This window comes from Nocardia sp. NPDC058519 (genome assembly GCF_042719755.1).
Taxonomy (GTDB): Bacteria; Actinomycetota; Actinomycetes; order Mycobacteriales; family Mycobacteriaceae; genus Nocardia.
On the sequence record NZ_JBHXNK010000006.1, the window covers coordinates 214,326 to 271,130 of the forward strand.

Annotated in this window: 56 protein-coding genes and 1 pseudogene (1 of these 57 cut by a window edge); 32 read left to right on the top strand and 25 right to left on the bottom strand. The window is 68.3% G+C overall.

Translation table 11 applies throughout. From position 1 onward, the window contains the following. Window positions 1-79: 79 nt before the first annotated feature. Window positions 80-535: pseudogene (locus tag ACFWPK_RS10055) on the bottom strand (SDR family NAD(P)-dependent oxidoreductase); the annotation flags it as partial. Window positions 536-728: 193 nt separating this feature from the next. Between ACFWPK_RS10055 and ACFWPK_RS10060 the strand changes: the two are divergent. The 6 genes from ACFWPK_RS10060 to ACFWPK_RS10085 all read left to right on the top strand — a co-directional run bounded on the left by ACFWPK_RS10060 (window position 729) and on the right by ACFWPK_RS10085 (window position 6,903). Then, entirely contained in the window at window positions 729-1,784 is a 1,056-nt protein-coding gene (locus ACFWPK_RS10060; RefSeq protein WP_378914253.1) for a 2Fe-2S iron-sulfur cluster-binding protein, read from the top strand. Window positions 1,785-1,799: 15 nt separating this feature from the next. After that, complete coding sequence (locus ACFWPK_RS10065) at window positions 1,800-3,302, top strand: MDR family MFS transporter (protein ID WP_378914254.1); 1,503 nt, start codon at window positions 1,800-1,802, stop codon at window positions 3,300-3,302. Then, on the top strand, window positions 3,296-4,081 hold the full coding sequence (locus ACFWPK_RS10070; RefSeq protein ID WP_378914255.1) for a 2-keto-4-pentenoate hydratase: 786 nt from the start codon (window positions 3,296-3,298) through the stop codon (window positions 4,079-4,081). Before ACFWPK_RS10065 ends, ACFWPK_RS10070 begins: the two co-directional genes overlap by 7 nt. Before the next feature lie 52 nt (window positions 4,082-4,133). Beyond that, a complete protein-coding gene (locus tag ACFWPK_RS10075; RefSeq protein ID WP_378914256.1) occupies window positions 4,134-5,060 on the top strand; it encodes an acetaldehyde dehydrogenase (acetylating) in 927 nt (308 codons plus the stop codon). 12 nt (window positions 5,061-5,072) lie between these two features. Beyond that, window positions 5,073-6,107, top strand: a complete 1,035-nt coding sequence (dmpG, locus tag ACFWPK_RS10080) for a 4-hydroxy-2-oxovalerate aldolase (RefSeq protein WP_378914257.1) — start codon at window positions 5,073-5,075, stop codon at window positions 6,105-6,107. 169 nt (window positions 6,108-6,276) lie between these two features. Beyond that, entirely contained in the window at window positions 6,277-6,903 is a 627-nt protein-coding gene (locus ACFWPK_RS10085; RefSeq protein WP_378914258.1) for an SRPBCC family protein, read from the top strand. Between the two features lie 15 nt (window positions 6,904-6,918). Here the strand turns inward: ACFWPK_RS10085 and ACFWPK_RS10090 are convergent, their stop codons facing one another. Together ACFWPK_RS10090 and ACFWPK_RS10095 are read right to left on the bottom strand one after the other, a co-directional pair. Further along, complete coding sequence (locus ACFWPK_RS10090) at window positions 6,919-8,190, bottom strand: glycosyltransferase 87 family protein (protein ID WP_378914259.1); 1,272 nt, start codon at window positions 8,188-8,190, stop codon at window positions 6,919-6,921. Window positions 8,191-8,309: 119 nt separating this feature from the next. Further along, the gene (locus ACFWPK_RS10095; RefSeq protein ID WP_378914260.1) at window positions 8,310-8,741 is read right to left on the bottom strand and encodes a MarR family winged helix-turn-helix transcriptional regulator; all 432 of its coding nucleotides are present in this window, start codon (window positions 8,739-8,741) and stop codon (window positions 8,310-8,312) included. A gap of 58 nt (window positions 8,742-8,799) precedes the next feature. Between ACFWPK_RS10095 and ACFWPK_RS10100 the strand changes: the two genes are divergently transcribed. Then, window positions 8,800-9,819, top strand: a complete 1,020-nt coding sequence (locus ACFWPK_RS10100; protein ID WP_378914261.1) for a hypothetical protein — start codon at window positions 8,800-8,802, stop codon at window positions 9,817-9,819. A gap of 230 nt (window positions 9,820-10,049) precedes the next feature. Further along, complete coding sequence (locus tag ACFWPK_RS10105; RefSeq protein ID WP_378914262.1) at window positions 10,050-10,904, top strand: type IV pilus biogenesis/stability protein PilW; 855 nt, start codon at window positions 10,050-10,052, stop codon at window positions 10,902-10,904. On the opposite strand, the gene thpD is transcribed toward ACFWPK_RS10105, so the two are convergent. The 5 genes from thpD to ACFWPK_RS10130 all read right to left on the bottom strand — a co-directional run bounded on the left by thpD (window position 10,901) and on the right by ACFWPK_RS10130 (window position 14,813). Continuing rightward, window positions 10,901-11,827 carry an ectoine hydroxylase gene (gene thpD, locus ACFWPK_RS10110; RefSeq protein ID WP_378914263.1) on the bottom strand — a complete coding sequence of 309 codons (927 nt, stop codon included), beginning with the start codon at window positions 11,825-11,827 and terminating at the stop codon, window positions 10,901-10,903. The genes ACFWPK_RS10105 and thpD overlap by 4 nt on opposite strands. Next, entirely contained in the window at window positions 11,811-12,215 is a 405-nt protein-coding gene (locus ACFWPK_RS10115; RefSeq protein ID WP_378914264.1) for an ectoine synthase, read from the bottom strand. Before ACFWPK_RS10115 ends, thpD begins: the two co-directional genes overlap by 17 nt. Further along, window positions 12,212-13,480 carry a diaminobutyrate--2-oxoglutarate transaminase gene (ectB, locus tag ACFWPK_RS10120; protein ID WP_378914327.1) on the bottom strand — a complete coding sequence of 423 codons (1,269 nt, stop codon included), beginning with the start codon at window positions 13,478-13,480 and terminating at the stop codon, window positions 12,212-12,214. The genes ACFWPK_RS10115 and ectB overlap by 4 nt, the downstream gene beginning before the upstream one ends. Next, window positions 13,480-14,031: a diaminobutyrate acetyltransferase gene (gene ectA, locus ACFWPK_RS10125; RefSeq protein WP_378914265.1), complete on the bottom strand. Its 552-nt coding sequence runs from the start codon at window positions 14,029-14,031 to the stop codon at window positions 13,480-13,482. The genes ectB and ectA overlap by 1 nt, the downstream gene beginning before the upstream one ends. A gap of 68 nt (window positions 14,032-14,099) precedes the next feature. Next, entirely contained in the window at window positions 14,100-14,813 is a 714-nt protein-coding gene (locus ACFWPK_RS10130) for a response regulator transcription factor (RefSeq protein WP_378914266.1), read from the bottom strand. A gap of 201 nt (window positions 14,814-15,014) precedes the next feature. Here ACFWPK_RS10130 and ACFWPK_RS10135 point away from each other — a divergent pair, with 201 nt between their 5' ends. Beyond that, window positions 15,015-15,959: a threonine/serine dehydratase gene (locus ACFWPK_RS10135; protein ID WP_378914267.1), complete on the top strand. Its 945-nt coding sequence runs from the start codon at window positions 15,015-15,017 to the stop codon at window positions 15,957-15,959. A 312-nt stretch (window positions 15,960-16,271) separates the two neighbouring features. Here the strand turns inward: ACFWPK_RS10135 and ACFWPK_RS10140 are convergent, their stop codons facing one another. The 9 genes from ACFWPK_RS10140 to ACFWPK_RS10180 form a co-directional block, all read right to left on the bottom strand. Next, entirely contained in the window at window positions 16,272-17,126 is an 855-nt protein-coding gene (locus ACFWPK_RS10140) for an SDR family oxidoreductase (protein ID WP_378914268.1), read from the bottom strand. A gap of 33 nt (window positions 17,127-17,159) precedes the next feature. After that, entirely contained in the window at window positions 17,160-17,918 is a 759-nt protein-coding gene (locus ACFWPK_RS10145) for an FHA domain-containing protein (protein ID WP_378914269.1), read from the bottom strand. Window position 17,919: 1 nt separating this feature from the next. After that, a complete protein-coding gene (locus tag ACFWPK_RS10150; protein WP_378914270.1) occupies window positions 17,920-19,209 on the bottom strand; it encodes a VWA domain-containing protein in 1,290 nt (429 codons plus the stop codon). Beyond that, a complete protein-coding gene (locus ACFWPK_RS10155) occupies window positions 19,206-20,216 on the bottom strand; it encodes a PP2C family protein-serine/threonine phosphatase (RefSeq protein ID WP_378914271.1) in 1,011 nt (336 codons plus the stop codon). The genes ACFWPK_RS10150 and ACFWPK_RS10155 overlap by 4 nt, the downstream gene beginning before the upstream one ends. Beyond that, a complete protein-coding gene (locus ACFWPK_RS10160) occupies window positions 20,213-22,651 on the bottom strand; it encodes a tetratricopeptide repeat protein (protein WP_378914272.1) in 2,439 nt (812 codons plus the stop codon). The genes ACFWPK_RS10155 and ACFWPK_RS10160 overlap by 4 nt, the downstream gene beginning before the upstream one ends. After that, complete coding sequence (locus tag ACFWPK_RS10165; protein ID WP_378914273.1) at window positions 22,648-23,820, bottom strand: hypothetical protein; 1,173 nt, start codon at window positions 23,818-23,820, stop codon at window positions 22,648-22,650. The genes ACFWPK_RS10160 and ACFWPK_RS10165 overlap by 4 nt, the downstream gene beginning before the upstream one ends. Next, on the bottom strand, window positions 23,817-24,788 hold the full coding sequence (locus tag ACFWPK_RS10170; RefSeq protein WP_378914328.1) for a glutamate ABC transporter substrate-binding protein: 972 nt from the start codon (window positions 24,786-24,788) through the stop codon (window positions 23,817-23,819). Before ACFWPK_RS10170 ends, ACFWPK_RS10165 begins: the two co-directional genes overlap by 4 nt. After that, complete coding sequence (locus tag ACFWPK_RS10175; protein ID WP_378914274.1) at window positions 24,779-26,050, bottom strand: hypothetical protein; 1,272 nt, start codon at window positions 26,048-26,050, stop codon at window positions 24,779-24,781. Before ACFWPK_RS10175 ends, ACFWPK_RS10170 begins: the two co-directional genes overlap by 10 nt. 150 nt (window positions 26,051-26,200) lie before the next feature. Further along, on the bottom strand, window positions 26,201-27,700 hold the full coding sequence (locus tag ACFWPK_RS10180) for a flavin-containing monooxygenase (protein ID WP_378914275.1): 1,500 nt from the start codon (window positions 27,698-27,700) through the stop codon (window positions 26,201-26,203). A gap of 207 nt (window positions 27,701-27,907) precedes the next feature. Between ACFWPK_RS10180 and ACFWPK_RS10185 the strand changes: the two genes are divergently transcribed. The 6 genes from ACFWPK_RS10185 (at window position 27,908) to ACFWPK_RS10210 (ending at window position 33,322) form a co-directional block, all read left to right on the top strand. Beyond that, window positions 27,908-29,062, top strand: coding sequence for an LLM class flavin-dependent oxidoreductase (locus ACFWPK_RS10185; protein ID WP_378914276.1), 1,155 nt, complete (start codon window positions 27,908-27,910; stop codon window positions 29,060-29,062). A gap of 322 nt (window positions 29,063-29,384) precedes the next feature. Continuing rightward, window positions 29,385-29,996 carry an HAD family hydrolase gene (locus tag ACFWPK_RS10190; RefSeq protein WP_378914277.1) on the top strand — a complete coding sequence of 204 codons (612 nt, stop codon included), beginning with the start codon at window positions 29,385-29,387 and terminating at the stop codon, window positions 29,994-29,996. Between the two features lie 67 nt (window positions 29,997-30,063). Continuing rightward, window positions 30,064-30,645, top strand: coding sequence for a class I SAM-dependent methyltransferase (locus ACFWPK_RS10195; protein WP_378914278.1), 582 nt, complete (start codon window positions 30,064-30,066; stop codon window positions 30,643-30,645). Window positions 30,646-30,868: 223 nt separating this feature from the next. Continuing rightward, window positions 30,869-31,321: a DUF4247 domain-containing protein gene (locus ACFWPK_RS10200; RefSeq protein ID WP_378914279.1), complete on the top strand. Its 453-nt coding sequence runs from the start codon at window positions 30,869-30,871 to the stop codon at window positions 31,319-31,321. A 46-nt stretch (window positions 31,322-31,367) separates the two neighbouring features. Then, complete coding sequence (locus ACFWPK_RS10205; protein ID WP_378914280.1) at window positions 31,368-31,793, top strand: DUF350 domain-containing protein; 426 nt, start codon at window positions 31,368-31,370, stop codon at window positions 31,791-31,793. Further along, on the top strand, window positions 31,793-33,322 hold the full coding sequence (locus ACFWPK_RS10210; protein ID WP_378914281.1) for a polyamine aminopropyltransferase: 1,530 nt from the start codon (window positions 31,793-31,795) through the stop codon (window positions 33,320-33,322). Before ACFWPK_RS10205 ends, ACFWPK_RS10210 begins: the two co-directional genes overlap by 1 nt. A 2-nt stretch (window positions 33,323-33,324) precedes the next feature. Here ACFWPK_RS10210 and ACFWPK_RS10215 read toward each other — a convergent pair whose 3' ends face one another. Continuing rightward, window positions 33,325-33,567 (bottom strand): hypothetical protein, encoded by a 243-nt coding sequence (locus ACFWPK_RS10215; protein WP_378914282.1) that lies wholly within the window; start codon window positions 33,565-33,567, stop codon window positions 33,325-33,327. 16 nt (window positions 33,568-33,583) lie between these two features. After that, window positions 33,584-34,651: an NAD-dependent epimerase/dehydratase family protein gene (locus ACFWPK_RS10220; RefSeq protein WP_378914283.1), complete on the bottom strand. Its 1,068-nt coding sequence runs from the start codon at window positions 34,649-34,651 to the stop codon at window positions 33,584-33,586. 121 nt (window positions 34,652-34,772) lie between these two features. Between ACFWPK_RS10220 and ACFWPK_RS10225 the strand changes: the two genes are divergently transcribed. The 11 genes from ACFWPK_RS10225 to ACFWPK_RS10275 all read left to right on the top strand — a co-directional run bounded on the left by ACFWPK_RS10225 (window position 34,773) and on the right by ACFWPK_RS10275 (window position 44,717). Then, window positions 34,773-35,399 (top strand): TetR/AcrR family transcriptional regulator, encoded by a 627-nt coding sequence (locus tag ACFWPK_RS10225; protein WP_378914284.1) that lies wholly within the window; start codon window positions 34,773-34,775, stop codon window positions 35,397-35,399. A 96-nt stretch (window positions 35,400-35,495) separates the two neighbouring features. Continuing rightward, window positions 35,496-35,816: a nuclear transport factor 2 family protein gene (locus tag ACFWPK_RS10230; protein ID WP_378914285.1), complete on the top strand. Its 321-nt coding sequence runs from the start codon at window positions 35,496-35,498 to the stop codon at window positions 35,814-35,816. Next, a complete protein-coding gene (locus ACFWPK_RS10235) occupies window positions 35,813-36,961 on the top strand; it encodes an alkaline phosphatase family protein (RefSeq protein WP_378914286.1) in 1,149 nt (382 codons plus the stop codon). Before ACFWPK_RS10230 ends, ACFWPK_RS10235 begins: the two co-directional genes overlap by 4 nt. Before the next feature lie 63 nt (window positions 36,962-37,024). Continuing rightward, on the top strand, window positions 37,025-37,345 hold the full coding sequence (locus tag ACFWPK_RS10240) for a hypothetical protein (protein WP_378914287.1): 321 nt from the start codon (window positions 37,025-37,027) through the stop codon (window positions 37,343-37,345). A 152-nt stretch (window positions 37,346-37,497) separates the two neighbouring features. Beyond that, window positions 37,498-38,760: a transcriptional regulator gene (locus ACFWPK_RS10245; RefSeq protein WP_378914288.1), complete on the top strand. Its 1,263-nt coding sequence runs from the start codon at window positions 37,498-37,500 to the stop codon at window positions 38,758-38,760. Between the two features lie 88 nt (window positions 38,761-38,848). Continuing rightward, window positions 38,849-40,366: an aldehyde dehydrogenase family protein gene (locus ACFWPK_RS10250; RefSeq protein ID WP_378914289.1), complete on the top strand. Its 1,518-nt coding sequence runs from the start codon at window positions 38,849-38,851 to the stop codon at window positions 40,364-40,366. Beyond that, entirely contained in the window at window positions 40,366-40,773 is a 408-nt protein-coding gene (locus ACFWPK_RS10255) for a DUF779 domain-containing protein (protein ID WP_378914290.1), read from the top strand. Before ACFWPK_RS10250 ends, ACFWPK_RS10255 begins: the two co-directional genes overlap by 1 nt. Window positions 40,774-40,992: 219 nt before the next feature. Continuing rightward, window positions 40,993-43,338, top strand: coding sequence for a nitrate- and nitrite sensing domain-containing protein (locus tag ACFWPK_RS10260; protein ID WP_378914291.1), 2,346 nt, complete (start codon window positions 40,993-40,995; stop codon window positions 43,336-43,338). 1 nt (window position 43,339) lies between these two features. Next, on the top strand, window positions 43,340-43,744 hold the full coding sequence (locus ACFWPK_RS10265) for a roadblock/LC7 domain-containing protein (protein WP_056809728.1): 405 nt from the start codon (window positions 43,340-43,342) through the stop codon (window positions 43,742-43,744). 12 nt (window positions 43,745-43,756) lie between these two features. Further along, the gene (locus ACFWPK_RS10270) at window positions 43,757-44,131 is read left to right on the top strand and encodes a DUF742 domain-containing protein (RefSeq protein WP_378914292.1); all 375 of its coding nucleotides are present in this window, start codon (window positions 43,757-43,759) and stop codon (window positions 44,129-44,131) included. Between the two features lie 4 nt (window positions 44,132-44,135). Continuing rightward, the gene (locus ACFWPK_RS10275) at window positions 44,136-44,717 is read left to right on the top strand and encodes an ATP/GTP-binding protein (protein ID WP_378914293.1); all 582 of its coding nucleotides are present in this window, start codon (window positions 44,136-44,138) and stop codon (window positions 44,715-44,717) included. A gap of 4 nt (window positions 44,718-44,721) precedes the next feature. Here ACFWPK_RS10275 and ACFWPK_RS10280 read toward each other — a convergent pair whose 3' ends face one another. After that, window positions 44,722-45,582, bottom strand: a complete 861-nt coding sequence (locus ACFWPK_RS10280; protein ID WP_378914294.1) for an SDR family NAD(P)-dependent oxidoreductase — start codon at window positions 45,580-45,582, stop codon at window positions 44,722-44,724. 117 nt (window positions 45,583-45,699) lie between these two features. Between ACFWPK_RS10280 and ACFWPK_RS10285 the strand changes: the two genes are divergently transcribed. After that, window positions 45,700-46,317, top strand: a complete 618-nt coding sequence (locus tag ACFWPK_RS10285; protein WP_378914295.1) for a TetR/AcrR family transcriptional regulator — start codon at window positions 45,700-45,702, stop codon at window positions 46,315-46,317. Between the two features lie 79 nt (window positions 46,318-46,396). Here ACFWPK_RS10285 and ACFWPK_RS10290 read toward each other — a convergent pair whose 3' ends face one another. Continuing rightward, on the bottom strand, window positions 46,397-46,879 hold the full coding sequence (locus ACFWPK_RS10290; protein ID WP_378914296.1) for a winged helix-turn-helix transcriptional regulator: 483 nt from the start codon (window positions 46,877-46,879) through the stop codon (window positions 46,397-46,399). A 53-nt stretch (window positions 46,880-46,932) separates the two neighbouring features. Between ACFWPK_RS10290 and ACFWPK_RS10295 the strand changes: the two genes are divergently transcribed. The 3 genes from ACFWPK_RS10295 (at window position 46,933) to ACFWPK_RS10305 (ending at window position 51,603) form a co-directional block, all read left to right on the top strand. After that, complete coding sequence (locus tag ACFWPK_RS10295; protein ID WP_378914297.1) at window positions 46,933-47,736, top strand: acyl-CoA thioesterase; 804 nt, start codon at window positions 46,933-46,935, stop codon at window positions 47,734-47,736. Window positions 47,737-47,750: 14 nt separating this feature from the next. Then, the gene (locus tag ACFWPK_RS10300) at window positions 47,751-49,211 is read left to right on the top strand and encodes an MFS transporter (RefSeq protein WP_378914298.1); all 1,461 of its coding nucleotides are present in this window, start codon (window positions 47,751-47,753) and stop codon (window positions 49,209-49,211) included. 196 nt (window positions 49,212-49,407) lie between these two features. After that, window positions 49,408-51,603 (top strand): molybdopterin oxidoreductase family protein, encoded by a 2,196-nt coding sequence (locus ACFWPK_RS10305; protein ID WP_378914299.1) that lies wholly within the window; start codon window positions 49,408-49,410, stop codon window positions 51,601-51,603. A gap of 34 nt (window positions 51,604-51,637) precedes the next feature. Here the strand turns inward: ACFWPK_RS10305 and ACFWPK_RS10310 are convergent, their stop codons facing one another. After that, window positions 51,638-52,684 (bottom strand): fused (3R)-hydroxyacyl-ACP dehydratase subunits HadA/HadB, encoded by a 1,047-nt coding sequence (locus ACFWPK_RS10310; protein WP_378914300.1) that lies wholly within the window; start codon window positions 52,682-52,684, stop codon window positions 51,638-51,640. Between the two features lie 107 nt (window positions 52,685-52,791). Beyond that, complete coding sequence (locus ACFWPK_RS10315; RefSeq protein ID WP_378914301.1) at window positions 52,792-53,313, bottom strand: hypothetical protein; 522 nt, start codon at window positions 53,311-53,313, stop codon at window positions 52,792-52,794. Window positions 53,314-53,439: 126 nt separating this feature from the next. Between ACFWPK_RS10315 and ACFWPK_RS10320 the strand changes: the two genes are divergently transcribed. Both ACFWPK_RS10320 and katG read left to right on the top strand, forming a co-directional pair. Next, window positions 53,440-53,874 (top strand): Fur family transcriptional regulator, encoded by a 435-nt coding sequence (locus tag ACFWPK_RS10320; protein ID WP_378914302.1) that lies wholly within the window; start codon window positions 53,440-53,442, stop codon window positions 53,872-53,874. A gap of 11 nt (window positions 53,875-53,885) precedes the next feature. Beyond that, window positions 53,886-56,114, top strand: coding sequence for a catalase/peroxidase HPI (gene katG / locus ACFWPK_RS10325; protein ID WP_378914303.1), 2,229 nt, complete (start codon window positions 53,886-53,888; stop codon window positions 56,112-56,114). Window positions 56,115-56,170: 56 nt separating this feature from the next. On the opposite strand, the gene ACFWPK_RS10330 is transcribed toward katG, so the two are convergent. Beyond that, window positions 56,171-56,626 carry an SRPBCC family protein gene (locus ACFWPK_RS10330; protein WP_378914304.1) on the bottom strand — a complete coding sequence of 152 codons (456 nt, stop codon included), beginning with the start codon at window positions 56,624-56,626 and terminating at the stop codon, window positions 56,171-56,173. Between the two features lie 57 nt (window positions 56,627-56,683). Next, window positions 56,684-56,805, bottom strand: partial view of a nitroreductase family deazaflavin-dependent oxidoreductase gene (locus tag ACFWPK_RS10335; RefSeq protein ID WP_378914305.1) — the final stretch only. The gene runs 292 nt beyond the window's last position; 122 of the gene's 414 nt are visible here — the last part of the coding sequence; its start codon lies off the right edge, out of view — the gene reads right to left on this strand; its stop codon occupies window positions 56,684-56,686.

Below are 56,805 nucleotides of genomic sequence, written 5' to 3' on the forward strand. Positions count from 1 at the left end.
TCCCGCGCGCGCCGAGCTCGTTGGCCTGGGGGCGGCCCTCCCCGAACACGGGGTGCTGGCCGGGCTAGTAGGGCGGGGCGGCCGCCCCGCCGACGATGCCGCTGGTGGAGCTCACGATCACGACCGAGCCGCCGTCGCTCAGCGCCGGAACGGCCGCGCGCACGGTGTGCCACATGCCGGTGAGGTTGATGTCGATGGTGCGCTGCCAGGCCTGGTCCGACAGTTCCCAGGACAGGCCGAGGTCGCTGTAGATGCCGGCGTTGGCCACGATCACATCGAGGCGGCCCAGTGCGGCGACGCCATCAGCGACCGCGGCGTCCAGGGACGCTTGGTCGCGCACGTCGGCGACGCCGGTGACGCACAGGCGCCCCGTTGTCTCCACTTCCTTTGCCGTCTCGGCCAATTCGGCCGCGGCTGCTTCGATGTCGAGTGCGATGATGTCGGCGCCTTCCTCGGCCAGCCGACGGCAATGGGCGCGGCCCATTCCCCCGGCCGCGCCGGTCACCAGCGCGACGGTGTTCTGCATGCGGTTCATCGGGTGCCCCCGGAGAATCTGGTGTCCACGGGCCCGACGCTAGGGTTCGCGCCCGGCGCATCCGCCCTGGTCTTCCCGGTCAGCGGGCAGTGCGCGGCGATCTCCCGGCCACCGGGAGCCATGGGGTCCGCGACGCCCGCGAGCCTGCGACGGTTGCTCCGCAACGCCGGTTCTGTGATCGAGGAGGACACCAGTGACGAGGGCGACTGTCGACGTTCCGCGTGGCTCGCGGGTGGTGACGCTGCGCGTGTCCGCGGTGATCGAGGAGACCGCGGACGCGCGCTCGCTGGTGTTCGATGTGCCCGACGCGGTCGCCGACCGTTTCGCCTACCGGCCGGGCCAGTTCCTCACCGTGCGTATCCCGAGCGAGCGGACCGCGCCGGTGGCGCGATGCTACTCGCTGGCGAGTTCGCCGTTCACGGGCGATCCGCCGCAGGTCACGGTGAAGCGCACGGCCGGCGGCTACGGCTCGAATTGGTTGTGCGACAACGTCTCCGTCGGCGACATGCTCGACGTGCTGCCGCCGCAAGGAAGCTTCACCCCGACCTCCCTCGACACCGATCTGCTGTTGTGGGCCGCCGGTAGCGGCATCACGCCGGTGATGTCGATTCTGCGGTCCGCCCTCGCGCACGGTACGGGCCGGGTGGTCCTGTTCTACGCCAATCGCGAGCAGGAATCGGTCATCTTCGCCGATGCCCTGCGCGACCTGCTCGCGCGGTATCCGGGTCGAATTACCGTGGCGCACTGGCTCGAATCGCTCCAAGGCCTACCCACCACCGCACAGCTGGCCGAGTTCGCCGCGCCGTTTTCGGCCTTCGAGTCGTTCGTGTGTGGGCCGGGCCCGTTCATGTCTGCGGTGACCGAGGCGCTGTCCGGGGCCGGGTGGCCGCGCGAGCGCGTCACCACCGAGGTGTTCGTGTCGCTGTCCGGAGATCCCTTCACCGAGCCCGAGCCACTCGACCCCGCCGACACCGAGGACGCCGCGCACGTGGAGGTGGAGCTCGACGGTGCGGTGCACGCGCTGAGCTGGCCGCGCTCGCGCACCCTCGTCGACGTGATGCTCGCCGACGGACTCGATGTCCCCTATTCCTGCCGTGAAGGCGAATGCGGTTCGTGTGCGTGCACCGTCGTCGACGGTGAGGTCACCATGACCAACGCCGCGATCCTCGATCAGGACGACATCGACGCCGGTTACGCCCTGGCCTGCCAGGCTCGTCCGCGGTCCGATCAGGTCCGTATCCGCTTCTGAGGCGAAAGGTGTGCTGTGGCAACCGATACCGCGCGATCCGAGGTCGGATTCGGCTCGGACCGTGGGCCGGTGCTCGCCTCGCTGATGCTCGCCACCGGACTCGTCGCGCTCGATTCGACGATCCTGGCGACCGCGGTGCTGTCGATCACCGACAGTCTCGGCGATTTCACGCTGTTCCCGTGGCTGTTCACGATCTATCTGCTCGCCCAGGCGATCACCGTGCCGATCTACGGCGCGCTCGCCGACATGTTCGGTCGCAAGCCGGTGATGCTGTTCGGCATCGCGGTGTTCGCGGTCGGCTCGCTGCTGTGTGGGCTGGCGAGCAGCATGCTCGCGTTGATCGTGTTCCGCGCCGTCCAGGGCATCGGTGCCGGTGCGATTCAGCCGACGACCATGGTCATCGCGGGTGATCTGTACACGCTGGCCGAACGTGCCACTGTCCAGGGGTATCTGGCCGGGGTGTGGGCGATGGCGTCGGTGACGGGCCCGCTGCTCGGTGGCATCTGTGCCGATTACCTGGGCTGGCGGTGGATCTTCCTGGTCAACCTGCCGCTGGCCGCGCTCGCCGCGTGGATGCTGGTCCGCAATTTCCACGAGTCCGTGCCCCGGCGTCACCGCAGGGTCGACTACGCGGGTGCGGTTCTGCTGACGCTCGGTACGGGGGCGCTGGTGCTCGGGCTGCTCGAGGGCGGTCACGCCTGGGCGTGGGGGTCGCCGGTCGGCTTCTCGGTCTTCGGGTGCGCCGCGCTGTCGCTCGTGCTGTTCGCTGTCGTCGAATCACGTGCTACGCACCCGATTCTGCCGCTGTGGGTGTTCACCCGGCGGGTGGTGATCGCGAGCTGTGTCGCCGCGATGCTGGGCGGGGCGCTGCTGTTCGGGTTCACGACGTATGTGCCGATGTTCAATCAGGGCGTACTCGGTACGAGTGCTCTGGTCGCGGGGCTCGTCACCGGCGCCCTCACTCTCGGCTGGCCGTTGGCGGCCGCTCAGGCCGGGAAGGTGTATCTGCGCTTCGGGTTTCGCACCTGTGCCGTGCTCGGCAGTACCGTCGCGGCGATCGGCGCGGCGACGACGCTGTCGCTCGATGAGACGTCGGCGCTGTGGCAGGTCGCGGCCTCGTGTTTCGTGGTCGGCGCGGGCATGGGGCTGGTGGCCACACCCACGCTCATCGCGGCGCAGACGAGCGCGCGGTGGACCGAACGCGGCGTCGTCACCTCGGCGAATCTGTTCGCGCGTTCGCTCGGCAGCGCGGTGGGGGTCGCCGCGTTCGGTGCGGTTGTCAACGCGCGCCTCGGTGAGGTGGATGTGCCTTCGCCGCAATCACTTTCGGCCGCAGTGCATCTCGTGTTCGCTACCATCGTGGTGATGACCGTCGTGCTGGTGGCCGCGTGCGCGACGATCCCCGGGCGGCCCTCGCAATTACCTGTCCATCCAGCGGGAGGGCCCGTCGCTGTGCACGGTCTCGACGACGAGCATGGGGTGGAATCACCAGAAGAGAAGAGGGAGCCAGGATGCTGACAACCAGCGTGCGCGCCGAACTCGCCGCCGAACTGGCGCGGGCGGAGCTGGATCGGGTGGCCGTGTCCCCCATTGTCGACCGGTATCCGGACATCGATGTAGTGGACGCTTACGAGGTCCAGCTGCTCAATATCCGGCGCAGGCTGGATGACGGCGGGAAGGTCGTCGGGCACAAGGTGGGGCTGTCGTCATTGGCGATGCAGCAGATGATGGGTGTCGATGAGCCCGACTACGGTCACCTGCTCGCCGACATGGAGGTCTTCGAAGACGTCCCCGTTCAGACCTCGAAGTTCCTGCTGCCCCGGGTGGAGGTCGAGGTCGGGTTCATCCTTGGCGCCGATCTGCCCGGTGAGGACTGCACCGAAGCCGACGTGCTCGCCGCGACCGTCGCCTACGCGCCGTCGATCGAGTTGATCGACTCCCGGATCACCGACTGGAAGATCGGCTTGGCCGACACCATCTCCGACAACGCCTCCTCGGCGGGGTTCGTCCTCGGCAAGGAACGCGTCGCTCCCGGTGACATCGACATCACCGCGATCGACGCCGTGCTCACCCGCAACGGTGAAGTCATCGCCGAAGGCCGCAGCGACGCGGTCCTCGGCGATCCGGTGATCGCGGTGGCCTGGCTGGCCCGCAAGGTCGCGACCTTCGGGGTGCGGCTCAAAGCCGGTGACATCGTGTTGCCCGGTTCCTGCACCCGCGCCATCGACGCTCGACCCGGCGACGATTTCCTCGCCGACTTCACCGGACTCGGCTCCGTCCGTCTGTCGTTCGCCTGAGCCGACCCCACCCTGTCGGCCTGCCCGGCCGCATTCCTCGAGGAGGACAACCGTGTCCAACGGTACCGTCACCGCCGCGATCGTCGGATCCGGCAATATCAGCACCGACCTGCTCTACAAACTCCTGCGCTCGGAAGCCATCGAACCCCGCTGGATGATCGGCATCGACCCCGACAGCGAGGGGCTCAAACGCGCCCGCGGGCTCGGCCTGGAAACCTCCGCCGAAGGCGTCGACTGGCTGCTGGCCCAGGACACCAAACCCGACATGGTCTTCGAAGCCACCTCGGCCTACGTCCACCGCGCCGCCGCACCCCGATACGCCGAACTCGGCATCCGCGCCATCGACCTCACCCCCGCCGCCGTGGGTCCGGCCGTCGTGCCGCCGGTGAACCTGGCCTCACTGCTGGAAGCGCCGAACGTCAACATGATCACCTGCGGTGGACAGGCAACGATCCCGATCGTCGCCGCCGTCTCCCGCGTCGTCCCGGTCCCCTACGCCGAGATCGTTGCCTCGGTTTCATCGAATTCCGCAGGCCCGGGTACGCGGGCGAATATCGACGAGTTCACCAAGACCACCAGCCGTGGTGTGGAAACCATCGGTGGTGCTCAGCGCGGCAAGGCGATCATCATCCTGAACCCGGCCGAACCGCCGATGATCATGCGCGACACCATCTTCTGCGCCATTCCTGACGACGCCGACCACGACGCGATCACCACCTCGATCCATCAGATGGTCGCCGACATCCAGCAGTATGTGCCCGGCTACCGACTCCTCAACGAACCCCAGTTCGACGAGCCCTCTGTCGTTTCCGGTGGGCTGGCGAAGGTGTCGGTGTTCGTCGAGGTCGAAGGCGCAGGCGACTTCTTGCCGCCCTACGCGGGCAACCTCGACATCATGACCGCCGCCGCGACCCGCGTCGGTGAGGTCGTGGCCGAACAGATCCTGGCCCTGCGGCCGCCGCAGACGAGCCGGGCGTAAGGAGACTCGACCATGCCATTCTCTGCCGAACTCGACATCCGGATCACCGACACCTCCCTGCGTGACGGCTCCCACCACAAACGCCACCAATTCACCGCCACAGAGGTCCGCGATATCGTCGCCGCCCTCGACGGTGCCGGTGTCCCCGTCATCGAGGTCACCCACGGTGACGGACTCGGTGGTTCCTCGTTCAACTACGGGTTCTCCAAAACCCCCGAACAGGAACTCATCACGATCGCCGCCCAGACAGCCAAGAACGCCAAGATCGCGTTCCTCATGCTGCCCGGCGTCGGCGTCAAAGAAGACATCAAGATCTCCCAGGACAACGGCGCCTCCATCTGCCGGATCGCGACCCACTGCACCGAAGCCGACGTCTCCATCCAGCACTTCGGCTTCGCCCGCGACCTCGGCCTGGAAACCGTGGGGTTCTTGATGATGTCGCACACCCAACCCCCCGAAGTACTGGCCAAGCAGGCCCGGATCATGGCCGACGCAGGCTGCCAGTGCGTCTACATCGTCGACTCCGCCGGCGCCCTTGTCCTGGAACAGGTCTCCGACCGCGTCGCCGCTGTCGTCGCCGAACTCGGCACCGACGCCCAAGTCGGATTCCACGGCCACGAGAACCTCGGCCTGGCCGTCGCGAACTCCGTCTACGCCGTCCGCGCGGGTGCCACCCAGATCGACGGCTCCACCCGCCGTTTCGGTGCGGGCGCGGGTAACACCCCGGTCGAGGCGTTCGTCGGTGTCGCCGACAAACTCGGCATCACCACCGGTGTCGACTTCTTCGCCATCGCCGACGCCGCCGAAGACGTCGTCCGCCCGGCCATGCCCCAGGAATGCCTCCTCGACCGCCAGTCCCTGATGATGGGCTACGCGGGCGTGTACTCCAGCTTCCTCAAGCACGCCGAACGCCAAGCCGAACGCTACGGCGTCTCCGCCGCCCAGATGCTCGTCCGCGCGGGTAAACGCAAACTCGTCGGCGGCCAGGAAGACCAGCTCATCGACATCGCCCTGGAACTCCAGCGCAAAGCCTCTGTCACCGCCTGACACAGCACATTCACAATCATCGCCCCGCGTGAACCTCACGTGGGGCGATGGTGACTTTCCACTAAGAACGCGGCGCCGAAATGGTCTTCCTCGCGAGATCCGCTGTCCGGATGGACATTTCGCGCCGATCGGCTAGCGTCTCTGGCACGCCGTCCGGGACGAGGTCGACGTGCGATCACCGCACGCCGTGTCGGCGATGAAGTGGGGGATCATGGCCCAGCGGAGCAATCGCAGGCGACGGACCGATCAGCTGATCACGCCTGACCCCACACCCTCCGCCGGCGTGGACTACGTGCTCGTCAGCGGTGCGGTCTCCCTGCCTGTTTCGCCGGAAAGGCTGTGGGATGTCGTGTCCCAGCCGCAGGAGATCGCGTCCTGGCTGTCGGAACTCCACGCCTGGACCGGCCCGGCAGCAGATCGAGTCGATGCCGGTGACGAACTCGCCGCGCAGATCCAGCTGTTCCACATGCTCCACGACGTGCGTCTGGTCGTCACCGAATACCACCCGGCCCGAAGCTGGACGATGACGTGCAGTGCGGTGGCCGGTATCGCTGTCACCTTCACGGTGGAACTCGAGTACCTGCGTGAGGTATCCCGCGCCACGCTGCGAACCGGTCTGCACGGCACGGCGTTACGAGATGCCGATGCCGTCGTGCTTCGTCACGCGATCCAGTCGGAACTGGACTCGAACCTTCGTCAGCTGGCCGAGATCGCCAACCCAGAGGGAATCACGACCCTGCTCCCAGCGGCCGTCGGTCACCACTCGACCCGGGATGACGCCGCCGGATTCGAGTGACGATCAGTCGTCACCCTAGGCGACGCGCGCGGGCTCCTCGACCACCGTCGGCGCCGCCACGGTCCGCGCCTGCCTGCGTCCGGTGACGAGGAACAGCACAACGAGCCCGACAGCCAGCCAGACATAGGTGTCGCCGATGATGTGCTGATCCCACGTCCACGAGGTCTCGCGGTGCTCACCGTCGGGCAGGAAACTGTGCGGTGCGATCACGAAGACGGCGGCGACGCCGACGGCCGTGGCATACCAGCCTCGGGCGCTGCTGACGGGCAGGGTGCGGGCATGGCAGACCATCGCCAGCAACGCGGGCGCGATCCAGACCCAGTGGTGCGACCACGAGATCGGCGAGAGCAGCAGCGTGAAGACCGCGTTGAGGGACAACGCCATCGCGGGGGCGTCGGCGGCCTTGCGCATCGCGGCGACGACGAGGACCAGCAGCAGGGCGCCCAGCACGAGCCACAGGGCGTCGAAGGGCAGGCCGGTGATGTGGAGGCGGGCCATGACGGCCTGGATCGACTGATTGGTATGGAACGCCGAGCCGCTCAGGCCCGAGACATTGCCGAGGCCACCGAACCAGTAGCGGGTGGATTCGGTGGGCAGGAACGCGAAGGACGCGATGGTGGCGATCGCCCCGGTGCCCGCGGCGGTCGCGGCGGCCTTGTAGTCCTTGCGGACCAGGAAGTAGAGAACGAAGGCGGCGGGCGTGAGCTTGATGGCGGCGGCCAGGCCGATCAGCATGCCGCGCGGGTAGCGGGTTTTCGGGAGCAGGCAATCGGTAGCGACCAGCACCATCAGCAGGAGATTGACCTGACCGAAGTCGATGGTCGAGCGGACCGGTTCCAGCAGCATCGCCAGCGGGAGCGCGCAGGCGGTCACCAGCAGGGCGGCCTGCTTGCGATCCGGGTGGTAGCGGCGGGCGACCAGATACAGCGTCCAGGCGACGGCGGCGATCGACACCACGACGTAGAGGATCTTCGCCGTGCCCCACGGCAGCAGCGCGAACGGCGCGAGCGCGATGGCCGCGAACGGCGGGTAGATGAAGGGCAGGCCGATACCGATCGTGGTCTTGGGCAGCTGGCCGTACATGTCGGCGCCGTCGCGCATCGCCTCGATGCCGAGGCGGTAGACCTGGAGATCGATGAACCCGTCGGAATAGCGCTCGAAGGGCCACAGCGGCGTCCTGACACAGACGACCGAAACAATGGTGAGCAACACCGGCACCAGCCACCATGCTCGATTGATCGGGCGTGGGGAATTCTCTTGCACGGGGTGGGTGGTGTCACTACTCATCCGCGGCGACTATACCGACTCGCGCGCGTCGCCGGGGCACCGCCCGTCGGCGGGAGTGACGCGGGCAATAGCCAGGTGGATGCCCACCGGGAGACCGCCCGCGCCGAATGCCGGGCTGGTCAGTCGCCGCGGTTGTAGCGGGTCAGGTAACCGGCCATGGCCGCGACATCCTCGTCGGTCCAGTCGGCGAAACGCGCCTGGAAGGCCTCGCGGCGGCGACGTTCGGCCTCGCGGGCGACCGTTCGGCCCGCGGGGGTGGCGTGCAGGACGTGATTGCGCCGGTTGCCGGGGTCGACGGCACGTTCGAGGTAGCCGAGCTGCTCGAGCGCGGCGACCTGCCTGCTGACGGTCGATTTGTCGAGCAGGAACTGTTCGGCCAGGTCGGTGGCCAGGCAACCGTCGCGCTCGAGGATCAGGTCGAGAATGCTGTAGGCGACCAGGCTCAGCTCGGGGTGCAGTTCGGCGGCCCGGCCGCGGGCACGCCGGGCGAAGGCGGTGAGTTCCCGCTGGATGGTGTCGACAGCCTGGGTTCTTGTGTCCCGCGCGTTCATGGTTGTATCCTACAACCATATTTAGTTGCATTTACCAACTGTTCGGAGATTCCCCTCGATGACTCGCACACAGTTCCGGCACCTCGCCGGACATCTGCTGACGCGGCTGCTGATGTGCCTCGGGATGGCCTTCGCCTACCTGGGCGCGTTCCATCAGCCCGAGCCGAACAATCTGGCACTCGCTGTCGTCGGTGACTCCCCGCAGACGATGGTGCTGGCGCAGACGATGAAGGACAAGGGCGGCGCCGGCCTCGACATGGTCACCATGCCCGACCGCGAAGCGGCCGTCAGCGCGCTCCAGCACCGCGAGCTCATCGGCGCCTACGTGCCCGACGCCGTGAAGCCCGAACTCCTCGTCGCCACAGCGAGCTCCGATACCAGCGCGATGGCCGCGGAGGTGGCGTTCCGGTCGGTGTCCGATCATCAGGGCGTGCCGCTGGTGGTCACCGACGTGACGACCAAGGCCGGTGGTGATCCGACAGGTCAGGGCATCTTCTTCCTGCTGGTCGCGCTGAGCGTCGGCGCCTACGGCAGTGTCGCCGTGATCGGCGCCGCGGGCGCGATGTTGCGGATGCGGGTGCGCGCCGCGGTCGGCGTGGTGACGGCGCTGGTCGTGAGCCTCATCGGAGTTCTCGTGGCGGGTCCGGTATTCGGTGTGATCGACAGCGACTCGGCGAGCGTGCTCGGCATTGCCTGGCTCTACGCCTCTGGCATCATCCTGATCGGCATCGGCCTGCACACGTTCCTGAAGCGCTGGACCACGCTGGCGCTGATCACCCTGTTCGTGATGCTGAACTTCACCACCTCCGGCGGCGTCTACGGGCCCGAACTCCAGAACGGCTTCTTCGGTGCGCTGCACTCGTTCTGGAACGGCGCCGACTTCGTCGAAGGCCTGCGCGACCTGCTCTACTTCGACGGTGGCGCCGGGTTCGGTGCCCGCCTGTTCGGCCTGTTCGCCTGGCTGGCGGTCGGTGTGGTGCTCGTCGTGGTGGCGGGTCGGCACGAGGCACGCCACGCGCCGAAGCCGATCGCGCCTGCCGCGGTCGAGGAGGAGATCGGCGAGTCGGTCGCCGTCTGACACCCACGCCCGATCAGTCGGGTTACGCCCCGGCGAATCCCATTGCCCGACATCCGGACACACAGTTCCGGACCCGGTCACCAGTGGTCGCCGGGGCACTGTTGCAATCGGCGGCGATGTAGCCGAGAATCAGCCACGGCTGCGCGTAGAGGCGAGTACGGTGTAGCGCGCAACCGCGGACCGTCTGGCGCCGCGAGGGGGTTCGACAGCGGAAAGTGTGGGTGCCACCGATGAATGATCCCGGCGCGCAACGCCCTGGCGAACCGGTGCCGCTCGATCAGCGCTACCAGGGCGCCGATCCGATCGAATGGTGTGGCGCGGCGGTGTATCCGATGTACACCGAGGCGCTGCCCGCCGGGACGACGGCGGTACGTCTGCGCGCGCTGTCGGTGATGGCGCCCGAGGATGTGACGGGCCTCGGCCTGGGGCTCTCCGTCCATGACGGGCACGTGAATCTGAACGGGAAATCGCTGGCGGGCGTCGACATCTGGTCCGACGCACTCGCCGAAGGCATCGACATCTCGGTGACAGCGGACGCGCCCGACGCGCTGTTCACGCTCACACCCGTCTGGGTGGCCGAGTCTGGCACCCACCAGTCCTGGACGGGCAACTACGGCATGGTCGTCGACCTGCTCCCCGACGGGGCGTCCACGCTGTGGTGCAGCACCGGGCCCGGTACCCCCGATTTCAACGAACTCGTCGTCGAACTCAGCACGGGCCCCGCAGAACCGGCTCCCCCGGTGGTTTCCACCGAACCCGAAGCCCCCGCCGCGAAATCCGATCCCCCGCCGGACCTCTCCAGCGCACCCGCCGACCCACCGACTCCCCCGCGACCCGCCGGCCAAGGTGTCGGCGGCGCCCTCCACGATCTCGGGACCGCCATGCACGCACGCGGCGAACACGATTCGGCCCGCGCCCTGTGGACCCAGGCCGCAGAGGCAGGCCACAGCGGGGCCGCCTTCGACCTGGGCACCCTGCTCCTGCAACAAGGCGAGCGCGCCGCCGCCGAACAATGGTGGAAGGCCGCCGCCCACGACGATCCGCGGGCGGCGGCCTCCCTGTCCGCATTGTCCGAACAGCCCTAGGGCACCTGATCCGCCAGTACGGCAACCGGTTCCGATGCGACTTCACGCAGTGGGGTGAAGTCGCGGGCGGCGATGTGTTGCGGGCGGCGCTGAGGTGCCGCGAAGGGCTCCGTCAGCGTGTTCTCCACGCTGTTGAACACCAGGAAGATGTTCGAGCGCGGAAACGGGGTGATGTTGTTCGACGAGCCGTGCATCATGTTGGAGTCGAACAGCAGCGCCGAGCCGGCCCGCCCGGTGAACTGGGTGATGCCGTAGCGCGCGGCGAGGAACGTGATGTCGTCGGCGGTCGGAATCCCGATTCGCTGCTCGCGCAACGACTCGCGATAGTGACCGCTCGGCGTTTCGCCCAGGCACGGCACGAAGGTGCGGTGTGAACCGGGCATCAACATCAGGCTGCCGTTGAACGGGTAGTTGTCGGTCAACGCGATCGACAGACTCACCGCGCGCGGGGTCGGCATGCCGTCCTCGGCGTGCCAGGTCTCGAAATCGGAATGCCAGCCGAAACCGCTCCCACCGAAACCGGGCATGTAGTTCACCCGGGACTGATGCAGGTACACCGGCGAACCGAGGATCTGCTCGGCGAGCCCGGCGATCCGCGACTCGGCGATCAGCTCCGCGATCGGCTTGCTGAGCCGATGCACCTGGAACACCGAACGCACCTGCCCCGCAACGGGTTCCACGATCACCCGTTCGTCCCCGTAGAGCAGCGGGTCGGCCGCGAGGTGGCCGACCTCGGCGCCGAACGCGGCCACCTCGTCGGGGCTGAGCAGGTCGGGGATCGTCGCGAAGCCGTTCGCGTCGAAGCCGGCCAGCTCCGGTGAGGTGACCGGGCCCCACGCCGTCGGATCGGTGCGTTCGATATGCGGGGCAGGTTCGGACAACCGGGTCGGGTAGCGGTCGAGCTGGTCAGACACTGGCGGCATCCTCCTCGATAATCAGCGGATACACCCCGTTCTCATCGTGTACCTCGCGGCCGGTAACCGGCGGATTGAAAACACAGAGCATCCGCAGCTGGGTGCGGGCGGTCACCTGATGACGTTCGTGGCCGTCGAGCAGGTACATCGAGCCCGGGCCCAGCTCGTAGGTGGTCTCGTTGTCGAGATCGAGCAAACTGCCCTCGCCCTCGACCAACCACACCGCCTCCACGTGATTCTGGTAGTGGAACTTGTGGACGGTGCCCGCCTCGATTGTCGTCTCGTGGAAGGAGAAACCGACCTTGTCGCCGCCGAGCACGATGCGCTTGCTGCGCCAGCCCGGCCCTGCCACATCGCGTTCGGTGTCGGTGATCTCCGCTGTGGTGCGCACGATCATGCGGCACCACCACAGACGGTGTCGATCGAGGAGACCAGTACCGACAGGCCCTGATCGAGTTCGTCGCTGCCCAGCGTCAACGGCGGCAGCAGTTTCACGACCTCGTCCATCGAACCCGAGGTCTCCACCAGCAGACCCTGTTCGAAGGCGGTGCGGCACACCTTGCCCGCCTGCGACGGGTCGTCGAAGACGATGCCGTGCACCATGCCGCGGCCACGGGTGGACACCCCGGCATGTCGCTGCGCGACCGCGCTCAGCGTGCGGCCCACGTAGGCGCCGTTCTCGGCGGTGCGCTGGGCGAGCTTGTCGTCGGACCAGTACTCGCGCAGGGCGGCGGTCGCGGTGACGAAGGCGGGGTTGTTGCCGCGGAAGGTGCCGTTGTGCTCACCGGGCGCCCACTGGTCGTGCTCGGGCTTGAGCAGCACCAGCGCCATCGGCAGGCCGTAGCCGCCGATTGACTTGGACAGCGTCACGATGTCGGGGGTGATACCGGCGATCTCGAAGGAGAAGAACGGGCCGGTACGCCCGCAGCCCATCTGCACATCGTCGACGATCAGCAGGATGTCGCGCGCGGCACACAGTCCGGCCAGGTGACGCAGCCATTCGGCGCGGGCCAGGTTGACCCCGCCCTCACCCTGCACGGTCTCCACGATCACCGCGGCGGGGCGATCGAAACCCGAGGAGCTGTCGTCGAGGACGCGCTGCATCCAGCCGAAGTCCTCGATGGTGTTGTCGAAGTAGCCGTCGTAGGGCATCGGGGTGGAGTGCTCGAGCGGCACACCGGCACCGGCCCGCTTGGCGGCGTTACCGGTGACCGACAGCGCGCCGAGGGTCATGCCGTGGAAGGCGTTGGTGAAGCTCAGGATGGTCTTGCGCCCGGTGACCTTGCGGGCCAGCTTGAGCGCGGCCTCGACGGCGTTCGCGCCGGTCGGGCCGGGGAACTGCACCTTGTAGTCGAGCCCACGCGGCGAGAGCAGATTGTCGCGGATGGTTTCGAGCAGTTCGCGTTTGGCCACGGTCGACATATCGAGACCGTGGGTGATGCCATTGCTGCCGATGTATTCCAGCAGCGCCTTTTTCAGAATCGGGTTGTTGTGCCCATAGTTCAACGCGCCTGCACCCGCGAAGAAGTCGAGGTATTCGCGGCCTTGCTCATCGCGCAACCAGGCGCCTTCGGCGGTGCTGAAGATGGCCGGCCAGTCACGGCAGTATCCGCGCACATTCGATTCCATAGCCTCGAAAATGCTGGTGTCGGTGGTCGTGATCATCGTCGTTCCTCCTGGCGCTGAGCCGGTGAAATCACATACAGCAGCTCTGCCTCGTGTGAATCGGGGAAATCGTTTTCTTCGAACAGGTCCTCGGTGCGCAAATCGGCACCGCGTTCCCGGGCCACCGCGGAGAACAGCGCATGTGAGGCGGTGTTTCCGGGTGAGATCGTGGTTTCCAAAGTGGTGATGCCCGCTTGTGCTACCGAATCGAGCAATGCGTGCAGGATGGCGCCGGCCAGGCCGCGGCCACGGCATTGCGCGTCGACGGCGATCTGCCACACGAACAGCGTGTCCGGAGCTTCCGGACGCACATATCCGATGACGAACCCGACGGGCTGACCGTCACTTTCGGCGACGAGCGAGGTCGCACTGAAATCGCGACACCACAGCAGGTACGCGTAGCTGGAATTGACGTCGAGTACCTGCGAATCGCGAGCGATCCGCCACAGCTGAGCACCGTCGCCCAGCCGCGGATGACGCAATCTCGTTTCCGAACCAGGGCCCGCCGCACTGGCGGCCGGCTCGATGGACATGGTGGACGTTGTCATATATCTAACGTGCCCAGCCGACTTTGCGGTCTTTGTGTCGAGCTCTTTGCGGTTGTATGACGAATCGTTTACTGCGACTGCACGTCGAGGCGATACCCGAGACCACGCACGGTAACCACGATGCGCGGGTCGGACGGGTCGCGTTCGATCTTGGTACGCAGGCGCCGCACGTGGACGTCGACGATGCGCTCGTCACCGAAAAAGCCCTGATCCCACACTCTTTCGAGCAGCACGGATCGGCTCAGCACCCGCCCAGGGGTTTCCGCCAATTCACACAGCAACCGGAATTCGGTGACCGTGAGGTGGATCTCCTCGGCACCGCGGCGCACCGCGCCCGCGTCGGCCGCGAGCACCAGCGGAGCGTGCGGATCGGCGTCGAGCACGGCCTCGGGGGTCGTGTCGCGGTCGGCGGTGATGCGGGCGCGACGGCGGAGCGCGCGCATCCGGGCAGTGATCTCCTTGATTTCGAACGGCTTGCTCACGAAGTCGTCGGCCCCCGCCTCCAGGGCCGCGACCACGTCGTGGGTGTCGTAACGGGTGCTGATCACGATGATCGGCACGTCGTGGTCACGACGGATCTCCCTGATGCAGTCGAAGCCGTCGGCCTCGCCGCGCATCAGGTCGACGATCATCAGATCGGGTGGCCCGTCGTTTCGCAGCCGATCGAGGGCGTCGGAGGGTACGCCTGCCTCGGCCACGGCATACCCTTCGTCTTCCATCGCGCGACGCAGGTCGCCGCGCATCTGGACATCGTCGTCCACGATCATCAGGTTCGCGCTCACTGTGCACATCCTTTGCTGACACGCCGGGCGTGTGCCGGTGCACTGGGGGGTTTCGCGTCCCCAGACCGACACGACTACCCGCCTTCGAGCTTGTTACCGATCTGTTATGTACCCAGACTCCCCCCGGCGTAAACCCGTCGTAATAATTCGCCCGGTCAACAGGCGGTTCAGCGACGCCGATCCGATGGCATAGTCGAGGGCGTGACCCCGACTTTCGCTGACATCGAAGCCGCTGCCGCGCGCATCGACGGGCTGGTTCGCCCGATCACCGTCGCACCCGCGGAACCCGGCCCGGATCCGCTCTGGTTCGCGCTGGAGTTCTTGCAGTTCACCGGCACTTTCAAGGCGCGTGGCGCGCAGAATTTCGTGCGCGCGCACGCCGCTGCCGGGACGTTGCCGACGGCGGGTGTGACGATCGCCTCGGGTGGCAACGCGGGGTTGGCGTGCGCGTGGGCGGCCCGCGAGGCGGGGGTGCCCGCGACGGTGTTTCTGCCCGAGACCGCTCCCCCGGTCAAAATCGGTCGACTTCGTGACTACGGCGCGCAGGTGCGACTGATCGGTCCGGAGTACAAACAGGCGCTGGCCGCGTGCCGGGAGTTCGCCGAGACCAGTGGTGCACTGGCCGCCCATGCCTACGACCATCCGCTCATCGCGGCGGGCGCGGGCACGCTGATGCGCGAGATCCAGGCGCGGATACCCGATCTGGATACGGTGCTCGTCGCCGTCGGTGGCGGCGGGTTGTTCACGGGAACAGCTGTCGCCGCACAGCATTTCGGGATTCGCACAGTGGCCGTCGAGCCCCAGGGCAGTCGATCGCTGAATGCCGCGCTCGAAGCCGGTCACCCGGTGGATGTCACCGTCGACTCGATCGCCGCCGACTCTCTCGGCGCGCCGAACGTGTCGGCGATGGCCTTGGCCGCGGCCCAGCATCCGAGTGTGCGATCGCTGCTGGTGCCCGACGAGGCGATCCGCGCCGCCAGGCAGCAGTTGTGGGCCTCCCATCGCATCGCCGTCGAGAACGGCGCGGCCACCGCGCTGGCGGCACTGCTCGACACCGGTTCGGGCCCGGCCTATCGGCCCGAGCCCGGCGAACGAGTGTGCGTGATCCTGTGCGGGGCCAATACCGACCCGAGTGACCTCGTCTAGCCGACCATGGCTACTTCAGAGCGGTCGCGATGCCAGCAGCGAAAAAGTGCGCGGGATCTTCGATTTCTGCTCTTCGGGGATCCAGGGCATTGCAGTACTCATCGCGATGCTCGGTAACCTCTCGATGCGCGGCCCCGCGTTGATCAGGGCCATGATGATTTTCGATTGGGGTGTCCCTCGAAGATGTAGACCCGCCCGCCGGGCGCGAGGAGCCTGGCGACGGTGCGGCGCCAGGCCGCGATGTCGAACAACCCAATGAGCGCTCCTCGGCCCGCATAGACGAGGTCCATACCTAGGCCCGAGCGATCTCGCTCAGCGGACCAGGGCGTTCTTGTCGGCGTAGTTGGTCATCGCGTTGTTCAGGCCGCGCATGGCCAGGGTGTAGCCGTACGGGAAGTAGCGCTGGCCCCAGTGGGCGAACTGGATGTCGCGGGAGGTGTACACCCAGTAGCGATTGCGCTCGACACCCTTGATCACCGCCGTGGCGGCCTGGTCGGGGGTGACGGCGTGGCGCATGAACAGGCGGATCGCCTTCTGCAGTGCGGCATTGTCACGGTCGACGCCCGCGATGTCGATGCTGTCGGCCATCGGAGTGGCCATCGCGCCGGGGCAGACCAGGCTGACGCCGATCTTGTGGCGGCGCAGGTCGAATCGCAGCACCTCGGAGACGCCGCGCAGGCCGAACTTGGTGGCGCTGTAGGGGGCGTGCCACGGTAGGCCGAAGATGCCCGCCGCCGAGGACACGTTCACCAGGTGACCGCCGCGACCCGCGCTGATCATCGGGCGCACGAACTCCTCGATGACGTGGATCGGGCCCATCAGGTTGATGTCGACGGTGCGGCGCCACTGCTGGGGGGTGAGCTTGTCGACGGTGCCCCAGGTGGCGATGCCCGCCACGTTCATGACGATGTCGACGTGGCCGACGGCCTCGAAGGTGTGGGCGGCGAGGCCGACGACCGCGGAATGGTCGCTGACGTCGGCGGCGTGCGCGAGATGCACCGTCGCGCCGGTCGCGCGCAGTTCCTCGGCGGTGGTGGCGAGCGCGTCGGCGGTGATGTCGGTCAGGACGAGAGACGCCCCTTTGGCGGCGGCCGCGAACGCCGTGGCGCGGCCGAGGCCACTGGCGGCACCGGTGATCAGGCAGGTCTTCCCGTCGAACTTCGTCATGGTCCCGACCCTACGTTTGGTGAACAGCTGCGTCTACGGTTCCGCGGTGATCGCGATGGTGGTCCAGCCGCCGACGTGGATCCGGCTGCCTTCGCCCACGGCGACCGCCTGCTGCGGAGTGATCGGTGTTTCGGCGCCGTCCAGGCTGGTCCCGTTGGTGGAACCGAGGTCGGTGAGGGTGAGCGCGCCGCCCCGATCGACCTGGATCATCGCATGCGCGCGGGAGACACCGATATCCGCGGGGGCGATGCCGAGGTCGATCTCGGGCACGATTCCTTGCGAGGCCGATCGTTTTCCGATCAGGAACTGGTTGCCACGCAAAATGATTCGGCGTTCCGGATAGAAGTCCGGGAATTCGACACGTTCGGCATCGGGCCCCTTGCGGGCTTGGACGCGCGCGTAGAACTCGCGGTCGGCGAAGATCCGGGCGACCCACAGCCTGGACCGGCCACTGTCCGGGGCCGCGCCGGTCGCGATCAGCGTGGCGTCGAATCCACCCTGATGGTCGGGTCGCGCACTCGCCCATGACGGGTCGGCCGACTCGGGCCGCATACTCGCCCGCGTCGGGTCAGCCGATGCCGGTCGGTCACCGGCTCGCGGGGTGGCGGCCGGTGGCGGCAGGGCCGAGTCGTGGCCGCATCCTTCGCAGAAGCGGCCGCTGGTCGGCGCGTGGCAGTGGGGGCACAGGCGCAGGTCCGCCGGATCGGGCGCGGGCGCACCGCCGAGTGCCGATCCGCACACATCGCAGTAATCGGTCGACAGCGACTGGTGTCCGTCCGCGCACATCGGCATATCAGCCGCCCTCCGGCCGCACCCGCGCGGTCTTGGTGGAGCGGATGTCGAGGGCCAGTTCGTCGGCCGCGGCGACCTGGCCGCGCAGCTTCACGGTGCCGTCGTGCTCGACTTCGACCACACCGCGCAGCAGTTTGGCGGTGGATTCGTGCCCGGAGGCGGCGGCCAGTTCCACCGCGCGCCGCAGTTTCGCGGTCGCGGTCGTGACGTCGCCGTTGCGGCGCGCCGCCAAACCCTCCTGGACGGCCTGGGCCAGTTCGACCTGGCCGGTGTAGTGGGCGACGCGGGTGCTGATGCGGGTCGACAGGGTCGAATCGGTGGTCCAGACGGCGCGCACGAGGCCCTGGCCGAGAATCTCGGCACCGGCCAGCACGCTCAACCGCGCGGCCAGCTTCTCCCGGCCCGGTGCGGCGGGTTCCAGTTCGATCTGCACGTGGTACTCGCGTTCCTCGGCCGCCCACGACGACAGCGGGTACTCCCCCACCTGCGCGCCTGCGTCGGTCCGGCGCCCGGTCAGATCCTCGAGCACCGGCGAGACCTGCTTGACCATCCGCACCCGCGCACCGGCGGGGGTCCAGACCTTCAGGGTCAGTTCCGGGATCACGCGGGCGGCCGACGAGCGCATCATCGCGGCGAAGTCCGCGGCCAGGTCCTTCGGATCGGCGACGATATTCGCGTCACCGGACAGTTTCGAGGCGATCTTGCGCAGTTCCTCGGCAACCCAGTCATCGCCCACACCGCGGCAGTCGCAGACGAAAAGCCCTTCGGCGCGGTCGAGTTCGGTCGCGAGCTCCTGCGGCGTCTCGTGTTCGTTCTTGCCGTCGGTGAGCAGAATCGCGTGGGCCTGCGCGCCGGGGTGCGCGGCGGCGACCTGGCGGGCCAGCGCCAGCCACGACCCCATCGCGGTGCCGCCGTCGGGACGCAACCGATCCAGGGCCCGACGGGCCGAGCCCCGGTGCGCGCGGTCGGCGGGCGCGGACATGCTGTTGTCGGTCGGGTAGATCATCCGGGCCGCTTCGGTGCCCTCGATGATGGCGAACGCGGTGCCGTCGGGGATCTCGTCCAGGGCCGTGCGGGTGGCGTTGCGCGCGTTCTCGAATTTGCGCTTGTTCCCCATCGAGCCGGAACAGTCGATGATCAGGATCTCGAGCCGCGGCGGCGGTGCCGCGACGGCGGCGAGTTCGGGGCCGGTGGTCACCGTCAGCACCGCGTCCACCACGCTCGCGCCTTCGGCGAGGAATTCGTTCTGGTCGACGGCGATCGAGATACCGGCTGTCTCAGGGGAACTCATGACACTCCTGGTTCGGGCGATCCGGCGACGGGCACCGGAGCCAGTGCGACCGTGATGTTGTCGCTGCCCCCGCTGTTCAGGGCGAAGTCGGCGAGCGCGCGAGCGGCGGCCTGCGGCGAGGTCTCGACGGTGAAACCGGCGAGCGCGACCGCCTCCGGCAGGTAGTTCCACAGGCCGTCGCTGCACAGCAGCAACGTGCCCGGTTCGGTGGCGAGCATGCGTTGCAGGCAGTTCGCCGACCACGGTGCTTCGCCACCGTCGGCGCCGAGCCAGCGCAGCAGGGTGTGGGCGCGCGGGTCGTTCATGGCGGCGGTCTCGTCGAGGGCGCCCGCGTCGACGAGTGCCTGGGCCCACGAATCGTCGACGCTGAGCCGGCGCGAGGCGGTGGGATCGCCCGCGGCGAGCCAGAAGGCCCTGCTGTCACCGACATTGGCGACGGTGATGTCGGTGCCGAGGTTCGTCTCGCGCACGATCGCGGAGACGTAGGTGCACGACGGCGCGTATTCGGGGGTGCGTGACATGCCGCGCACCGCCGCGGTCGCGGCTGCCAGACCGGCCATCGCGGCGTCGGAGTCGGCCCGGCCCTCGGCCAGGGCGGCCAGGGCGGCATCGACGCCGGTGCGGGCGGCATTGCCGGAGGCCGCTTGCGGATCCTGGGAGGTGGACACGCCGTCGCTGACCACGATCACCCGGATGCCGTCGCCCTCGCGCACCGCGGCCGCGACCGCGTCTTCGTTGCGGGAGTGACTGATTCCGCGGTCGGTGAGGACATACACCGCGCCGAGGTCTTCCTCGAAGCGGTCCGGGATGGGCTTCGGGCTGCCGCATTTGACGCAGTAGCCACCCTCGTAGCGGCGTTCACCGCAGGTCGAGCACTGCGGCACCGCGACCGGATCATGGACGGGCAGAGCGACTTTGCGCACGCCGAGTTCGCGGCCGCAGCCTTCGCAGAAGCGGTGTCCCGACCGTGCCGAGCCCGCGCAGTCGGCACAACCCGGCGCCGTCACAGGGTGGTCCTCGGGCGCACCGAGTTCGCCTGGTCCACCAGGACGAATCGGGTCCACATGTCGTCGGCCTCGCGCGCCAGTGTCCGCAAGCATCGTTCCAATCCCGTCCGCACGCCCTGTTCGGTGAATTCCACGTCCAACAGCTTGCCTGGTGTGCTCGGCCGCTGTCCCGACCGGATCCAGTTCAGTGCCGCCTCGAGGACGAACATGCGCACCTGCGCGGTGCGCTTGCGCGAGTCCAGGCGCAGCTGGTCGACACGCTCGCCGGTCCGGCGCAGCAGCGCTTCGTCGAGGTCGGCCGGATCACGGTGCGTCAGCAGGGTTTCGACGGCGGAGACCCTGGCCTCGGTGAACATCGAGGAGGTGCGATCGACTTGGTCGAGGACCGCTACCGCGCCCGTGCGGTCACCACTGGTGCGGCGCAGCCGGGCGGCGCCGAAGGCGGCGGACAGGAAGGTGTGGTCGGTGCGCCAGACCACTTCGTAGAGCGCCAGTGCGCGGCTGAGCTCGAAGGACCCGGTGTCCAGGTTCTCGGCGCGGGCGGCCTCGGCGGCGAGCTCCAGTGTGGCCGCCATGGCGAGTTTCGGGGCGGGTTCACCCGGCAGCGCGTCGTAGACGGACTCGAAATCCGCTGCGGCAGCCGAATAGTCACTGGTCAGCAGGGCGGCCTGGGCTCGATACCAGACGCGGCGCCAGTCGAATTCGAGCTCGGCGTCCAAGGCGGCCAGACGGGTCAGTGCCGCAGCCGCGTCGCCCGCTTCGAGCTCGGCGCGGACCAGTCGCAGCGGGATCTCGACCGACTCGCCGGATCCGGTGACCACCGCGCGCAGTCCGGCGGTGAGGGCCTGCTCGAGCTCGGCCGGGGTCGCGGCGTCGGTGGTCGCGAGCAGGGCGGCGCCGCTGTCGCCGGGGTCGACCAGTGGGGCGGGCAGGCCGGTGATGAGGGCGGCCGGTTCGGGTGTGACGCTGTCGATGCCGAAGACAGCACGGGCGGGCCCGAACTGGCTCGACATGCCGGGGCGCGGGATGCCGTCGCCGGTCGCCAGCACTTCGCGCAGGACACCGGTGAGCTGGTCGGCCATTTCGCTCGTCGAGGCGAAACGAGCCAGTGGGTCGGGGTCGGTGGACCGCTGCAGGAACCGGTGCAGCGAATCGTGTTCGGCCAGTAGTGGTTCGGTGTCGGGGCCGGGGATCGGGCCGAGTTTGCCGTCGACGGAGGGCACTCGCATCATCAACACGGCCAGTGTGCGGCCCGCGGTGTAGATCTCGGTGGCGACCGTCGGCCCGGTCTCGGCGATCTCGGGCGCCTGGTAGCCGAGGGTGCCGTAGATGGGGCTGGTGCGGTCGTCCATCGCGATGACCGCGCCGAGGTCGATCAGCTCGAGACGTTCCTCGGTCTGCATCACATTGTCGGGCTTGAAATCGCAGTAGGCCCAGCCACGAGCGTGCAGATAGCCGAGGGCGGGCAACATCTCCAGCACGTAGGCGATCGCCTGCGCGGGCGGCAGATAGCGCTGGGTTTCGGCGCGGTGGGCGCGCAGGATCTGCTTGAGCGAGGTGCCGCCGACGTAGGCCATGACGATGTAGCCGACGGGCTCGCCGTCGGCGTCGGCGTGTTCGGTGAAGTTGTGGATCTTGACGATGTTGGGGTGGTCGACCTCGGCCAGGAAGCGGCGCTCGGCCAGCGCGGCGGCCAGCGCGTCGGCGTCGCCGGTGTCGATGAGGCCCTTGAGGACCACCCAGCGCTTGTTGACGGCGCGATCGGTGGCCAGATAGATCCAGCCGAGACCGCCGTGCGCGAGAGCGCCCGCCACCTCGTACTGGCCGCCGACGAGATCGCCTGCACGCAAACGTGGCACAAACGAGTAGCGGGTGCCACAGTGTGGGCAGAACCCGGAGGTGCGACCGGGAACACCGGCCTGGCCACGGCCGACGGGCTTGTCGCACTTGCCGCAGAAGCGGTCGGATTCGGGCACCTGGGGGTCGACGAGCACGGCCGTGGCCGGGTCGACCCGCGGGACCGGCGGAACTTCGACGAGTCCGGCGCCGAGCCTGCCGCGCGCGGCCGAACGTGCCGAGCCCGAACGGGTCCGGACCGAACGACTCGAGGTGCGGCCGCTCGCGCTGACCGTCGAAGCGGACGGGCTGTGCATCGGGCCCGTCACAGTGGCCGGAGCGGTCCCGCAGGTGTCGCAGTAGCCGTCGACGATCGTGCCGCCGCACTCGGGCTCAGCACAGGCGCCGGGCACCGGCACGGGCGGCGGTGGCGCCTGACCGTTCCCGCTGCGCGGTTGCGCTGTGGTGCGCCCCGACCGGCCGTTGCCCGCGGGACGGGCCTGCGGTACCGGTGGTGCGGTCGCGACGGGCGCGGTACCGCACAGTGCGCAGTAGCCGTCCTCGATCGTGCCGCCGCACCCCGGTTCACTACATGTCATGCTGTCCGCCCCGCTTTCTCCCCGATGATCGAACGATAATCCGCGACCGCCCGGGTGACCGCGGCCAGATCGCACGGTGTGCGGGTGAGTAGACCGGCCGCGATCCGGTCGGCGGCGAGCACATCACGGTCCTCGCTCACGCCGAGCCGAGAAGCCTTGGCGCGGTAGGCCGTGAGCCTGCCGCGCAGTTCGGCGCGCCGGTCGAGCAGTCCACGCGCCAATTCGTCTCGCTGCGTGGCCTTTTCGGTGGCGCCGCCGGTGCGCATGCGCAGCGCGAGGAGGTGTTCCACCGTCGGGCGGTCGGGCGTATCGCCGAGGGTGTCGAGTTCGGCGCGCAGCCTGGTGGCCGGTTCGCCGCCGTCGGGCAGCTCGCCGGTCGCCACCTTGTGCGCGGCCTGGGTGGCGGTGTCGTCGGCGCGATGCTGGAGTTCGCCGAGATCGGCCAACCGCGCGCGCAGGGCGGCGACGGCGGCCGGGAGGTCGGCGGCAACGGCGAGATGTTCACTGTGGCGGGCGGATTCGGTGTCGATCAGCGCGGTGAGTGAGGCGAGCGCGGTGTCGATCTCGCCGGGTCCGAAGCCGAGCGGATCGGTGCCCGCGCGACGCAAGAGGGTGGCCAGTGGTTCGGTGGCCGCGTCGAGTGCGCCGCGGGCTTGTTCGACGCGCTGTTGCAGCGGGGCGAGCGCGCCGAGTACCCGCCCGTCGACCGCCGCGACCTCGTCGGCGAACGGGGCGACGAAGGCGAACGCGGCGCGCATGCGGTCCAGGCAATCGGCGATGCCGACCGTCACGATGGTCTCGCTGGGACCGGTGAGTCCACGCTGCGCCAACGGAATCGGGATCCTCGCCACCTCGTGCGGGCGGCCGCGCAGCAGCTCGGTGAGCCGCCCGCGTGAGCGGTCGTCGACCTTGCCGTGCCCGCCACGCGTTGTCTCGGCTTCGGCGAGGATGGCGCGCACCCGCCCCAGGTCCTCCCAGAGTTCGCCCAGCGCCTTCTCCACCGGCGCCCAGCGGCGTGCGGTCTCCCCTGTCGGCGGGTAGCGGCGCACCAGTGCCAGGCCGGGGTGGCGGTCCAGTTCCAGCAGCGTCGTGGTCACTTTCGCCAATTCCGCCGTGCGCCCGGCCAGTTCACGATCGATCTCGAGCACGCCGAGCATCGGCCAGGTCATCCGACGTACCTGGGCACCGGCGGGCCTTGCGAGGCGCCGAGGGTCGACAGGTGCTGGGAGTAGATCCGCTGCCAGGTGCCGTCGTTGCGGGTGCGGTCGAGCACACCGTTGACGAAACGCACCAGCTCGTCACTGCCGCGCGGCACACCGACCGCGTACGCGCCCGCGCCGATCGGATCGCCCACGATCTCGAGATTGTGGTCCTGGGCGACCAGACCCGCCAGGATCGGCTCGTCACCGCTGATCGCGTCGACGGTGCCCTGCTGCAGGGCGACCAGGCAGTCGGTCCAGTTGGTCACGCCGAGCACGGTCGGTGGCGTCGGCAAGGTGAACAGCGGTGCGGCCGCGGTGGTGCCCTTCGCCACGCACACCCGCTTGCCCGCGAGCCCGGCCCCGTTTCTGATTCCCGCGCCGTGGGGAGCCGCGATGCGTTGCGCCGCACGGTAATACACGCTGGAGAAGTCGACCTCACGGCGGCGTTCGCAGGTCGCCGAGAAGGTACGCACGATCATGTCGACCTTCTTCTCCTGCAGCAGCGGGATCCGGTCGGCCGCGGTGACGGAACGCAGTTCGATCTTGTCCGGGTCACCGAACAGGTCGCGCGCGATCTCCCTGGCGAGGTCGATATCGAACCCTTCGAGCCTGCCGGTCGAGGGATTGCGGAACCCGAACATGTAGGTGTTCTGATCGACGCCCACCCGCAGCCTGCCGTTGGCGACGATCGCGGCCATCGCCGATCCCACCGGCATCGCACCCGGTCGCGGCTGGGTCGTCGGCGCGAGCGTCGCTTCGGTATCGCAGGTTCCGGTGCCTTCGGCGGCCGGTGCCGAGGTGATCGCTTCGGCACCGGGCAAAGGTGGGGCCACCGCGGTGGCGGCGATGCTCGACGGTTCGGGTGCGTCGGCGCAACCCGCGACCAGCGCGAGGGCCGCGGCGAGCGCGACCAGCAGGGGACGCCTCACAAGAATTCCTTCAGTCGTGGCCAGAGGCCGGAGATCACCGCGCCTGCCGCGGCCAGCAGCAGGATGAGGGTGCCGAAGGGGCTCAGGGTCAACGATGTTCCGGCGGCGGCGACGCCGTCGCGCAGGTCGTCACGGGCCTGGGCGAGGTCGTCGCGCAGTTCCTGGTCGAGGCGGGCGAAGCTGGTGGCCGAGCTGTCGGGGCCGGTGCCGATCGCCTGGGTGACCGCGCCGGGATAGTCGGCCTTCTCGTAGGCGGTGCGCTGGGCGTTGTGGCCCGCGCTCCAGTTCGTCAGCGCGCGTTCGGCATCGGAGTCACCGCCGCCGGCCGCGGTGAGGCGCCCGCGCAGGTCGTCGCTGTGGGTTTGGAAGGCCCTCTCGGTGGCGGTGATGTCGCCGCGGGTGATCAGGGCCAGGGTTTCGTCGGTGCGGGCCTGCTGGGCCAGGATGCGGGCCCCTGCCAGGTTCTCCACGCGCGCACCGGCACCGGAACTGCCGCTGTCAAGCAGTTGCGCTGCCGTCCAGGTGGCGCCCGCGGTCCACAGCAGGGCAACCACGGCAGCCAGCCCGGCCATGGCCATACCGGTGTTCACCAGGCGGTTGGTCCGGCGCAGCAACACGATCGACCCGACCGCGCACACCGCCAGGACGAGCAGCAGGAGCACGATGCTCGTCCACGGCAGCGTGCCGATGCGCTGCTGGTCTTCACGCACGGCGGCGAAGCGGGCCTGGCTGAGTTGTTCGGCGTTGGGCAGCAGCGAGGTCTGCATCAGATCCGAGGCCTGGCGCAGATACGCCGACCCCACCGGGAAGCCCTGACGGTTATTGGCGCGGGCGGTCTCGACCAAACCCGTGTAGGTCGGCAGGTCGGCGGCGATCCGGGCAACGATCGCCCTGGTCTGCGCGTCGGTGGCACCGGCGGTCGCTTCCGCGAGCGCGGCGGCGGCTTCGGCGAGCGCCTGCTCGTAAGTGTCTCGTACCTGCGGTGATTCGATGCCGCCGGACAGGAAGGCCGTCGCCGCGCCCGCGTCGGCCGCCGAGAGCGACACATACAGACTCTGCGCGGCGAAGGCCAGCGGCTCGGTCCGATCCAGCACCTGTTCGGTGCGCACGATCTTGGCGTCGAGCTGTCGGCCCGCAGTCGATCCGGCGACCAGACAGGCCACCGTCGTCACGACGAGGACCACCCCGATCACACCTGGTGTCGTCGCGGCGAATCGCCGCAGCCACGTCCCCGCGTCACGGATGGTCGCCGGTAGGCGAGATCCCACACCGTCCTCCTTCATCTCCCCGGGCGGTGTCTTCGATCGCGATAGTACGGGAGCAGCTGAAAGTTCGCCCGGGTGAAGAAGATCGGCCGAACCCGGGCAGCGACAAGGCCCGCCACAGTTCGATGTGACGGGCCTTATCGGGTGCGGTGTCTACGCGCCGGCGACCTTCTCGCCGGGCTTGACGGTGGTGCCGGTCTTGCTGAACCGCAGCACGCCGTCCTCGATCGGGGCCTTGTGCATCAGCGTGCGGTCCCGGTAGTAGTTGTTGACCAGCTTCCACGCGCCACGCGCGCCCTGGCGGGGCATGGCGTCATTGCCGCGCTGGATGTAGCCCGAGGTGAGGGCGCCACCCATGAGCGACTCGTCGGCGATGTCGTCGGGGTTGGCGTGCACCTCGAAGGTGGTGTAGCCACGGTCGCGCATGATGTTGAGCACGCGGCAGAGGTAGGCGGCGGCGAGGTCGGCCTTCAGCGTCCAGGAGGCGTTGGTGTAGCCGATGATCATCAGGAAGTTCGGGATATCGGAGTACAGGACGCTCTTGTAGGCCACCGTCTCGTTGAACTTCACCGGAGTGCCATCGATGCTCAGCGTGATACCGCCGAGCATCTGCACGTTCAGACCGGTGGCGGTGACGATGATGTCGGCCTCGAGCACCTGACCCGACTCGGTCAGGATGCCCTTCTCGGTGAACTTCGCGATGCGGTCGGTGACGATGTCGGCCTTGCCGCTCTTGAGCACCTTGAACAGATCACCGTTGGGCACCACGCACAGGCGCTGATCCCACGGGTTGTAGCTGGGGGTGAAGTGGCGCAGGTTCACCTTCTTCCCGAGCTGCAGGCGCACCTGTGCCAGCATCAGCTTCTTCGCCAGCTCCGGGTTCGTGCGCGAGAGCTGGAAGCTGGCGCGCTGCAGCGCGATATTGCGGGCGCGGCCGATCTTGTAGGCGACGGCATCGGGCACCCGCGACTTCTTGAAACCGATGGCGACCGGGTCGTCCGACGGCAGTGCCTGAATCCAGGTGGGCGAACGCTGCAGCATGGTGACATGCGCTGCAGTGTCGGCCATCGACGGGATCAGCGTGATCGCGGTGGCACCGGAACCGATGACGACGACCTTCTTGCCCGCGTAGTCCAGATCCTCCGGCCAGTGCTGCGGGTGCACGATCTGACCCTTGAAGTCGTCCTGACCGGGGAACTCGGGCTGGTAGCCCTTGTCGTAGTTGTAGTAGCCGCTGGCGCCGACGACGAAGTTGGCGGTCCAGGTCTCGATCTCGCCGGTCGCCTCGACCACGGCCTGCACGGTCCATTCGGCGGTGGCACGGTCGAAGTCGGCGGTGACGACCTTGCGGCCGAAGGTGATGTGGTCGGTGACGCCGTATTCCTTGGCAGTGTCCTCGACGTAGTCACGGATGCTGGCGCCGTCGGCGAGCACCTTGGTGCCGATCCAGGGGCGGAATCCGAAACCGAAGGTCAGCATGTCCGAGTCGGAGCGGATGCCGGGGTACTTGAACAGGTCCCAGGTGCCACCGATGTTCTCGCGGCGCTCGAGGATCGCGTAGGTGCGTCCGGTCTGCTCGCGAGTGAGGTGACAGGCCGTGCCGATTCCGGACAGGCCAGCGCCGATGATCAGTACGTCGACATGCCGCGTCATTGAGGAAACTCGTTTCGTAGGTCGCCACCCGAGCACCGTCGCCCGAGCCTCCTTCGAGGTTACGTGTTTCGCATAGTTACGTCTAGTTCGGTGCGGTCGCGCCGTGGCGTGTCGTGGGGTTGCGCGCACGGTGATCGGAATCCGTGACGAGGGCGGGCGCACCGGTCAGCATCGATGGGCCCCATCACTGCAACGAAAAAGGCGGACATGACCGAGCGCGGACTGTCGTTCCACTGGTTCCTTCCCACCTACGGCGACTCTCGCGGCCTGATGGCGGGCGGACACGGCAGCTTCATGTCCGGTGATCGACCTGCCACACTGCGCTATCTCAATCAGCTCACCGCCGCCGCCGAGGACAACGGCTTCGAGGGCGTGCTCACCCCGACCGGTGCCTGGTGCGAGGACGCCTGGCTGACCACCGCCATGCTGGTGCAGACCAGCCAGACGCTGAAGTTCCTGGTCGCGCTGCGCCCCGGCCTGACCAGCCCCACCCTGGCCGCGCAGATGGCGGCGACCTTCCAGCGCCATTCCGCCGGGCGCCTGCTGCTCAATGTCGTCACCGGCGGCGAACAGCGCGAGCAGGAGGCCTACGGCGACTTCCTGGACAAGACCCAGCGCTACGCCCGCACCGGTGAGTTCCTGCACATCGTGCGAGAGCTGTGGTCGCGGACCGAACCGTTCAGCTTCACCGGTGAGCACCTGCGGGTGCAGGACGCGATCCTCAGCGCCCGTCCCGACCCGATTCCGCCGGTGTTCTTCGGCGGCTCGTCGGGTCCGGCCGGACCCATCGCCGCCCGCTACGCCGACACCTACCTCACCTGGGGCGAACCGGTGGACGCCGTCGCGAAGAAGCTGGACTGGATCCGCGGACTGGCCGCGATCGAGGGCCGCACCGTCGACTTCGGCCTGCGCATCCACGTGATCAGCCGCGACACCGCCGCCGAGGCGTGGGCCGAGGCCGACCGGCTCCTCGACGGCATCTCACCGGGCGAGATCGAACGGGTGCAGGCGAACCTGGCCAAGAGCGACTCCGAGGGGCAGCGCCGGATGGCGCGACTGCACAACGGGCGGACCGACGGGCTCGAGATCGCCCCGAATCTGTGGGCGGGCGTTGGCCTGGTGCGCGGTGGCGCGGGTACGGCGCTGGTCGGGTCGCACGCCGAGGTGGCCGATCGCCTCCTCGAATACGCCGCGATCGGGATCGACAGCTTCATCCTGTCCGGGTATCCGCACCTGGAGGAGGCGTACTGGTTCGGCGAGGGTGTGCTGCCGATTCTGGAGCGCAAGGGTGTGTGGACCCATCCATCGCGGCCGGTGGCGGTGCCCACGATCGCGCCGTTCACTGCCGCTGCCAGTAGCTGAATCCGCGGGGCGCGGTCTGGGGTCGCGCCCGCTCGCGAGGTCGAAGTGCCGTATGGCAGTCGCTGCACCGTTGCGCTCCCTGCCGTTTGTCGGGTATCGCGGTAGTCCAACATTTTTCGATTTGGTCGTGACCTGCCACTTTTCCGAATACCGACCGGTAGGACCGAAATGCAATGACGCACACCGTGCTTCGCTGCACCGCACTCCCCCAACCGTTTTCGGCATCGTGTGCAGCCGCGGTTCCACGTGAATCACTGCAGTTAGGGGCAGGTTCGGGCCGCCATCGACAGGGTCGGAGGCGGTCGGCGATAGGCTCGGCGGCGTGACCCTCACCGTCGGCTTCGACCTGGACATGACTCTCATCGATTCACGTCCGGGTGTCGCCCTGGCGATCGACACCCTCGCGCGCGAGTTCGATCTCGCCATGGACGGCTCGCACTTCGCCGAGCAGCTCGGACCACCGCTGGCCACACTGCTGGGCGACGCGGGCGCACCCGACGACCTGATCCCCCATCTGGTCACGCGCTACCGCGAGCTGTACCCGGACGTCATCGACCACATCGCCGCGCTACCCGGAGCCGACGACGCCCTGGCCGCCGTGCGCGCCGGCGGTGGGCGGACGCTGGTCGTCACCGGAAAATTCGAGCCGCACGCGCGACTGCACGTCGACCACCTCGGCTGGCAGATCGATCGCCTCGCCGGCGACCTGTGGTCGACCGGGAAGGCCGATGTGTTGCGCGAGGAATCGGCCCATGTCTTCGTCGGCGATCACGCGGGTGACATGCGCGGCGCCAAGGCCGCCGGTGTTGTGGCCGTCGGCGTCACGACCGGGCCCTACGACGCCGACGGACTGTGGGACGCAGGCGCGGACGTGGTCCTCGGCGACCTCACCCAGTTCGCCGAGTGGTTGGCCGATCACGCATCGGTACGATAGTCCACGAAACAGCTTGTGACGCAACCCAGTTCCGGAACCCATCCGAGACCCGGCACGTTGACGGGTCATGCCGACCGACCCCTACTGGAACCACAACACGCACTACCACCCCTGGGTACTCGATCAGGTGCCCGACACTGCCCGCACGGCGTTGGATATCGGCTGCGGTGACGGATTACTCGCCCGCAAATTAGCGACCCGGTGCGACGCGGTGCTCGGGGTCGACATCGATGACCGGGTCATCGCCAACGCTCCGGCCGCGCCCAACGTCCACCTCGAACACGCCGACTTCCGCGACCTCGACCAAACCTTCGACGTGGTCACCGCCGTCGCCACCCTGCACCACGTCCCCGTGCGGGACGGCATCACCGCCCTGCGCCACCTCGTCGCCCCCGGCGGCACCCTCGCGGTGGTCGGTCTCTGGAAGATGCACCCGGTCAGTGACTTCCACTACCTCCCCCTCCTGCCCGCGATCTGGGGCCTCGATCGCTGGCGACACCGATCGCTCGGCGGCCCCGATGTCACGCTGGCCGATCCACGGGAAACCCTCGCCGAAATCCGCTCCGCCGCCGCCGAACACCTCCCCGGCGCCGAGATCCGCCGCCGCCTGATGTGGCGCTACACCTTGCGGTGGCAGCGACCACGCTGAGCGAGGCCGTCACCGCGGCCACTGCCGCGCGGCCGTTTCGAAGCGGTTCGACGCTGTCCGCCGATCCGCGTGGCGTGGCGACCTCCGTAGATCCGTATTGTCCGAATCGATGCGGTGTGTCGACCCGTCCGGGTGATACAGTCCGGCAGGTTTTTCGATGGGGAGGGTCAGTCATCAACGCAGTGCCGATAGTTGTGTGGCGCACCGGGTCCGGGGGGTCGCGGTGACGACACGGGTGAAATGGGCGATCGGTGTCGGGGCGGCCGTAATGGCGTTGCTCTTGGTTCTGGTCACCGGTGTCGTGGTTTCGTGGGTGCTCGCCGACGAGGATCCGTCGGAGTTCGTGGCCGAGAATTACCAGCGAGCGAAACAGTTCGATCAGGCGAACGACGGTGTCGCCTATCTCGCGGCAGGCGCACCGGCGGTCGTCGCCGCGGCGATCGCGAAGAAGACCGACCCCAGGGACCGCCGCAATACCGGCGACAACCACTACCTGCGGTTCCCTCCCCGGTATTTCATCGCGGTGACCCCGCACGCCGGCGGCTCGCTGGTGCTCGTCGACAGCTATTCCAACGGAAACCGCCGCCACCACGGGCATATCAGCGGCTACGGCTGGACCAGCGGTTCGGCGGCGGGCGACTATCGCGGCGGCGGCAGCGACAGCGGCGGCAAGTAATTCACTCGGGCGTTTCATCTCGCCCGCACAGCACAGGAGGACACTCATGCTCGCCGACCTGGCGGCGGACGCGGGCGCCGCGCTCGCCTATTCCGCGGTGGGAATCGTGTTGATGGCCGTCGGTTTCGGCGTCGTCGACCTGCTCACCCCCGGCGACCTGCGCGCCCAGATCTGGATCGAACGCAACCGCAATGCCGCGATCCTGCTCGCCTCGAACCTGTTCGGGGTCGGGATCATCGTGGCCGTTGCCATCTGGACCTCCGAGGGCAAGATCGCCGAGGCCCTGCTGTCGAGCGCGATCTACGGGGTGATCGGACTGGCCGCGATGGCGGTGGCGTTCGTCCTGCTCGACGCGCTCACCCCCGGTGATTTCCGGGCCGTCGTCGCCGACGCGGAACCGCACCCGGCGGTGTGGGTTACGGCGTCGGCGCATGTCGCGGTCGCGCTGGTGGTGGCCGCGGGCCTGACCTGATGCCCCGGCACCGCCTGGCCAGGGCGGCGCTGCTGGCGACCGTGTTCGTGTGCGCCGCATGCGGTTTGGTGTACGAGCTGTCGCTGGTCACCCTCGGGAGCTATCTGATCGGCGACACCGCCGCCCAGGCGTCGATCACCTTGAGCGTGATGGTGTGTTCGATGGGTGTCGGCGCGCTGGTGGCCAAACCGTTGCGGTCCCGTGCCGCTGCCGCTTTCGTGGCGGTGGAATTGGCCTTGGCCGTCGTCGGCGGGCTGTCGGTCGCTGCCCTGTACGCCAGTTACGCGTGGCTCGATATCTATACGGGCACGCTGGTGCTGGCGGCGGCGGTGATCGGCATGCTCGTGGGTGCGGAGATTCCGTTGCTGATGGAGTTGTTGCAGGACATCCGCAAGCAAGAGGCCAGTGGCGCGGTCGCCGATCTGTTCGCGGCCGACTATGTGGGTGCGCTACTGGGCGGATTGGCGTTTCCGTTCCTGCTGCTGCCGGTGTTCGGCCAGATCCGCGGCAGCCTGGTGGTCGGGGTCGTGAACGCCGTCGCCGGACTCGCGCTGGCGTTCTTCTTCTTTCGCGACAAGATGACGCGCGGCGTCCGCCACACCCTGATCGCCGCCACCGTCGCGGTCGCCTGCGGCCTCACCGGCAGCTACCTCTACGCCGACCGCTTCGAGGCGACCGCGCAGCAGGCCCTGTTCGCCCACCCGATCGTGTGGCAGACGCGCACGCCCTATCAGCAGATCGTGCTCACCGAATCGTTCTCCCCGTTCGCCACCACCGATACCCGGCTCTATCTCAACGGCGGACTCCAGTTCTCCTCGGTCGACGAGTACCGCTACCACGAGGCGCTGGTGCACCCGGTGCTGTCCGGCCCGCACCGTTCAGTGCTGGTACTCGGTGGCGGCGACGGCCTCGCGCTGCGCGAGATCCTGCGCTATCCCGATATCGCGCAGGTGACACTGGTCGAACTCGATCCGGCGATGATCGACCTCGCCCGCACCGACGACCGCCTGACCGGCCTCAACCACCATGCGTTCGACGACCCGCGGGTCGAGGTGGTCAACGCCGACGCGTTCAGCTGGTTACGCAGCGCCCCAGGTCTTTTCGATGCCGTGATCGTCGACCTGCCCGACCCCGACCAGACCTCGGTGGCCAAGCTGTACTCGCAGGAGTTCTACGCGATGACCGCCAACGTGCTGGCGCCCGGCGCGCGCATGGTCGTCCAATCGGGCTCACCTTTTTTCGCCCCGCGTTCCTTCTGGACCATCGACGCCACCCTGCGTTCCGCGGGTCTGCACACCACGCCGTACCACGTCGACGTCCCGAGCTTCGGTGACTGGGGCTTCGTGCTGGCCTCGGCCACCGCGGCCCCGACCCCGACCCTGCGCAGCCCCGGCCCCCTGCGCTCCCTGGACGAGGCCACCCTCACCGCGGCCACCGTCTTCCCACCGGATCGGCGCCCGGTCGACCCCGAGGTCTCGACCTTGATGCACCCGGTGATTCTGGATCTGCAACGCCAAGAATGGCGTTGACCTCAGACCAGACCCGAACAGGCGAGGTGCGTGCCGCCGACGGCGAGTCCGAGGATGGCGACGGCGGCCGACAGTGCCGGGACCGGTTCGCGAACCAGCCGGGTCGCGCCGCGCCGCACTGCGGGCCCAACCCGCTCGAGCCGGCTTCCGAGTGCCGAACGTCCGGTCACCTCATCGCCCGCCCGTCCGCGCAGTTTCCGGCGGACGACGCCGAGGAGCGTGAGGAAGAGTGCGGTGATCAACATCGTGTGCCCTTCCCGCTCAACGTGTTCCGACGGCGGCACGCGATGACTTCGCGGGCCGGTCGGGGGCGGTGACGATGCCGAAGGCGATCAGGCTGTCGGCGGTGTCGCGGATGGTGTCCTCGATCGGGCGCATGGTCCAGCCCAGTTCGCGCCGGGCCTTGTCGGCGGTGACGTGTTCGGTGCGGCCGAGCACCGGCACGGTCAAGCGGACACCCTTGTCGAAGACCGCGACGAGGCGGATCACCCAGTTCGGCAGGACCCGGGTGGGGACACGGAAGCCCTCGGCGGCGTAGTCGTGGGCCAGCAGGCGGGCCAGCTCCCCCATCCACAGCGGGTCGGTCGCGCAGATGTATCGATTGCCCGCCGCCTCGGGCACTTCCATCGCCAGCCGATGTGCGACAGCGAGGTCGCGCACGTCGACGGGGGTCCAGCCGGTGTTCACCGAACCAGGGACGTCGCGGGCCAGCAGGCGGCGGATCGGTTCGTGGGAGGTGCTGGTCCTGGCTTCGAGCAGCGGGCCGAGGATCATGCCGGGGTTGACCACCACCAGTTCGAGAGCGGCGGTGGCGGGCAGGGATTCGACGAATTCCCAGGCCGCCCGTTCGGCAAGGGTCTTGCTCTTCTGATAGGCGGGGATGCGGTCGACGACCGACCAGTCGTCCTCGGTGCGCACCGCGTCCACGTCATGGCCGTAGGCGACGGCGGCGACCGAGGACGTGAGTACGACGCGGCGGACACCGGCGGCCGCGGCGGCGCGCAGCACGCGCAGGGTGCCCTGGACCGCGGGTTCGATGAGGTCCCGCTCGTCGTCGGGTGGGGTGGAAGGGAACGGTGACGCGACGTGCAGCACGGTGTCGCAACCGGCGACCGCGGCGGCCCAGCCCGCGTCGTCGTCGAGGGAGGCCGCGACGAATTCCAGGTCACCACCGGTGCGGCGGGCGAGTTCGGTGAGGTGGGCGCGTCTGGTGTGCGCGGCGAGATCGCGCACTGTGGCGCGGACGGCGTAGCCGTGCTCGAGGAGTTCGGCGATGCAGTGGCCGGCGACGAAACCTGTCGCGCCGGTGACGAGTACCCGAGTGGTCATGGTGGTCATCCATTCCGTCGATTCGGTGGAGCACGCATCTAAGCGATGCTCAATTAATCTAAACACCGCATAGATTTCCTGTCCAGTGCCAATTCCGCCCGGGATCTCGCCTACGCTCTTGATGGTGAAGCGCACCAGTTACCACCACGGCGATCTGCGCGCCACGCTGATGGCCGCCTGCCTGCGCCTGATCGAGAGCGAGGGCCTGGCCGCGGTGAGCCTGCGCCGCGTCGCCCGAGAGGCCGGGGTCAGCAGTGGCGCGCCCTATCACCATTTCGCCGACCGCGCCGCGCTGCTCTCGGCACTGTCGATCGACGGCTTCCAGCAGCTGGCCGCCTACCTGGTCACCGCGCGGGCGGCCGCGGCCGACCCGCTGGCAGCACTCACCGAACTCGGCGATGCCTACGTGCGGTTCTCCCGTGATCACCCCGCCCAGTTCCGGCTCATGTTCCGGCCCGAGCTGTCGCAGCCGGAAAAACACCCCGACGCCCACGTCGCCGGTGACGCCGCCTTCAACGTCCTGGCCGACACGGTCGCCGAATGCGTCGCCGTCGGCGCGCTGCCCGCCGACCGCGCCGAAACCCTCGCCGTCGCCTGGTGGGGGCTGGCCCACGGGCTGGCGTCGCTGTGGCTCGACGGGCATCTCGAAAAGCGCAGCGAACAGATGGGCACCCACGCGCCCGAGCTCGTCGACACGATCATGCGCACATTCACCACGCTGATCACGCCGGGTTCGTCCACCGCCTGACGCGCCGCCGATATTCCGCCGACCCGGCGTGTGCACTCACCTACAGTGGGTACCACCGTGTTTGTCGTTGCGTAGCCGTTTCGAGCAGGAGGCCCGATGTCTGGCACCGCGAAACTCGATCCCGTGGTCGAGACGTTCGTCGACGCGCTCAACGCGCAGGACACCGACCAGTTCTACGGTGTGCTCACCGAGGACGCGACAATGTCCGATGATGGTGTCGAACGCAATCTCGCACAATGGACAGAGGCCGAGATCTTCAGCAGCAACGGGCATCTCGTCGTGGACACGGTCGACTCCGACGACGGCCTCGCACTCACCGCCGACTACACCAACAGCCGGTGGGGTTCGATGCGAACCACCTGGCAGTTCGTCCTGCGCGACGGACTGATCAGCCGATTCGAAACAGGGCAGGCGTGAGCGACGATCTCCTACTGGCACCGCGTTACGGCACAGCCGCACTCTCCGATCTGCTCCCGTCGGTACTGACCTGCCTCGGCGTACCCGGCGACACCGACCGGCTCGGCCTCGATCTCGATGTCGACCGGGTCTGTGTGCTGCTCGTCGACGGACTCGGCGCGCAAGCCCTTGCCGCCGAATCCGCTGCCGCGCCGTTCCTGACGAGCCTGCCCGACGCAGCCCTCGATGCCGGCTTCCCGAGCACCACGGCGACGAGCCTGACCACCCTCGGCACCGGACTGCCGTCGGGCCAGCACGGCATCGTCGGCTACACGATGCGGCTGCCCGGCGAAGAACGCCTGTTCAATTCGCTGCGGTGGCAACTCACCGGCGCGGGCCCCACAGTGGACGCGCTCACCGCCTTCCCGCCCGACCGGATTCAGCCGCACCGCACCATCTTCGAGCGCGCCACCGACGCGGGCATCGCCGCCGTGCAAGTGGCGCCGAGCTACCAGGACGGCTCCGGCCTGACCCTGGCCGGATGGCGCGGCGGCGGATTCCGCACCGCCTATTCGGTCGGTGATCTCGTCGACGGCGTGCTGACAGCCCTCACCTCCGCACCGAAAACCCTTGTCTACACCTATCATTCAGAACTCGACACCACCGGCCACGCTCGCGGGCCCGCCAGCAGGGCGTGGCGGTTCGAGCTCGCCAATGTCGACCGGATCGCCGCCGAGATCGCGGCGCGTCTGCCCGCTCGCTCGGCGCTCATCGTCACCGCCGATCACGGCATGGTCGAACTCGCCGAGCGCATCGACTTCGACACCCATCCGCACCTGCCCGAGAACGTCCTGGCACTGGGCGGTGAGCCACGTGCCCGCCACGTCTACACCGACGAGGGCGCTGCGGTCGCCGACACCTGGCGAGGCGTGCTCGGGAGCGGGTTCCTGATCCGCACCCGCGAAGAGGCGATCGACGCGGGCTGGTTCGGCCCGACCCTCGCCCGCGAGGCCGCCGCACGCATCGGCGATCTCGTCGTGATCGCGGGTGGCGACGGCGGTGTGGTGCGCTCCGGCGCCGAACCGCTGCAATCGCTGATGGTCGGCCATCACGGGTCGCTCACCCCCGCTGAACTGCGGGTTCCCCTGCGGATCCACCGCGCGTGAGCACCACAGCATAAGCTGTCACGGACGCGCAGGTGCGCGCAGCGAACCATTCCAGGAGGAATCATGCACGCCAACACCCGTACCGGCGCCGTCGCGGTGGGCGTCGCGGTGCTGGCGGCACTGGCCACCGGCTGTACCGAGGTCGAGCGAGTGCTCAACCAGGGTGGCGAGACGAGCTGCCGCGACTATGTCAACCAGGACGCCAACACCAAGCGGATCACCATCACCAAGGCGATCAAGCAGCAGACCGGCAACGACAACGAACCGGCCGGCACCGTGGTCGACTCGATGATCGTGCAGGTCGACCTGTTGTGCGCGACCCAGCGCAATGTCGACACCCCGATCAAGAACGCCGATATCGCCGGGATCTTCCTGAACAAGTAGCCGCCGTCAAGGCGACGCGACAGGTCGGCGACCGGTGACCTGATCGTCCTCGGCACAAACGTTCCCATGGTGGTGGCACAGCTGATAGACAGTAAGCGCCACACCGGTTCTCGTCGCGGAAACGGTGCGTCACCGACGAGCAGGGAGTGAACGTGGGCGAGGACGCAGGAAGGCCCCAACACCACCCGATCGCCGCACCGCACCGGCCGGAACAGCTCTCGGACTACCGAGTCGAGCTCGAGAAGCAGTGGAACCGCCTGGCGGCACCCTCGCGCCCGTTGACCCTGCCGCGCGACACCGGCGCCGTGCGCAACGATGTCGCCAAATCCTGGCAGCGCTCCCTGCACACTGTCGACCCCGCCACCGAAGTCGCTCCCGGATTCAACGACATCAGCGACCGCTGGTCGGAGTCCCCGCTGCGCAGGCCCGTCACCGAACTCGCGGGCCAGCTGCGCGGAATGGCCGAGGAATCGGGCTATCTCGCTGTCGTCAGTGACGAATCGGGCACCATCTTGTGGACCGCGGGTGATCGCGCGCTGCGCCGCCAAGGGGAGGCGGTGAACTTCGCGCCGGGCGGGGTGTGGGACGAAAGCCATATGGGCACCAACGGGTTGTCCCTGGCCCTGCACGACGACAGGGCCGTCACCGTGTTCTCCGCCGAGCATCTCGTCGCCGCGCTACACGGCTGGGTCTGCTACTCCGCACCCATCCACGGCCCCGACGGCCGAACGGTCGGTGTGCTCGACCTGTCCTCGACCTGGGAACGCTCGCATCCGATGGTGATGACCTCGGTGCGCGCGCTGGTCACCGCCGTGGAGACGATGCTGCGCGCCGAAGCGCCCACGCCCGCGCCGGGTGTGCGGCTCGAATGCCTCGGCGCGGCAAGACTTTTGCGCGACGGACGACCGGTGCCGCTGCCGCCACGCCAACTCGAGATCCTGGCCCTGCTGGCGCTCGAGCCCGACGGGTACACCCCCGAACAGCTGCACGCCGCCGTCTACGGTGAGCGGTCGGTGTCTTTGAACACGCTCAAAGCCGATGTGTCGCACCTGCGCCGCGCCACTCGCGGCGAGATCACGAACCGGCGCTACATGCTCACCGGCGAGGTGTCCTGCGACGCGGTGGACCTGCTGGCCGCCATCGAGGGCGGCGACCTCACCTCGGCGCTGTGGCTCTATCGCGGTCCGCTGCTACCCGGTTCGGATCTGCCCGGCGTGGAACAGTGGCGCGCCCATCTCGACGTCGGCATTCGCAATGCGGTGCTCGGCAGCGACCGCCCCGAACACGCGGTCGCGTTCGGGCAGCGGTGCCCCGGCGATGTCGCCGTGCACGAGCACGCCCTGCGGCTACTGCCTCGCGACGATGTCCGGCGCGCCGTCGTTACAGCCCGACTGTTCACCGCACGCCAGTCCTGACCTGCGCAAACGCCGTCACCAACCTCGTACCAACCTTCTCCGACAATAGTGTGGATCACCACGGGAGAGGTCGCGAGGAGCGAGGCGCATGATCTACGGCAAACCCGGATCGGATACCGGCATAGTCAGCTATGCCGCCCGATACGACAACTTCATCGGAGGTGACTGGTCTCCCCCTGTCGAAGGCCGTTATTTCGACAACACCTCACCGGTCGACGGTGAGACCTTCTGCGCGGTGGCCCGTTCCACCGCCGCCGATATCGATATGGCGCTCGAAGCCGCGCACCGCGCCACCGAGCGCTGGGCCGCGACCTCGGTCACCGAGCGGTCCGACATCCTGCTCAAGATCGCCGACCGGATCGAGAACAGTCTCGAACCATTGGCGGTGGCCGAGACCTGGGACAACGGCAAACCGGTCCGCGAAACCCTGGCGGCCGACCTCCCCCTCGCCATCGATCACTTCCGCTACTTCGCGGGTGTGCTTCGCGCCCAGGAAGGCTCGCTGTCCCAGATCGACGCCGATACCGTCGCCTATCACTTCCACGAACCGCTCGGGGTGGTCGGGCAGATCATTCCGTGGAACTTCCCGATCCTGATGGCCGCCTGGAAACTCGCGCCCGCGCTGGCGGCGGGCAACTGCGTGGTGATCAAACCGGCCGAACAGACACCGGCCTCACTGCTGCTCGTCGTCGAACTCATCGCGGATCTGCTGCCCGACGGAGTTCTCAACGTGGTCAACGGTTTCGGCGCCGAGGCGGGCAAGCCACTGGCGCAGAGCCCGCGGGTGGCCAAGATCGCCTTCACCGGTGAGACCACCACCGGACGCCTGATCATGCAGTATGCCAGCGAGAACATCATCCCGGTGACCCTCGAACTCGGCGGCAAGAGCCCCAACATCTTCCTGCCCGATGTGCTGGCCGCCGACGACGACTACCTCGACAAGTGCGTCGAAGGGTTCGTCATGTTCGCCCTGAACCAGGGCGAGGTGTGCACGTGTCCGTCACGGGCGCTGATCCACTCGTCGATCTACGACGAATTCCTCGCCCGAGCCATCGCCCGCACCGAGGCCATCGTGTCCGGTCATCCACTCGACACCGAGACGATGATCGGCGCGCAGGCCGGCAACGACCAGTACGAGAAGATTCTGTCCTATTTCGACATCGGCAGGGCCGAAGGCGCCCGCGTGCTCACTGGAGGGGAAGCACGCAAGGTCGACGGCCTGCCGGGTGGGTACTACATCGAACCCACCGTCTTCGAGGGTGACAACACGATGCGGATCTTCCAGGAGGAGATCTTCGGCCCGGTCGTCGCGGTGACCCGCTTCGATACCGTCGACGAAGCGATCCGCATCGCCAACGACACTCTCTACGGTCTCGGTGCGGGCGTGTGGACCCGCGATCTGAACATCGCCCATCGACTCGGCCGCGGTCTCGAGGCAGGCCGGGTCTGGACCAACTGCTATCACGCCTACCCCGCCCACGCCGCGTTCGGCGGCTACAAGAAGTCGGGATTCGGCCGGGAGAACCACGCGATGATGCTCGGGCACTACCAGCAGACCAAGAATCTGCTGGTCAGCTATTCGACAACGAAACTCGGGATGTTCTGATGCAGAATCGAATCCACCGTGTGGAGATCACCGAGCGCGCCCAGACCCTGCTCCGCCGGCTCATCGAGGACAACGGCCCCGTCCTGTTCCGCCAGGCGGGCGATTGCTGCGACGACGACAGCGCACCGGTGTGCCTGTCGGCCAAGCAGTTCCCGATCGAGAAGGCCGATATCCTGCTTGGGCGACTCAGCTGGCACACCGAATTCTGGATCAGCGCCAAGCAATTCGAATGCTGGAAAGATACGCACCTCACCGTCGATGTGGCGCGCGGTGAGGCCGCCGCGGACTCACTGGAGGCCGGCCAGGGCATGCGCTTCGTGTTGCGCGCCAGGCTGCTGACCGAGGCGGAGAACGCGGCACTGGCGGCCGCGCCGCCACCACGAACGGGCGCCGACCGCACGCTGTAGCGGCGCCACCGAAAGCCTGACCTGGCAGCATCTTTCCCGGGGCCGGCAGGTCACGGCGAGCCCCCGCCGACTGGGCCATCGCGGCTCAGCCGGCGGGGTGAGCTCGCCGTTTTCCGTGCGGGCCCCTATATAGCAAATGTGTTCCCGCGCAAACCAAATCGCGTCTCGCTCACCGAGACACGCACGACAACACTGCAACGATTCCGTTACGTTATAGCGATGTTCTTAGCGAGACTCGGTGTGCGCACCCGGATTCTGGCGATTGCCCTCATACCCAGTTTGACTCTGGTGGTGGTCGGCGTCGGTACGGCGGGCTACCTGGTCGAGCAGAGCAACAAGGCCGAATCGTGGGCTGTGCGGCTGCAGGATGCCGCGATTCCGGCCCGCGAGCTGATCGAGGCGGTCCAATCCGAGCGGCACCTCACCCTGGCGCACCTGGCCGGCGACGAGACCGCGGCACTCGGGCTCGCCGCCGCGCGCACGCGGATGGACGGGGCGTTTCGCGGGCTGCTCGCCGCCGGCGAGACCCTGCGCGCGATCGATGACACCGATATCGGCGGCGACAAGGCCGGTTTCGCCACGCTCGGCACGCATCTGGACGGTGTACGCAAGGGCGCCGACGCCCGGATGCTGCCGATTTCGGACGCCTACCTGTTCTACAACTCGTTGCTCAATGTGATCATCCAGGGCACCAAGGTCGCCGAGCGCGCGGCGCCCGACGCGATCGTCGCGTCCGGTGTGGCCCAGGGTCTGCGCTTGCTCGGTGCCGCCGAGGCGATGTCACGCAGTAACGCGGTCGCCACCGCGATGGTGGCCTCGGACGGAAACTCGACTATTCCGCTCGACGAGTTCACCAACCAGACCGGCCTCTATCACGGCGAAATCGCCAACCTGGCGGCCGGACTCGACGAACCGGAGCGCAGTGCCGTCGTGGCCTTGACGGCCACCGGGCACTGGCAGCAGCTCACCACCATGGAATCAGCTCTCGTGCGTCGTTTCGCAGTGTCGGAGGCAGCCCAAGCGGGCACCTCGACCAGCAAGTCCGTCACACCCGCCGCGCTGCCGATGGCGACTCCCGAATGGCAGAACGCCGCGGCCGAGGTCAACCGGAGCCTGCTCGACTCCTATGCCACCTACAACGACCACGTCCAGAACCTCGCCGAGGACTCCGCTCGCAAAGCCGAGACGAACGCCGCGCTGGCCGGCGGCGGTGTGCTCGCGCTCAGTGTGCTCGTCTTCATGGTCGCGGTGATCCTGGCCAATCGGATCATCCGCCGCCTGCGCCGCCTGCGCACTGCCACACTGCAACTCGCCGACGAGAAACTGCCCGCCACCATGCGCACCCTGCGCGACGGCGGCGAGGTCGATCCGGCCGAGACCGCCCCCACCCTGGACTTCGGGCACGACGAGATCGGTCAGGTCGCAAAGGCCTTCGAACACGCCGCCGCGGCGGCGATCGGTGCCGCGGTCGACGAGGCCCGTACACGGGAGGGTGTGCGCGCGGTGTTCCTCAACATCGCCCATCGCAGCCAGATCGTGGTGCACCGCCAGCTCGAGATCCTCGACGAAGCCGAACGCCGCCAAGAGGATCCGGCGCTGCTCGAGACGCTGTTCCGGCTCGACCACCTGGCCACCCGCGAACGCCGCAACGCCGAGAACCTGATCATCCTCGGCGGCGGTCGCCCGGGACGGCAGTGGCGTCAGCCGGTGCCCGTGATGGACGTGGTGCGCAGCGCCATTGGTGAAACGCTCGACTACGCGCGCGTGCGGGTCACCAAACTGCCCGAGGTCAGTGTTGTCGGCACCGTCGTGGCCGACCTCGTGCACCTGCTCGCCGAGCTGGTCGACAACGCCACCGCGTTCTCCCCGCCGCAGTCGCGGGTCGAGGCGGGCGGCAATATCGTCGGCAAGGGTGTGGTCGTCGAGATCACCGACCAGGGCATGGGCATGAGCGCCGACGACCTGGTCCGCTACAACAACATGCTGGCCGATCCGCCGGACTTCGGTGTCGGCACGCTGTCCTCGGACTCGCGCCTCGGCCTGTTCGTGGTCGCCCGCCTCGCCCTCGCGCACGGCGTGTCGGTGCGGCTGAGCGAATCCGATTACGGCGGCATCCGCGCCATCGTGCTGATCCCCCAGCAGTTGCTGGCGGGCGAGGCCGATTTGGCGGGCACGCCGCCCACGATGACCGGCCCGCTGCGCCGCGGCCTGCCCGCGCCGCAGGATTCGGGACCGCTCGCCGCCCTCGAATCGGCGCCGGCGTCCGTCGCGACGCTGGTCGCCGACCCGCCGACCCCACGTCCGATGGCGCCTGCCCCGGATGCGCCCGCCGTGCAGACCCCGCGCTACGACACCGACTCCGACGAACGCCCCGCACTGCCGCGCCGCAGCAGGCAGACGAATCTGGCGCCCGAACTCACCGAGCCCGCCGCAGAGACGCCATCGGTGCCCGAGCGCCCCCGCTCCGCAGAACAGGCGCGCGACATCATGTCCGCGATCGAGAACGGCACCCGTCAGGGTCGCAAACAACAGACCACATCGAACCAGGACGAACAGGAAGGCTGAGGTGAACTCTTCCCCCGGTGATCTCAACTGGCTACTCGACGATCTCGTCGACCGGCTGGCAGGGGTCCGCTACGCGGTTGTGCTGTCCACCGACGGACTGCTGCTCGGACGCTCCTCGCAGATGAAGCGTGAAGACGCCGAACACTTCGCCGCCATGTCCTCGACCCTCTACGGTCTCGCGCGCAGCGCGGGTAGCCGGTTCGACGGCGGCGGCGTGCGCCAAGCGGTGATCGAGCTCGATCGCGCGGTACTCTTCGTCACCTCGGCAGGTGAAAACGCTTGTCTGGCACTGCAAGCCAACGAGTCCGCCAATCTCGGCATGGTCGCCTACGAAATGAATCTCACCGTGCAGCGGGTCGGCAGCTATCTGTCGACGGAGCCCCGGCACGGGCATGCGCAGCTATAGAAAGTTTCGACTATGACTCGACTCGGCGATCCGTGGTTCGACGACGCGGCCGGACCCCTGGTCCGGCCGTACGCGGTGACCCGCGGCCGCACCATGGGCGCGGCGCACGACCTGGACATGCTCACGGTGGTGGTAGCAGTACATCCCGCCCCCACCCTGCGCAAACCAGAACCCGAGTACACGACGATTGCACGGTTGTGCAAGCGTCCGCAGTCGGTGGCCGAGGTCTCGGCCGTGCTGAAACTGCCTCTGGCGGTGACCAAGATCCTCGTCGGTGATCTCATCGCCGAGGGCCACCTCATCTTCCGGGCTCCGGTAGCGGCCGAGGCCGGTACCGGTGACCTCAACATATTGCGAGCGGTTCTGGATGGCATCCGAAAACTTTGACCCGATGTCCGTAGGCGACCAGCACATGGCCGCCTCGGTCAAAATCCTCATCGCCGGCGGCTTCGGCGTCGGCAAGACCACCATGGTCGGCGCGATCAGCGAGATCGCGCCGCTGCGGACCGAAGAGCTGATCACCGAGGTCAGCACCGGTGTCGACGATCTGTCGGGCGTGGAGCAGAAGCACACGACCACCGTCGCGCTCGACTTCGGTCGCATCACCATCGACCGGGACCTGGTGCTGTACCTGTTCGGCACGCCCGGACAGGACCGCTTCTGGTTCCTGTGGGACGAGCTGTGCCGTGGCGCCCTCGGCGCGATCGTGCTGGCCGACACACGGCGGCTGAGCAATTCGTTCGCGGCGGTCGACTTCTTCGAGCGGCGCGGGTTGCCGTTCCTGATCGCGGTGAACTGCTTCGACGGTGCCCCGCGCTACACCGTCGACGAAGTGCGTGACGCGCTGGACCTGGATCCGAACACGCCGGTGATCCTGTGCGACGCGCGCGATCGGCCCTCGGCCAAGGCGGTGCTGACCCACCTGGTCGAGTACCTGATCGATCGCGCCGCCCGGACTCCGGTCACCACCTGAGCGGCTAGGCCGAGCCCGGCGCGGCTACTGCCCGCTCCGCGGCTCGGCTGGTCTGCTCCCAGGCCGACCAGGTGGCCATCTTGGCGCGCGCGAGGTCGAAGGCCAAGTCGTACACCATGTTTCCGAGGAGCAGGCGCAGCGGCGGTTCCTCGGAGCCGACGAGCGTGAGCAGCGCCTCGGCCGCCAGGGCCGGTTCGCTGTCGACCGAACCCTCGGCCCACTGCGCCTCGAGCTGGGCCCGTAGCGGGGCGTAGGCCTCGATCGGCGTGGTGTTCGCCATCGCCGAATACAGGTCGGTCCAGTACCCGCCCGGCTGCAGAATGCTCACCCGCACACCGAATTCCGCAGCTTCCATGGCCAGGGCCTCGGTCATTCCCTCCAGTGCGAATTTGCTCGCGGCGTACATGCCCGACAGCGGGAACCCGGCGAGTCCGCCGATGCTCGAGACTGCCACGATGTGCCCGCCGCGCTGGGCGCGCAGGTGCGGGAGCACGGCCTGGCTCACCCACAGCGCACCGAAGAAGTTGACCTCCATCTGCGCGCGGGCCTCGGTTTCGGTGAATTCCTCGATCATGCCCATCGACAGGGTGCCCGCGTTGTTGACCACGATGTCGAGGCGGCCGAAATGGGCGACGGCGGCATCGACGGCCGTGTGCACCGCGGCGCGATCGGTGACGTCGAGGGTCAGCGGCAGGACCTGCCCCGGATAGGCAGCGGCGAGTTCGTCGAGCGCGGATCCGGTGCGAGCGGCGGCGGCGACCCGGTCCCCCACCGCCAGTGCGGCTTCGGCGAAGGCACGGCCGAGACCGCGGCTCGCTCCGGTGATGAACCAGACACGGGATGCGGTGGTACCGGCGGTGGTCATGGTGATCCTCCTTGCCTAGACAAGACGTTGCGTCTCGTCTGATGATCAGAGAATGCCACCGGATCGCCGCCTTGTCAAGACGCAACGTCTCGTCTTTTTCGTTGCTACGATGGCGGCATGAGTCAGCAGGTGAACCCCGCGCCCCGGCCCCCGGCCGACGCGACCCGGCGCAACGAGGGATCCCGGCGCGCGATCCTGTCCGCCGCCTTCGAGCTGGCAGGCGAGATCGGCTTCGACAAGCTGACCATCGAGGCGATCGCCGCCAGGGCAGGGGTCGGCAAGCAGACGATCTACCGGTGGTGGCCGTCCAAGGGCGCCGTCCTGCTCGACGCCTTCCTGATGCTCAGCGAGACCGGCGACGACGCGACACCGGGCCTGCCCGACACCGGCGACCTGGAAGCCGACCTCAAACTCGTCCTTCGTGCCACCGTCGCCGAACTCGCCGACCCCCGCTTCGACCTCCCCCTGCGCGGCCTGACCAGCGCCATCATGCACGACACCACCCTGGCCGCCACCTACGTCGAACGCCTCCAGGGCCCCGTCGACGACCTCAAACGCCGCAGACTGGCCGCCGCGCAGACCGCGGGCCAGATCGCCGCCGACATCGACCTCGACGTGGCCATCGCGATGATCTGGGGCCCGCTGATGGACCGATGGTTACTGCGCACGGGCACCCTGACCACCGAATTCGCCGATCGCGTGGTCGAGACCGCCCTCCGCGGCCTGCGCGGCTGAACTCACGGAACCGGCTGTCCGACAACGATATCCGGCCGACTCGACTGGGCCGACGAGCACCAGCCGAGCAGCGGCACCGTTACCCGCGTAGCGATGCGGGCAACAGGGAACGTTCACCCGCGCCGGGGCCGTCCACCGGTTTCAGGTCGCGGGCGTTGACCCGCTCCCCGCAGTGCGAGCACGTCGGCTCGATCGTGGCGACATGGCCGCAGCCGCGATGCAGCGCCTCGACCGGGGCACCGTTCGGGGCGGCCCATTCGTCGCCCCACTGGCGCATCGCGGTGACCACCTGCCAGAGGGAGCGACCCTTGTCGGTCAGGCGGTAGTCGTAGCGGACGGGGTTGTCCTGATAGGGCTCTCTGGTCATGATCCCGTGCTCTACGAGCCCGTCGAGGCGCTGGGTGAGCACGTTGCGGGCGATGCCGAGGCGCTCGCGGAAGTCATCGAAGCGGGTCACGCCGAACAGGGCATCGCGCACGATCAGCAATGTCCACCACTCCCCGACCACCTCCAGGCACTGAGCCAGGGAGCAGTTCATGTCTTCGAAGCTGGTGCGCCGCATGACCCGAGTGTAGTCGGTTGCATGAAAGAACTCACCAATCTAGTGTGAGTTGCATGATGAAACTCACTGGGCGTCTCGGCGCACAATTCGCCCTCACTACCGGGGAATCCGGGCAGTGGAATGCCGTTGTCGACGATTCGTGGCGCGGCTGGACCGGCCCGCACGGCGGCGCGCTCGCCGGGCTCCTGATCGAGGTCGCCCAGCGGGCGAGCTCGCGCGACTTCCCTGTGCGCGCCGCCGATGTCCGGTTCCTCGGCAGACCGGCGACCGGCGCGTTCACCCTGCGCGCCACCGAACACACCGTCGGGCGCAGCACGACGATCCTGGACGTGATGGCCGAACAGGACGGTGCGCCGGTCGCCGCGGCCACCGTCACCCTCGGCGCGCCCGGCGCGACGGCGATCCCCGCCCACAGCGCCCGGCCCGCGCCCCACGTCGCGGCTCCGCAGGACTGCGCGCTGTTCCAGCTGCCCCCCGAGATCGTCCCCGTCGGCGCGCATTTCGTCATCCGACCCGCCGCCGGCCCGTTGCCCCTCAGCGGCGCGGACGAGGCGATGATGTGTGCCTGGATCGCGCTCGACCCCGCGCTGCCCGTCGACGCGCCGAGTCTGGCCGTTCTCGCCGACGCGCTCCCACCCGGGCTGTTCCCACTGCTCACCGCGCCGGTTGCCGTCCCGACCGTCACCCTGTCGCTGCAGCTGCACGCCGACCTCGTCGACCTCGGTGACGCACCTGTGCTGGTCCGCGCCGCGAACGTCAGTTCCGGCGGCGGCTGGTCGGTCGATGACACCGATATCTGGGACGGTGCCGGCGTGCTGCTCGCCACCGCCCGTCAAACCCGCCGCGTCCTCGGCTGAACGGGAGCTCGATCATGAAATCCGTTGCCCCGTCACGGGAGACGAACCCACGGTTGGTGCTCGCCATCGTCTCCATCGGTGTGCTGTTGTCGAGCCTTGACCTCTTCATCGTCAATGTCGCCATGCCCGCCATGGCGGCCGACTTCGACGCCGGACTGACCGAACTGTCCTGGGTGCTCAACCTCTACGCCATCGTCTTCGCCGCCCTGCTCGTTCCCGCCGGTCGGCTCGGTGACCGCAGCGGTAACCGCGGCACCTTCCTCACCGGCCTGGCGATCTTCGTGATCGGGTCGGCGCTGTGCTCGGCGGCCTGGAACGTGGAATCGCTCATCGCCTTCCGTGTCGTCCAGGCCGTGGGATGCGCGCTCCTCACGCCGTCCTCACTCGCCCTGGTACTCGCGGCGACGCCACCGGAGCGACGTGCGAGCGCGGTGCGGCTGTGGGTCGCCTTCGGCGGTCTCGGTGCGGCGCTCGGCCCGGTCCTCGGCGGGCTGCTGGTCGAAATCGACTGGCGCTGGGTGTTTCTCGTGAACGTGCCGATCGGGTTGGCCGCTCTCGCGATCGGCGTGCGCAAGCTGCCGCGCCCGCCCGCCGGAGGAGGTCCGCTGCCCGATCTGCTGGGCGCGGGAGCGCTGATCGGCGCGGTCGGGTCGTTGATCCTGGCCATCGTCCAAGGTCCCGAGTGGGGCTGGACCTCCACCGGGGTGCTCGCCGCGTTCGCTGTCGCGCTCGCCCTCGGTGTGGTCTTCGTGGTGAGCTCGGCTCGCCATCACAGCCCGATCGTCGACCCAGCCCTGCTCCGGGTTCCGAATTTCGTTCTCGCGGGGGCGAATTCGCTGGTGTTCCAGATCGCGTTCGCGGCCATGCTGCTCTCGGTCACGCTCTGGGCGCAGAACGTGTGGGGGTGGTCGGCGTTGCAGACCGGGCTGGCGATCGCGCCCGGCCCACTGGTCGTGCCGTTCGTCGCCGTCGCCGCGGGCAAGCTCATCGCCCGAATCGGCGCGGGCCCGGTGATCGCGGCAGGCGGGCTCGCCTTCGGCGGTGGCCTCCTGTGGTGGGCGCGCGCGGCCGAACTGGCACCGGATTATGTGGGTGGTCTACTCGGCGGGATGCTGCTGACCGGCCTCGGCGTCGGGCTGACCCTGCCGACCGCGTTCGCCGTCGGGGCGGGAAACCTTCCCCCGCAACGCTTCGCGACCGGATCGGCCGTCCTGAGCATGGCCCGCCAACTCGGCCTCGCCGTCGGCGTCGCGGTCCTGGTAGCCATGCTGGGTACCCCTGACACCCCGGCCGCCACGCTCGACGCCTTCCAGCGCGCCTGGTACGTGACCGCCGGGGTCGCGGTCCTCGCCGGGCTCATCGGCTTCGCTGTACGGTCCGGATCTCAGAGCGGGCCACCGGTCGAATCGCCCGGCGTCGGCGTACCCGCTGCCGCGGCGCCCGAAAAATCGGGGGGCGCAGCAGTTTCCGCTTGACCCGGACGGTCGGCGACCATGCTGTCGCCGACCGTCCGGTCCGCTCAGCCCCAGGTCGCACGGTCGGGAACCTCGGAGTCGAAGATGACGTTCGAGCGGGGTCCGGCTGCGCGGAAATCCGACCGTAGACGGATCTGCCGAGCCCTCCGGTCGCGCTACCGTGGTGTGAGCGCATTCAGCGGAGGGTGGGAAAGCTGTGGACAGCACGACCATTGCACGGCAGTGCACATTGTGCGAGGCACACTGTGGAATTCTGGTCACGGTCGAGGATTCGCGGGTCACCCGCATCGAAGGAAATCCGGACGACGTGCTGTCCAAGGGCTACATCTGCCCGAAGGCGACGGCCATGGGCGGTCTGCACCACGATCCGGACCGGCTGCGGACACCGATGCGCCGCGTCGGCGACACCTTCCAACCGGTCGGCTGGGACGAGGCATTCCGCGAGATCGGGCAGCGTTTGCGCGCGGTGCGGTCGGCGCACGGTCCCAGCGCCATCGGAATGTACATCGGCAACCCGGCCGCGCACAGCTCCTCGGTGATGTACGGAGCGCTGCTCCGGACCGTCCTGCTGACCCGAAACTTCTTCTCCGCGTCCTCGATCGATCAGTTCCCGCAGGAATTCGTCGCGTGGCGGATGTTCGGTTCGAACGTTCTCATGCCGATCACCGATATCGACCGCACCGACCGGCTGGTGGTGCTCGGCGCCAATCCCGCGGTATCCAACGGATCGATCACCACCATGCCCGGCGCGAAATCGCGCATCAAGGCAGTCCGCGCCCGTGGCGGCACCGTCGTCGTGATCGACCCGCGCCGCACCGAAACGGCGCGGCTGGCAGACGAACACGTGGCGGTCCGTCCCGGCGGCGATGTCTATCTGCTGCTCGCGATGCTGCATGTGCTGGTCACCGAAGAACTGTGCGACGAACGGGCGGTGCGCGCGCTCTGCACCGGCTGGGACGAGCTCATCGAACTGGTCGCCGACACCACCGCGGAACGGATGGCACCACTGGCCGGCGTCGATGCCGACACCATCAGGCGGCTGGCCCGTGACCACGCGGCGGCGCCGTCGGCGGTGGTATACGCGCGGATCGGGGTGTGTCAGCAGGTGACGGGCACGCTCACCCACTGGCTGGTCAACACGATCAACGCGGTGACCGGAAATCTCGATCGCGCGGGCGGTCAGATGTTCGCGACCCCCGTCGTCGACGCCGCCCGGTACGCGAAGTACCTGCCGATGGGACACGGCGCGTGGACCGACCGCTCCGGCGCGCACAAGTCGTTCCGCAGCGAACTGCCCGTCGCGGTGCTCGCCGAGGAGATCCTCACCGCCGGACCGGGCCAGATCAAGGCGATGATCACCTACGCGGGCAATCCGGTGCTCTCGACACCGCAGGCGGACAAGCTCGATACCGCGCTGGAATCACTGGATTTCTACGTGGCTGTCGACATGTACGTCACCGAGACGACCCGGCACGCCGATTTCATCCTGCCGCCCGTCTCGGCGCTGGAACGCGAGGAACTGAGCCTGCTGTTCCCGATTTTCAGCGTTCGCAACAACGCCCGCTACGACGCCAAGGTTTTCGATCCGCCGGCCGATGGGCTGGAGGACTGGCAGATCCTGGCCCGGCTGGTGACCGAACTGGTGCCGCTGCCGGTGCGAAAGCTCACCGGACGCGCGCTCAACGCCGCGTTCGAACAGGTCAGCCCACTGCGATTGACGGCAGCTGCCGTCGCGACAGGCCCCTACGGCGTCCTGCGGCGCGGACGAAACGGGTTGACGCTCAAAAGGATTCGTGACGCGGCGGGCGGTGTCGATCTCGGCCCGTTGCGGCCACGGCTGCCCGAACTGATCGGCACCAGCGACCGCAAGACACACCTGGCGCCCCCGGATTTCCTGGCGGCGGTGCGCACGGTCCTCGACGAGTCGACCGCGGCGGCCGAGTCCGGCTTCGACCTCCAGCTCATCGGACGACGTCACCTGCGCAGCAACAACTCCTGGCTGCACAACATCCCGTCGCTGGTGAAGGGCCGCGACCGCTGCACCGTGCTCATCCATCCCGACGACGCCGCCGCCCGTGGTCTCGCCGACGGTGATCCGGCGACGATCGAATCACCCGTCGGTTCGATCGTGGCTCCGGTGGAGATCAGCGATGATATTCGCGCCGGCGTGGTCGCGATCCCGCACGGCTGGGGGCATCGCGAACCAGGGGTGGGCTGGACCGTCGCGGCCGCGCTGCCGGGCGTCAATGTCAACCTGCTGCACGACCCGGCACGCACCGACCCGCTCTCGGGCGCGTCGGCGGTCAACAGCACGTGGGTGCGGGTGCAGCCGGTCGCGGCCGAAATCCCGGATGTCACACCGCGATCCGAGGTCGCCACCGCGCCGCGGTGAACCCGATCACGAGTTCGGGTCCACCGCGCCGGGATCAGCGAAAGCGCAGGTTCGCGGTGGCGAGGCCGAAGATCTTGCGACCGCCGGACTTCGCGATGATGGCGATGACCGCGCTGCGGGTGGCCGGGTCGAGCGACTTCACGCGGCCGGTGTACTCGACCTGGCCGCCCTCCCTGCCGACGATCGTGTAGGTCGACAGGCGAACGCCGTAGCGGGTGACGGCGCCGGGGTCGCCGGACCAGGCGGAGACGAAGCCCGCGCCCACACCCATGGTGAGCATGCCGTGGGCGATGATGTCGGGCAGGCCCGCCATCGCGGCGATCTTCTCGTCCCAGTGGATCGGGTTGCCATCGCCGGATACGCCGGCGTAATTGACGAGGTCACCGCGCGAGACGCGGGCATCGCGGAGCGGGAGTTCGTCGCCGACGGTGAGCTCGTCGAACGACATCGTGGTGTTCGGCACGCGGGCGGCGCCCGCGACGGACAGCGGAACCTCACCCTCGGGACGCAGGGTGGTCTCCACGGCGGCGCTCTTGTCGGCGCTGAAGATGCTCACCCCGTGGAGCATGATGTTCTCCACCGCGGCGGTGATCGCGGGATCCACCCCGTCGTCACCGGTGATACCGACGACCGTGGTGTGCATGATGTGCACGGTCTCGCCGAGTTCGTCGACGAAAGTGTTGGTGACGGTGATCAGGTCCTTGCCCGCGATCGTGCGCACCGAGGACAGCTCCACGTCGACCACGAGACGGTCACCGGCCACGATCGGCTTGTGCTGTTCGAAGACCTGCTCGGTCTGCACGAACATGTCGTAGCCGACGACCACCGATTCGAACAGCAGCTTGTTGGCCGCCATCGCCGGAATCGAGACGAACGTCAGAGGCGCGACCAGGCCCGAATAGCCGAGCGCGGCGGCCGCCTCGTCCTCCCAGTGCGCGGGATGGAAGTCCTGAACCGCGCGCGCGTATTCGCGGATCTTCTCGCGACCGACCTCATAGACGCCTTCGACCCGGTAGTAGTGCCCTACCTTCGACGCGGTATCAGGGGCATCGACGGGCGGGACATCGACGACGGAAGTCACTATGAATCACCTTCGTTCGGGGAACGGACACCCGGCAGGCTAGTCGACGCGCAGGCGGACCGGGCATTCCTTGGCACAGTTCACAGTTCTGTGGCCTCACACCGCGGTCAGAAGGAGGGTACGTCGCTGGTGCTGGCGTTGCCACCGATCGAGGGCTGCAGCGTGATCTCCCAGTCGGAGTCACCGTCGAACGCGTCGTCGAACTTCTGGAATTCGCGCTCGCGGGTGAAGGCGAGCGCCGCCTCGTCCCAATCCTTGCCGGTCTTCAGATAGACGTAGTAGGTGCCGTCGATACCGTTGAGCGTGGCGTTGGAGTTGCCCTGCACGTAGATCGTGGCCTGCGGCTTCTTGGGATCGCCGTTGGTCACCACGACCGCGAAGTCGTCGCTGTTGCCGTTGACGATGTCGAGCTTGCCCGCACCGACCAGCCCGTCCTGCTGCACCACCGCACCGTTCTCACCGCGCCGATTCAGCACCGGCGGCGCGGGGGTGGTGGTGCGCACCGTCGTGGTCGCCTTCGCGGAACCGCTCGTCGGCGCGGCGCCGACGGACTCCCCCGAACTCCCACAACCTGCTACCAGAACGGCCACCGCGATCGCGGACGCGGCATACCATTGGCGATTCGACATCGTTCCCACCCCGGACTCATGGACCGGTCTCCCCGACCGGCCTTCTCGCCAAGTATCGCGCGAAACGCGCAAAATGTCAGCCCGGAAACCTTGCCCCGATTTCTGGAATGAGTCATAATCTGGAATGTGTCCACAATATCGGACTTCGAACAGATGCTGCGCGCAGCCTCACTGCGCGTCACCGCGCCACGCCTGGCGGTGCTCACCGCAGTGCACCAGCATCCGCATGCCGACACGGACACCATTCTGAGCCGAGTCAGAGACACCCTCGGTGCCGTCAGCCAGCAGGCCGTCTACGACGTACTGCGGGCACTCACCAGCGCCGGACTGCTCCGGCGGATCCAGCCGATGGGCACCGTCGCGCGCTACGAGACCCGCGTCGGTGACAACCATCATCATCTGGTGTGCCGATCCTGCGGGGTGATCGTCGATGTCGAGTGCGCTGTCGGCGACGCGCCCTGTCTGAGTCCCTTCGATGACCGCGGTTTCGTCGTCGACGAGGCCGAGGTCATCTACTGGGGCAGGTGCCCCGACTGCACGACATCACCATCACTCTCCTGAAAGGATTCACCGTGCCCGAGGAACACCCACCTATCGCGGAAGCCCAAACGGAACCCGGTGACAGTGGTTGCCCCGTCATGCATCGTCCGTTCGCGTCCACCGACGCGCGTGGCAGCAACCGTGACTGGTGGCCGAACCAACTCAATCTCACTCTCCTGCAGAAGAATCCGGCCGTCGCGAACCCGATGGGCGAAGACTTCGACTACGCGGCCGAGTTCGCCACCCTCGACCTGGCCGCGGTGAAGGCCGATATCGAGGAGGTCATGACGACCTCGCAGTCGTGGTGGCCCGCCGACTTCGGCCACTACGGCCCGTTCTTCATCCGGATGGCCTGGCACTCCGCGGGCACCTACCGGGTCGGTGACGGCCGCGGCGGCGCGGGCGCGGGCATGCAGCGTTTCGCCCCGCTCAACAGCTGGCCCGACAACGCCAGCCTGGACAAGGCGCGCCGCCTGCTGTGGCCGGTGAAGAAGAAGTACGGCCGCAAGCTGTCGTGGGCCGACCTCATCGTCTACACCGGCAATGTCGCGCTCGAGTCGATGGGCTTCGAGACCTTCGGTTTCGGTGGCGGCCGCGTCGACGCGTGGGAGCCGGAGGAAGACGTGTTCTGGGGTCCCGAGCGCACCTGGCTCGGCGACGAACGCTACACCGGTGAACGCAACCTCGAGCGTCCCCTCGCCGCGGTCCAGATGGGCCTGATCTACGTCAACCCCGAAGGCCCCAACGGCAATCCGGATCCCATCGCCGCCGCCATCGACATCCGCGAGACCTTCGCCCGGATGGCGATGAACGACGAGGAGACCGCCGCGCTGATCGCAGGCGGCCACACCTTCGGCAAGACCCACGGTGCGGGCGACGCCGATCTGGTCGGTGTCGAACCGGAAGCCGCGCCGCTGGAACTGCAGGGGCTGGGCTGGAAGAGCAGCTTCGGCACCGGCGTCGGCGAGGACGCCATCACCAGTGGCCTGGAAGGCATCTGGAACAGCACCCCCATCACCTGGGACAACAACTTCCTCGAGACCCTGTACGGGTACGAGTGGGAGCAGACGTTGAGCCCGGCGGGCGCGCACCAGTGGATCCCGAAGGACGGCGCGGGCGCCGACACCGTGCCCGACCCGTTCATCCCGGGCAAGAAGCGCGCACCGGTCATGCTGACCACCGACCTGTCGCTGCGGCTCGACCCCATCTACGGGCCGATCACTCGCCGCTGGCTGGACAACCCCGCGGAGTTCGCCGACGCGTTCGCCCGCGCCTGGTACAAGCTGACCCACCGCGATATGGGCCCGGTCGCGCGCTACCTCGGCCCGCTGGTCCCGTCCGAAGAGCTGCTCTGGCAGGACCCGGTTCCCGCCCAGAACGGCCCGCTCATCGGCGACTCCGAGGTCGCCACCCTCAAGGGCCAGATCCAGTCCGCCGGACTGTCCATCGCCCAGCTGGTGACGACGGCGTGGGCGGCGGCCTCGTCGTTCCGCGGCAGCGACAAGCGCGGCGGTGCCAACGGTGGCCGGATCCGGCTGCAGCCCCAGGCCGGCTGGGCGGTCAACCAGCCCGATGAGCTCGCCCAGGTGGTGCGGGTCTACGAAGGCATCCAGGACACGTTCAACGCCACCGGCGGTGCGCAGGTGTCCTTCGCCGATCTGGTCGTCCTCGGCGGTGCGGTCGGTGTCGAACAGGCCGCCCAGGCCGCCGGTTTCCCGGTGACGGTGCCGTTCACGCCCGGCCGCACCGATGCGACCCAGGCCCAGACCGACGTCGAGTCGTTCGACGCGCTCGAGACCCAGGCCGACGGGTTCCGCAATTACGTGTCCAAGGACGCGCAGATCCCCGCGGAGTTCCTGCTCGTCGACAAGGCGAACCTGCTCACGCTCAGCGCGCCGGAGATGACCGTGTTGATCGGTGGTCTGCGGGTGCTCGGCGCGAACTACCAGTCCTCGCCGCTGGGCGTGTTCACCCAGACCCCGGGTGCGCTGACGAACGACTTCTTCGTCAACCTCCTCGACATGGGTACCGAGTGGACACCGTCGGCGACCGACGACAACGTCTACGAAGGTCGCGACCGCGCCTCCAGCGCCGTCACCTGGACCGGTAGCCGGGTGGACCTGGTGTTCGGCTCCAACTCGCAGCTGCGAGCCGTGGCCGAGGTCTACGCGACCGACGACGCGAAGGAGAAGTTCGTCCACGACTTCGTCGCCGCGTGGACCAAGGTGAGCAACCTGGACCGGTTCGACATCACCGCCTGATCCGGACAGCGAAACACCCTGCGGCGCACTGTGCGTCGCAGGGTGTTTCGCTCTCGTCAGGACTCGGCGAGCTCGGCCAGCCGGTCCACCGACGCCTGCAGCTTGTCGGCGGTCGTGGCCTTGGCCCGCACCTGACGCAGCTCGTCGTGCAGTGCGGTCCAGTCGTAGGTGTGGGTCACCCGCGTGTGGGTCTCGTCGATCGGCTCGAGTTCCCAGCGCCACAGGTGTCCGGGCGGGGTCTTGTCACGCTCGGACGGGTTCCACGCGATGCGACGACCCTCCTCGAACTCGACGATGTGGTTGTCGCGGTCGGCACCGTTGGTCAGCGTCGTGGTGAACACGTCACCGACGGCGCGCACCCGCTGGCCCGCGCTCGCCTGCGCGAGGTTGTCGTTGCCGTCCCAGCGCGGCTGCTGCTCGGGATCGGCGATCAGGTCGAAGATCGCGGCGGGGCTCGCCGCGATGTCGCGGGAGGCGTGGACAATGCGTGGCACGTCGATGGTTTCGGTCACCGGGCGATAGAACCAGCAGCTCACCCACCCCGGCAACCATTCCGCTCGAGCGCGCGATTAACTCGTTCGGTACACCGCGAAGACAGGGATCTCGCGACTGGTGTTGTCGCGGTACTCGGCGAAGCCTGGCAACCGCTCGACCATCCGGTCGTAGAGGGCGGTGCGCTCGGGATCCGCGA

Coding starts and splice junctions, on each gene's coding strand:
- ACFWPK_RS10185 (WP_378914276.1), top strand. CDS start 27,908: ATGACCGAGCGCGGACTGTCGTTCCACTGGTTCCTTCCCACCTACGGC.
- ACFWPK_RS10115 (WP_378914264.1), bottom strand. CDS start 12,215: ATGATCGTGCGCACCACAGCGGAGATCACCGACACCGAACGCGATGTG.
- ACFWPK_RS10195 (WP_378914278.1), top strand. CDS start 30,064: ATGCCGACCGACCCCTACTGGAACCACAACACGCACTACCACCCCTGG.
- ACFWPK_RS10280 (WP_378914294.1), bottom strand. CDS start 45,582: ATGACCACCGCCGGTACCACCGCATCCCGTGTCTGGTTCATCACCGGA.
- ACFWPK_RS10095 (WP_378914260.1), bottom strand. CDS start 8,741: ATGAACGCGCGGGACACAAGAACCCAGGCTGTCGACACCATCCAGCGG.
- ACFWPK_RS10210 (WP_378914281.1), top strand. CDS start 31,793: ATGCCCCGGCACCGCCTGGCCAGGGCGGCGCTGCTGGCGACCGTGTTC.
- ACFWPK_RS10290 (WP_378914296.1), bottom strand. CDS start 46,879: ATGCGGCGCACCAGCTTCGAAGACATGAACTGCTCCCTGGCTCAGTGC.
- ACFWPK_RS10225 (WP_378914284.1), top strand. CDS start 34,773: ATGGTGAAGCGCACCAGTTACCACCACGGCGATCTGCGCGCCACGCTG.
- ACFWPK_RS10315 (WP_378914301.1), bottom strand. CDS start 53,313: ATGTCGAATCGCCAATGGTATGCCGCGTCCGCGATCGCGGTGGCCGTT.
- ACFWPK_RS10140 (WP_378914268.1), bottom strand. CDS start 17,126: ATGACGAAGTTCGACGGGAAGACCTGCCTGATCACCGGTGCCGCCAGT.
- ACFWPK_RS10100 (WP_378914261.1), top strand. CDS start 8,800: ATGACTCGCACACAGTTCCGGCACCTCGCCGGACATCTGCTGACGCGG.
- ACFWPK_RS10230 (WP_378914285.1), top strand. CDS start 35,496: ATGTCTGGCACCGCGAAACTCGATCCCGTGGTCGAGACGTTCGTCGAC.
- ACFWPK_RS10150 (WP_378914270.1), bottom strand. CDS start 19,209: ATGAGTTCCCCTGAGACAGCCGGTATCTCGATCGCCGTCGACCAGAAC.
- ACFWPK_RS10275 (WP_378914293.1), top strand. CDS start 44,136: ATGTCCGTAGGCGACCAGCACATGGCCGCCTCGGTCAAAATCCTCATC.
- ACFWPK_RS10295 (WP_378914297.1), top strand. CDS start 46,933: ATGATGAAACTCACTGGGCGTCTCGGCGCACAATTCGCCCTCACTACC.
- ACFWPK_RS10090 (WP_378914259.1), bottom strand. CDS start 8,190: ATGAGTAGTGACACCACCCACCCCGTGCAAGAGAATTCCCCACGCCCG.
- ACFWPK_RS10105 (WP_378914262.1), top strand. CDS start 10,050: ATGAATGATCCCGGCGCGCAACGCCCTGGCGAACCGGTGCCGCTCGAT.
- ACFWPK_RS10250 (WP_378914289.1), top strand. CDS start 38,849: ATGATCTACGGCAAACCCGGATCGGATACCGGCATAGTCAGCTATGCC.
- ACFWPK_RS10255 (WP_378914290.1), top strand. CDS start 40,366: ATGCAGAATCGAATCCACCGTGTGGAGATCACCGAGCGCGCCCAGACC.
- ACFWPK_RS10270 (WP_378914292.1), top strand. CDS start 43,757: ATGACTCGACTCGGCGATCCGTGGTTCGACGACGCGGCCGGACCCCTG.
- ACFWPK_RS10165 (WP_378914273.1), bottom strand. CDS start 23,820: ATGACCTGGCCGATGCTCGGCGTGCTCGAGATCGATCGTGAACTGGCC.
- thpD (WP_378914263.1), bottom strand. CDS start 11,827: ATGCCGCCAGTGTCTGACCAGCTCGACCGCTACCCGACCCGGTTGTCC.
- ACFWPK_RS10070 (WP_378914255.1), top strand. CDS start 3,296: ATGCTGACAACCAGCGTGCGCGCCGAACTCGCCGCCGAACTGGCGCGG.
- ACFWPK_RS10300 (WP_378914298.1), top strand. CDS start 47,751: ATGAAATCCGTTGCCCCGTCACGGGAGACGAACCCACGGTTGGTGCTC.
- ACFWPK_RS10260 (WP_378914291.1), top strand. CDS start 40,993: ATGTTCTTAGCGAGACTCGGTGTGCGCACCCGGATTCTGGCGATTGCC.
- ACFWPK_RS10145 (WP_378914269.1), bottom strand. CDS start 17,918: ATGCCGATGTGCGCGGACGGACACCAGTCGCTGTCGACCGATTACTGC.
- ACFWPK_RS10240 (WP_378914287.1), top strand. CDS start 37,025: ATGCACGCCAACACCCGTACCGGCGCCGTCGCGGTGGGCGTCGCGGTG.
- ACFWPK_RS10180 (WP_378914275.1), bottom strand. CDS start 27,700: ATGACGCGGCATGTCGACGTACTGATCATCGGCGCTGGCCTGTCCGGA.
- ACFWPK_RS10285 (WP_378914295.1), top strand. CDS start 45,700: ATGAGTCAGCAGGTGAACCCCGCGCCCCGGCCCCCGGCCGACGCGACC.
- ACFWPK_RS10205 (WP_378914280.1), top strand. CDS start 31,368: ATGCTCGCCGACCTGGCGGCGGACGCGGGCGCCGCGCTCGCCTATTCC.
- ACFWPK_RS10220 (WP_378914283.1), bottom strand. CDS start 34,651: ATGACCACTCGGGTACTCGTCACCGGCGCGACAGGTTTCGTCGCCGGC.
- ACFWPK_RS10160 (WP_378914272.1), bottom strand. CDS start 22,651: ATGACATGTAGTGAACCGGGGTGCGGCGGCACGATCGAGGACGGCTAC.
- ectA (WP_378914265.1), bottom strand. CDS start 14,031: ATGACAACGTCCACCATGTCCATCGAGCCGGCCGCCAGTGCGGCGGGC.
- ACFWPK_RS10215 (WP_378914282.1), bottom strand. CDS start 33,567: ATGTTGATCACCGCACTCTTCCTCACGCTCCTCGGCGTCGTCCGCCGG.
- dmpG (WP_378914257.1), top strand. CDS start 5,073: ATGCCATTCTCTGCCGAACTCGACATCCGGATCACCGACACCTCCCTG.